The 57,671-nt window shown below is 73.7% G+C and carries 47 protein-coding genes (1 of these 47 running past the window's edge); 26 read left to right on the top strand and 21 right to left on the bottom strand.

Features of this window, described 5'->3' with window-relative positions:
* Positions 1 to 206: 206 nt before the first annotated feature.
* A complete protein-coding gene (locus tag IPL61_25575; protein ID MBK9034598.1) occupies positions 207 to 827 on the bottom strand; it encodes a hypothetical protein in 621 nt (206 codons plus the stop codon).
* 76 nt (positions 828 to 903) lie between these two features.
* On the opposite strand from IPL61_25575, the gene IPL61_25570 reads away from it, so the two are divergent.
* Both IPL61_25570 and IPL61_25565 read left to right on the top strand, forming a co-directional pair.
* Positions 904 to 1,938, top strand: coding sequence for a class I SAM-dependent methyltransferase (locus IPL61_25570; GenBank protein MBK9034597.1), 1,035 nt, complete (start codon positions 904 to 906; stop codon positions 1,936 to 1,938).
* Positions 1,939 to 2,075: 137 nt separating this feature from the next.
* Entirely contained in the window at positions 2,076 to 2,939 is an 864-nt protein-coding gene (locus tag IPL61_25565) for a hypothetical protein (GenBank protein MBK9034596.1), read from the top strand.
* Between the two features lie 171 nt (positions 2,940 to 3,110).
* Here IPL61_25565 and IPL61_25560 read toward each other — a convergent pair whose 3' ends face one another.
* The 7 genes from IPL61_25560 to IPL61_25530 all read right to left on the bottom strand — a co-directional run bounded on the left by IPL61_25560 (position 3,111) and on the right by IPL61_25530 (position 13,673).
* The gene (locus IPL61_25560) at positions 3,111 to 4,133 is read right to left on the bottom strand and encodes a hypothetical protein (protein ID MBK9034595.1); all 1,023 of its coding nucleotides are present in this window, start codon (positions 4,131 to 4,133) and stop codon (positions 3,111 to 3,113) included.
* A complete protein-coding gene (locus IPL61_25555; protein MBK9034594.1) occupies positions 4,133 to 4,783 on the bottom strand; it encodes a hypothetical protein in 651 nt (216 codons plus the stop codon). Before IPL61_25555 ends, IPL61_25560 begins: the two co-directional genes overlap by 1 nt.
* A 132-nt stretch (positions 4,784 to 4,915) precedes the next feature.
* Complete coding sequence (locus IPL61_25550; protein ID MBK9034593.1) at positions 4,916 to 6,340, bottom strand: hypothetical protein; 1,425 nt, start codon at positions 6,338 to 6,340, stop codon at positions 4,916 to 4,918.
* Positions 6,341 to 6,412: 72 nt separating this feature from the next.
* Complete coding sequence (locus IPL61_25545; GenBank protein MBK9034592.1) at positions 6,413 to 7,039, bottom strand: ATP phosphoribosyltransferase; 627 nt, start codon at positions 7,037 to 7,039, stop codon at positions 6,413 to 6,415.
* A complete protein-coding gene (murA, locus tag IPL61_25540; protein ID MBK9034591.1) occupies positions 7,036 to 8,292 on the bottom strand; it encodes a UDP-N-acetylglucosamine 1-carboxyvinyltransferase in 1,257 nt (418 codons plus the stop codon). Before murA ends, IPL61_25545 begins: the two co-directional genes overlap by 4 nt.
* A gap of 69 nt (positions 8,293 to 8,361) precedes the next feature.
* On the bottom strand, positions 8,362 to 10,434 hold the full coding sequence (locus tag IPL61_25535) for an RNB domain-containing ribonuclease (GenBank protein ID MBK9034590.1): 2,073 nt from the start codon (positions 10,432 to 10,434) through the stop codon (positions 8,362 to 8,364).
* Between the two features lie 380 nt (positions 10,435 to 10,814).
* Complete coding sequence (locus tag IPL61_25530) at positions 10,815 to 13,673, bottom strand: insulinase family protein (GenBank protein MBK9034589.1); 2,859 nt, start codon at positions 13,671 to 13,673, stop codon at positions 10,815 to 10,817.
* 101 nt (positions 13,674 to 13,774) lie between these two features.
* Between IPL61_25530 and IPL61_25525 the strand changes: the two genes are divergently transcribed.
* Complete coding sequence (locus IPL61_25525; protein ID MBK9034588.1) at positions 13,775 to 14,824, top strand: thrombospondin type 3 repeat-containing protein; 1,050 nt, start codon at positions 13,775 to 13,777, stop codon at positions 14,822 to 14,824.
* Here IPL61_25525 and IPL61_25520 read toward each other — a convergent pair.
* Positions 14,812 to 15,258 carry an HIT domain-containing protein gene (locus IPL61_25520; protein ID MBK9034587.1) on the bottom strand — a complete coding sequence of 149 codons (447 nt, stop codon included), beginning with the start codon at positions 15,256 to 15,258 and terminating at the stop codon, positions 14,812 to 14,814. The genes IPL61_25525 and IPL61_25520 overlap by 13 nt on opposite strands.
* A gap of 29 nt (positions 15,259 to 15,287) precedes the next feature.
* Positions 15,288 to 16,115, bottom strand: a complete 828-nt coding sequence (locus IPL61_25515; protein MBK9034586.1) for a hypothetical protein — start codon at positions 16,113 to 16,115, stop codon at positions 15,288 to 15,290.
* Between the two features lie 647 nt (positions 16,116 to 16,762).
* Between IPL61_25515 and IPL61_25510 the strand changes: the two genes are divergently transcribed.
* Entirely contained in the window at positions 16,763 to 18,244 is a 1,482-nt protein-coding gene (locus IPL61_25510) for a PPC domain-containing protein (GenBank protein MBK9034585.1), read from the top strand.
* Between the two features lie 121 nt (positions 18,245 to 18,365).
* Here the strand turns inward: IPL61_25510 and IPL61_25505 are convergent, their stop codons facing one another.
* From IPL61_25505 to IPL61_25495, 3 genes are all read right to left on the bottom strand, one after another.
* Positions 18,366 to 18,959, bottom strand: a complete 594-nt coding sequence (locus IPL61_25505) for a hypothetical protein (protein MBK9034584.1) — start codon at positions 18,957 to 18,959, stop codon at positions 18,366 to 18,368.
* Between the two features lie 192 nt (positions 18,960 to 19,151).
* The gene (locus tag IPL61_25500; GenBank protein MBK9034583.1) at positions 19,152 to 19,829 is read right to left on the bottom strand and encodes a hypothetical protein; all 678 of its coding nucleotides are present in this window, start codon (positions 19,827 to 19,829) and stop codon (positions 19,152 to 19,154) included.
* A gap of 351 nt (positions 19,830 to 20,180) precedes the next feature.
* Complete coding sequence (locus IPL61_25495; protein MBK9034582.1) at positions 20,181 to 21,707, bottom strand: DUF2330 domain-containing protein; 1,527 nt, start codon at positions 21,705 to 21,707, stop codon at positions 20,181 to 20,183.
* Between the two features lie 259 nt (positions 21,708 to 21,966).
* On the opposite strand from IPL61_25495, the gene IPL61_25490 reads away from it, so the two are divergent.
* Both IPL61_25490 and IPL61_25485 read left to right on the top strand, forming a co-directional pair.
* Positions 21,967 to 22,323 carry a hypothetical protein gene (locus IPL61_25490; protein MBK9034581.1) on the top strand — a complete coding sequence of 119 codons (357 nt, stop codon included), beginning with the start codon at positions 21,967 to 21,969 and terminating at the stop codon, positions 22,321 to 22,323.
* Position 22,324: 1 nt separating this feature from the next.
* Positions 22,325 to 23,647, top strand: a complete 1,323-nt coding sequence (locus tag IPL61_25485; GenBank protein MBK9034580.1) for a hypothetical protein — start codon at positions 22,325 to 22,327, stop codon at positions 23,645 to 23,647.
* A gap of 3 nt (positions 23,648 to 23,650) precedes the next feature.
* On the opposite strand, the gene IPL61_25480 is transcribed toward IPL61_25485, so the two are convergent.
* Positions 23,651 to 24,970 carry a sigma 54-interacting transcriptional regulator gene (locus IPL61_25480; protein ID MBK9034579.1) on the bottom strand — a complete coding sequence of 440 codons (1,320 nt, stop codon included), beginning with the start codon at positions 24,968 to 24,970 and terminating at the stop codon, positions 23,651 to 23,653.
* Between the two features lie 192 nt (positions 24,971 to 25,162).
* On the opposite strand from IPL61_25480, the gene IPL61_25475 reads away from it, so the two are divergent.
* Positions 25,163 to 25,606: a hypothetical protein gene (locus tag IPL61_25475; protein MBK9034578.1), complete on the top strand. Its 444-nt coding sequence runs from the start codon at positions 25,163 to 25,165 to the stop codon at positions 25,604 to 25,606.
* Between the two features lie 9 nt (positions 25,607 to 25,615).
* On the opposite strand, the gene IPL61_25470 is transcribed toward IPL61_25475, so the two are convergent.
* Entirely contained in the window at positions 25,616 to 28,501 is a 2,886-nt protein-coding gene (locus tag IPL61_25470) for a serine/threonine protein kinase (GenBank protein MBK9034577.1), read from the bottom strand.
* A 141-nt stretch (positions 28,502 to 28,642) separates the two neighbouring features.
* Between IPL61_25470 and IPL61_25465 the strand changes: the two genes are divergently transcribed.
* Complete coding sequence (locus IPL61_25465; GenBank protein ID MBK9034576.1) at positions 28,643 to 29,176, top strand: hypothetical protein; 534 nt, start codon at positions 28,643 to 28,645, stop codon at positions 29,174 to 29,176.
* Between the two features lie 13 nt (positions 29,177 to 29,189).
* Here IPL61_25465 and IPL61_25460 read toward each other — a convergent pair whose 3' ends face one another.
* Positions 29,190 to 30,005, bottom strand: coding sequence for a hypothetical protein (locus IPL61_25460; GenBank protein MBK9034575.1), 816 nt, complete (start codon positions 30,003 to 30,005; stop codon positions 29,190 to 29,192).
* Positions 30,006 to 30,151: 146 nt separating this feature from the next.
* Here IPL61_25460 and IPL61_25455 point away from each other — a divergent pair, with 146 nt between their 5' ends.
* The 4 genes from IPL61_25455 (at position 30,152) to IPL61_25440 (ending at position 33,390) form a co-directional block, all read left to right on the top strand.
* Complete coding sequence (locus IPL61_25455; GenBank protein MBK9034574.1) at positions 30,152 to 31,294, top strand: Rieske 2Fe-2S domain-containing protein; 1,143 nt, start codon at positions 30,152 to 30,154, stop codon at positions 31,292 to 31,294.
* A gap of 190 nt (positions 31,295 to 31,484) precedes the next feature.
* The gene (locus tag IPL61_25450) at positions 31,485 to 31,784 is read left to right on the top strand and encodes a zf-TFIIB domain-containing protein (GenBank protein ID MBK9034573.1); all 300 of its coding nucleotides are present in this window, start codon (positions 31,485 to 31,487) and stop codon (positions 31,782 to 31,784) included.
* Between the two features lie 185 nt (positions 31,785 to 31,969).
* Entirely contained in the window at positions 31,970 to 33,070 is a 1,101-nt protein-coding gene (locus tag IPL61_25445) for a TerC family protein (GenBank protein MBK9034572.1), read from the top strand.
* Between the two features lie 116 nt (positions 33,071 to 33,186).
* Complete coding sequence (locus IPL61_25440) at positions 33,187 to 33,390, top strand: hypothetical protein (GenBank protein ID MBK9034571.1); 204 nt, start codon at positions 33,187 to 33,189, stop codon at positions 33,388 to 33,390.
* 62 nt (positions 33,391 to 33,452) lie between these two features.
* Here IPL61_25440 and IPL61_25435 read toward each other — a convergent pair whose 3' ends face one another.
* Together IPL61_25435 and IPL61_25430 are read right to left on the bottom strand one after the other, a co-directional pair.
* Positions 33,453 to 34,070, bottom strand: a complete 618-nt coding sequence (locus tag IPL61_25435) for an ATP-binding cassette domain-containing protein (GenBank protein MBK9034570.1) — start codon at positions 34,068 to 34,070, stop codon at positions 33,453 to 33,455.
* Positions 34,067 to 35,158, bottom strand: coding sequence for a hypothetical protein (locus IPL61_25430; GenBank protein ID MBK9034569.1), 1,092 nt, complete (start codon positions 35,156 to 35,158; stop codon positions 34,067 to 34,069). Before IPL61_25430 ends, IPL61_25435 begins: the two co-directional genes overlap by 4 nt.
* 55 nt (positions 35,159 to 35,213) lie before the next feature.
* On the opposite strand from IPL61_25430, the gene obgE reads away from it, so the two are divergent.
* From obgE to IPL61_25390, 8 genes are all read left to right on the top strand, one after another.
* On the top strand, positions 35,214 to 36,227 hold the full coding sequence (obgE, locus tag IPL61_25425; protein MBK9034568.1) for a GTPase ObgE: 1,014 nt from the start codon (positions 35,214 to 35,216) through the stop codon (positions 36,225 to 36,227).
* Between the two features lie 467 nt (positions 36,228 to 36,694).
* Positions 36,695 to 37,555: a hypothetical protein gene (locus tag IPL61_25420; GenBank protein MBK9034567.1), complete on the top strand. Its 861-nt coding sequence runs from the start codon at positions 36,695 to 36,697 to the stop codon at positions 37,553 to 37,555.
* Between the two features lie 2 nt (positions 37,556 to 37,557).
* Entirely contained in the window at positions 37,558 to 40,035 is a 2,478-nt protein-coding gene (locus IPL61_25415; GenBank protein ID MBK9034566.1) for a tetratricopeptide repeat protein, read from the top strand.
* Positions 40,032 to 43,538 (top strand): tetratricopeptide repeat protein, encoded by a 3,507-nt coding sequence (locus tag IPL61_25410; GenBank protein ID MBK9034565.1) that lies wholly within the window; start codon positions 40,032 to 40,034, stop codon positions 43,536 to 43,538. Before IPL61_25415 ends, IPL61_25410 begins: the two co-directional genes overlap by 4 nt.
* 62 nt (positions 43,539 to 43,600) lie before the next feature.
* Positions 43,601 to 44,740 carry a hypothetical protein gene (locus IPL61_25405; protein ID MBK9034564.1) on the top strand — a complete coding sequence of 380 codons (1,140 nt, stop codon included), beginning with the start codon at positions 43,601 to 43,603 and terminating at the stop codon, positions 44,738 to 44,740.
* Positions 44,740 to 45,009 (top strand): hypothetical protein, encoded by a 270-nt coding sequence (locus tag IPL61_25400; GenBank protein MBK9034563.1) that lies wholly within the window; start codon positions 44,740 to 44,742, stop codon positions 45,007 to 45,009. The genes IPL61_25405 and IPL61_25400 overlap by 1 nt, the downstream gene beginning before the upstream one ends.
* The gene (locus IPL61_25395; GenBank protein ID MBK9034562.1) at positions 45,006 to 45,305 is read left to right on the top strand and encodes a hypothetical protein; all 300 of its coding nucleotides are present in this window, start codon (positions 45,006 to 45,008) and stop codon (positions 45,303 to 45,305) included. The genes IPL61_25400 and IPL61_25395 overlap by 4 nt, the downstream gene beginning before the upstream one ends.
* An 80-nt stretch (positions 45,306 to 45,385) precedes the next feature.
* Entirely contained in the window at positions 45,386 to 46,738 is a 1,353-nt protein-coding gene (locus IPL61_25390) for an AgmX/PglI C-terminal domain-containing protein (GenBank protein ID MBK9034561.1), read from the top strand.
* Positions 46,739 to 47,040: 302 nt separating this feature from the next.
* Here the strand turns inward: IPL61_25390 and IPL61_25385 are convergent, their stop codons facing one another.
* Complete coding sequence (locus IPL61_25385; GenBank protein ID MBK9034560.1) at positions 47,041 to 47,502, bottom strand: TerB family tellurite resistance protein; 462 nt, start codon at positions 47,500 to 47,502, stop codon at positions 47,041 to 47,043.
* A gap of 53 nt (positions 47,503 to 47,555) precedes the next feature.
* Positions 47,556 to 47,705, bottom strand: coding sequence for a hypothetical protein (locus tag IPL61_25380; protein MBK9034559.1), 150 nt, complete (start codon positions 47,703 to 47,705; stop codon positions 47,556 to 47,558).
* Positions 47,706 to 48,071: 366 nt separating this feature from the next.
* Here IPL61_25380 and IPL61_25375 point away from each other — a divergent pair, with 366 nt between their 5' ends.
* The 5 genes from IPL61_25375 (at position 48,072) to IPL61_25355 (ending at position 56,095) form a co-directional block, all read left to right on the top strand.
* On the top strand, positions 48,072 to 48,683 hold the full coding sequence (locus tag IPL61_25375; GenBank protein ID MBK9034558.1) for a polysaccharide export protein: 612 nt from the start codon (positions 48,072 to 48,074) through the stop codon (positions 48,681 to 48,683).
* Between the two features lie 65 nt (positions 48,684 to 48,748).
* Positions 48,749 to 51,103: an O-antigen ligase family protein gene (locus IPL61_25370; protein MBK9034557.1), complete on the top strand. Its 2,355-nt coding sequence runs from the start codon at positions 48,749 to 48,751 to the stop codon at positions 51,101 to 51,103.
* Between the two features lie 166 nt (positions 51,104 to 51,269).
* Positions 51,270 to 53,459, top strand: a complete 2,190-nt coding sequence (locus IPL61_25365) for a polysaccharide biosynthesis tyrosine autokinase (protein MBK9034556.1) — start codon at positions 51,270 to 51,272, stop codon at positions 53,457 to 53,459.
* Positions 53,456 to 55,393: a polysaccharide biosynthesis protein gene (locus tag IPL61_25360; GenBank protein ID MBK9034555.1), complete on the top strand. Its 1,938-nt coding sequence runs from the start codon at positions 53,456 to 53,458 to the stop codon at positions 55,391 to 55,393. The genes IPL61_25365 and IPL61_25360 overlap by 4 nt, the downstream gene beginning before the upstream one ends.
* Before the next feature lie 234 nt (positions 55,394 to 55,627).
* Positions 55,628 to 56,095: a hypothetical protein gene (locus IPL61_25355; GenBank protein MBK9034554.1), complete on the top strand. Its 468-nt coding sequence runs from the start codon at positions 55,628 to 55,630 to the stop codon at positions 56,093 to 56,095.
* On the opposite strand, the gene IPL61_25350 is transcribed toward IPL61_25355, so the two are convergent.
* The gene (locus IPL61_25350; GenBank protein MBK9034553.1) at positions 56,085 to 56,600 is read right to left on the bottom strand and encodes a hypothetical protein; all 516 of its coding nucleotides are present in this window, start codon (positions 56,598 to 56,600) and stop codon (positions 56,085 to 56,087) included. The genes IPL61_25355 and IPL61_25350 overlap by 11 nt on opposite strands.
* A 342-nt stretch (positions 56,601 to 56,942) precedes the next feature.
* Here IPL61_25350 and IPL61_25345 point away from each other — a divergent pair, with 342 nt between their 5' ends.
* Positions 56,943 to 57,671, top strand: partial view of a transposase gene (locus IPL61_25345; GenBank protein MBK9034552.1) — the 5' portion only. The gene runs 3 nt beyond the window's last position; only the first 729 of its 732 coding nucleotides appear in the window; the start codon lies at positions 56,943 to 56,945; its stop codon lies beyond the right edge, outside the window.

Here is a 57,671-nt window from a genome sequence, read left to right as displayed (position 1 = left end):
TGTTGTCAAAGTTGACACCGTCCCCTCTTCATCTTCACCTGGCGTGACGAGGCCGCGGCGTCGGGACGGCCCGCGGCGGTCCTCGACGAGGGACCGCGGGTGGTGCGGCCGCGGCCGCCAGCCGTTCGGAACCGTCGGCGCTCGTGACCGCCGAAATGTTGTCAAAGTTGACACCGTCCCCTCTTCGCCGCGCTGGCGTCAGGGCTCTACGGCCCGCACTCGCAGAGGTACTCGCGAGTGATGAAGCCGGCCGAGCTCAGGAGCTCCCAGGCGTTGCCGCCGCGCGCCGCGTACGCGAACTCGAACCCGCCGAGCGGCTCGCCGCTCTTCCACAGCGCCGGGTCGACCGCGGCGACGCCGCCGCGCCAGACCCAGCTGGCGCGGACGTCGCACGCGCTGCCGGTCGTGTTGCACTCGGCGGCGAGGTAGATCTCGCGCGACGGGTTGGCGCCGGCGGCGGTGAGCACGGCCTCGAGGTCGCCGTCCTCGAGGGTGGCCAGGTGGGTGCGGCCGGGGAGGTCGTCGTCGCAGTCGGCCCGGGCCAGGGTGATCGACGTGGGCAGGGTGCGCACGACGTAGCGCGACGCGCCGACGGCGGCGGTGTAGTCGACGGGGCAGCTCGTGGCGGCGTCGATGCCGAGGGCGTCGATCGCGGCCGCGTCGATCGCGAGGGCGTCGATGGTCGGGCCGTCGGGGCCGCCGCCGTCGGCGACTGGCGCGTCGTTGGCGGGGCCGTCGTCGTCGCCGCCGTCGGTGGTGGCGCCCGACGGCTGGAACCCGCACGCCGTCGCAGCGACGAGCGCCCACGGGATCAGCCTGGACCGCATGGCCTCAGCCTAGACCAAGCGCGGGCCGAGCGGGGCGCGACGTGTCCGCCGGCGGACGCCTGCTAGGGTGGGCGCCATGAAGCTGCGAACCGTGATCGTCGTCGGGACCCTGGCGTTGTCGCTCGGTGCCTGCAAGAAGTCCGAGAAGCCCGCGCCGGCGCCGAGCGCGCCCGCCGACGCGGCCGAGAGCCCCGAGGCCGCCGCCAAGCGCGCGCAGGTCGAGAAGGTGGCCGCGGCCCGGACGCGGCTCGACGAGCGCGTCGCCAAGGAGGCCGCGCGCTGGACGCCCGAGCTCGAGGCCAAGGCCGCCGCGCTGCGCGCCACCGACCACGCCAGCACCGACGCGGCGCTCACCGCGATCCTCGCGAGCGACCATCGCCAGCCGGGCAACGCCGACCGCGACCAGTACCGGCACCCGCGCGAGACCCTGGCGTTCTTCGGGATCGAGCCGACCTCGCGCGTGGTCGAGCTCGGCGCCGGCGCCGGCTGGTACACCGAGATCCTGGCGCCGCTGGTGGGCAAGCGCGGCGCGCTGACCGTGGTCGGGCCCGACCCCGAGGGTCCAGCCGACGCGATGTCGTCGGTGTACGGCCAGCGCCTGGTCAAGACCCTGGCGAAGTCGCCGGGGCTGTTCGCGGGCGTGACCCGCGTCGCGATCGCGGCGCCGACGCGGATGGCGCTGGGCGACGCCGGCTCGGCCGACGTCGTGATCGCGTTCCGCGAGATGCACAACTGGGTCGACGACGGCAACCTGCCCGCATACCTGGCGGCGATCCACGCGGTGCTCAAGGACGGCGGCACGTTCGCGCTCATCGATCACCGGGCCGCGCCGGGCGCCAAGCTCGAGGACGTGGTCAAGCAGGGCTACCTGCCCGAGGCCTGGGTGATCGAGCAGGTCACCGCCGCGGGCTTCGACCTGGCCGCGCAGTCCGAGGTCAACGCCAACGCCAAGGACACCAAGGACTACAAGGAGGGCGTCTGGACCCTGCCGCCGGCCCTGACCCTGGGCGACGTCGACAAGGCGAAGTACCAGGCCATCGGCGAGAGCGACCGCATGACGCTCAAGTTCGTCAAGCGCGCCGCCGGTGCCGCGCCGGCCGCGACCAAGTAGCGCAGGCGCGGCGCCGGCGCCGAACCGGCCGCGACCCAGTCGCGCGAGCGCGCCGCCGGCGCCGCGCCGGCCGCGACCATGTAGCGCAGGCGCGCGCGCATGCGCGGCCGCGCCGGGTCTGGTAGCGTGCGCCGGCCATGGCCACTCGCTCCGGTCGTCTCGTCGTCGCGGTCGTGCTGGTGATCGGGGTCGGGCTCGGCGCGCTGGGATCCTGGTGGCTGGTGCGGTCGCGGCCGGTGCCGGGGCCGTTCATCGACGCGATCGCGCTGCCCGACGGCGGCGCGGTGGTCATCCGCCACGAGCAGGGCACGAGCCGCGACTTCGTCGAGGTCCACGGCCGCGACCACCTGCGCTGGCGCGCGCTGATCCCGCCGTACGCCGGCTCGATCGGGACGGTCGCCGTGGCCGCGACCAACAAGGTCGTGACCGTGCGGGTGCTGCGCGACGGTCACGCGCACGTCTTCGCCTTCGACATCGTCCACGGCTCGAAGATCGCGTCGTTCGACCTGACCGAGCTGGCGCCGGCTGACCCCCGCGGCTACACCGTGCCGGGCCTGGCGACGGTCAGCGCCGGGGCCTGGGCGGTCGAGATCGTGGCGCAGCCCGAGGGCGGCGTGCGCCTGTTCACGATGGAGCTCGACGAGCACCGGCTGGCGTGGAAGGTCGAGCTGCCGACGGTGCCGAGCGCGGTGTGGTTCGGCGACGGCGGCCAGGTGCGGGCCCGGCTCGGGGACGAGGTCGTCGCGTGGAACCTCACCGACGGCAAGCCCGAGGCGCCGGCCAGCCTCGACGCGCCAGCGACCGGCAGCCCGGCCGGCGGCTACGTCACCGCCGACGGCTTCGGCTGGAGCGGCGGCGGCAAGACCGACTTCGCGGTGCCGGCGGGCGCGGTGCCGCCCCAGGCCTACCACCTGGGCAGCGGCCGGGCCTGGGTGATCGAGCCCGAGCGGCTGTCGCTCGTCGACGGGCCGCTGGGCGTGACCCGCGTGATCCGCCGCTGACCGGCGCTGGGCGTGACCCGCGTGGTCCGCCGCTGATCGGCGCTGGCGGCGGCGTGATCCGCCGCTGACCGGCGCTGGCGCCCGCGTGATCCGCCGCTGACCGGCGCTGGCGGCGTGATCATCCGCTGACCAGCGCTGGCGGCGGCGCGGTGCCCCGCTGACCGGCGCTGGCTACTCGGGCCGCGCCAGGCTGCGCGCGAAGAAGCCCAGGCTGTCGTCGATGCGCTGGCCCCAGAACGAGAAGTCGTGACGGCCGGGGCCGAGGTACCAGTCGTGGGCGACGCCGCGCGCGGTCAGCACGTCGTGGAGCTGCTGGGCGCCGTCGTGGAGCGCGAACAGGTCCTCGGTGCCGCAGTCGAGGTACAGCGCCAGCGCGCCCGGGGCGAGCGCGCCTGCGAGCGCGACCGGATCGTGGGCCTGCCAGTTGGCCAGGTCGGGGCCGAAGATGCGGCGCATGAACCCGCCGAACGGCTCCATGTCCTTGCCCCAGGCGGCGACGTCGGTGAGCGTGACCACCTGGCCGGCCTGGTACGGGTGCGGGCCGACGTACAGCAGCGCGTCGACGCCCGAGTGCGAGGCCGCGGCCGCGAACAGGTCCTGGTGGCGCAGCGCCAGCTGGAGCGCGCCGAAGCCGCCCATCGACAGCCCGCCGATGCCGCGGCCGGCGCGGCGCGCGATCGTGCGGTAGGTCGCGTCGACGTGGGCGATCAGGTCGGCGACGACGTAGTCCTCGTAGGCCGCGCGCGCGACGCAGTAGCGCTCGGCGTCCTCGCGCGGCTGGAACGGGTTGCCGCGCGCCAGGCAGGCGGCGCGGTCGACCGGCGTCGCCCAGTTGGCGTAGAAGCTCGAGTCGCCGTCGGGCATGATCACGATCGCCGCGAGCCCGAGCGCGGCGGCGACGTCGTCGAGGTGGCCGCCGGCGATCCAGTCCTGCTCGCTGCCGCCGAGGCCGTGGAGCATGTAGATGACCGGGTACCGTCGGGCGTCGGCGTCGTAGCCGGCCGGCAGCCACGCGCGGTAACGCTTGTCGACGCCGAGCGCGGCGCTGGCGAAGCTGCCGTCGACGACCCGGCCGGGCGTGGCCGCGACCGGCGCGACCTCGTCGACGTGGACCCGCTCGCCGGTGCCGGTGCGCGCCCGGCCGCACGCGGCCAGCGCCACGACCACGGCCAGCCACCGCGCCCGCGCCGCCATCACCCGGTGCGGACCGAGAAGTCGCGGGACGTGACGACGACGCCGTCGACCAGGTCGATCAGGAACGAGCGGCCGGTGCCGACGCGGCCGTCGAACGCCAGCAGGTACCAGACGTCGAGGGTCCAGCGGGTGTGCTGGGTCTCGCACGGCGGCGTCCACGACACCGCCTCGAGCTCGCCCAGGTACGCGGGGCGGCTGACCGTCGAGGCCACCAGCCGCGCGTAGTCCGCGCTCTTGGCCGCCAGCGCCACCGCGGTCGAGGCGTCGGCGGCCGCGATCGTGCGGCGCCAGGCGGAGGTCAGGCGACAGCGGCCGATCGTGCCGCTGGGCGACAGCTCGATCTCGTAGGCCTCGTCGGCGGCGAGCGCGTCGAAGTCGGGCACGTCGAACTCGGGGTAGCGATCGCGCTCGGCGATGACCTCGATGCGGTCGTCGTAGGCCTCGAGGCCGGCCTCGAGGGTCTCCTCGGTGTAGTAGCCGAAGACCCGCAGCGCCAGCGTCTGCGACGGCAGCTTGTGATCCCAGTCGACGATCGTGATCGCGCCCGCGTACTCCTTGCGGAAGCACGGCAGCGGCGGCAGCGTCGCGGCCAGCTTGGCCGCCGACGACTCGTCCGCGAACAGGCTCTGGTACGCCACGCGCGGATGCACGCGGATCTCTTCCGCGACGAGGGCCCTGAGATCGGACGACACGATCGGTCACTCATACTACACGCCGGGCGCGCGTGCGGCGAACCGGGGCGGTTCGACCGTTACCTGGTGGGTAGGTGGCGGGGCGATCGCCTACGGCGCCTCAGGGCGGACCCACCGGAGCGGGCCGGTGGTCATCGACCAGCGGTCGCCGCCGGCGCCGATCAGCAGCCGGCCGTCGCGGGCGATCGCGCGGACCGTGGCGCGCTGCGGGTTGGTGAAGCCCCCGCGCGTGACCGGCACCATCGGCGCGGCGCCGACCAGCGCGCCGGTCGCGAGATCGACCACCAGCGGCTCGACGTAGAGCTGGTCGCCGGCGGTGAACACCGCCGGGTAGCGGACGATCTCGCCGAGCGTGCGCTCGCCGCCGGGCTCGAGCACGACCAGGTGCAGGCCGCGCTGGATGATCGTCCGGTCGCCGCGGTGCCCGAGGATGAACTGGAACTCGGTGACGGTGCGCGCGGCGCCGGTCGCCAGGTCGACGAGCTCGGTGCCGGCGTCGGCGCCGGACTCGAGCAGGAACCGGCCGTCGTCGCTGAACCAGTCGTGGGCGCGCGGGGCGATCGTGGCCCCGACCGCCCGCGGCGCGGCGCCGCCGTAGGCCATGAGCGGCGCCCGGCCCGACAGGTCGAGCTGCGCGTCGCAGGTGACGACCACCTGCCGCCGCGCGTGGTCGACGTTCACGACGTGGCCGCCGCACGCCGCCGGCACCAGCTCGGCGGGCGTCGCGCCGGTCCCGGGATCGAGGACGAGCGCGCCGCCGGCCACGCGCCGCAGCAGCTGACCGTCGAGCACGCCGATCAGGTCGGGGACCTCGCGCGGGCGCCCGCCGGGCACCGCCGGGAGCCAGCGCTCGACCGGCGGCGTGCCCCAGGCCGACGACGCGTCGCTGGCCGCGCCGGTCCAGCACACGCTCGGCGCGCCCGGGCCGTCGCTGGTGGTGTACGGCGCCTGGCCCGGCGGCGGCGCGTTCATCCACACGTGGACCCAGCGGCCGCCGGCGTCGAGCTCGACCTGCCACAGCGCGCCCGGGCCCGGGGCCAGCGCCACCTGGGTGCCGGCGGCGAGGTCGCGGACGACGAGCCGCAGCGTGCGCCCGCGGCCGGTCACGAACAGCAGCCGCGCGCCGGCGGCGTCGAACTGGATCGGGCCGTCGGTGGCGCCCAGGCGGGTCAGGTCGAGGTCGCGGCCGAGGCCGGGCTGCACCAGGATCGCGCGCCCGCGGCGCTCGACCACCAGGCGGCGGCCCGACGGATCGATCGCGCGCACGTCGTCGAGCCGGGTCCCGGCGCCGGCGCCGCGCACGAGGTACGCGGCCTGGCGGTCGCCGCCGGTCCCGCCCGGGAACGACCGCACCGCCACGACGCCGTCGCCGTCGGTGTCGACCCGGGCCTGGCACAGCGCCGCCCAGCTGCCGTCGGCGGCGGCGGCGATCACCGAGGTCGGCGCCGCGGTGCCGACGTCGTCGGCCCACGCCACCTGCGCGCACGCGATCAGCCCCAGCGCGGCCCACTTCATGCGGGCTCCGACACCGCGCGCGCGCGCTCGGTTCCCACGGTCCGCGCGGCCGTCCGCCGCGGGCTCGCTCGGTCAGGTCGCGACCGCGGCGCCGAGGCGCGCGATCAGGTCGGCCACGGCCGGCCCCGACAGCTTGAGCGCGGCCGGGTTGATCACCAGGCGGCTCGACACCTCGCAGACGGTGTCGATGATCGCCAGGCCGTTCTGGCGCAGGGTCTCGCCGGTCTGGGTGATGTCGACGATGCGATCGCACAGGCCGGTCAGCGGCCCTAGCTCGATCGCGCCCGACAGCTTGATGACCTCGGCGGTGAGGCCCTTGCGCTGCAGGTAGTCCTTGGTGATGCGCGGGTACTTGGTGGCGTAGCGGATGTGCATCGCGCCGCGCTCGCGCCGCGCGGCCTCGGGCTCGGCCACGATCATCGTGCAGCGCCCGACGCCGAGGTCGAGCGGCTCGTACAGATCGCGGCCCTCCTCGTCGAGCACGTCCGAGCCGGCCACGCCGAGATCGGCGGCGCCGTGGGTGACGTAGGTCGGCACGTCGGAGCTGCGCAGCACCAGCACCCGCAGCGGCCCGCAGTCGTGCATGAGCTTGCGGCTGTCGCTCAGCGCCGGGCTGAGGTCGTAGCCGGCGCGCGCGAAGATCGCGGCGACCTCCTCGAGGATGCGGCCCTTGGGCAGGGCCAGGCGCAGCGGCGTCACCCCTTCACCCGCTTGACCTTGGCGCCGACGCCGCGCAGCTTCTTCTCGATCGTCTCGTAGCCGCGATCGAGGTGGTAGACGCGGCGGACCTCGGTCTTGCCGCCGGCGACCAGGCCGGCCAGCACCAGCGACGCCGACGCGCGCAGGTCGGTGGCCATGACCGCCGCGCCCGACAGCTTGCTGCCGCCGCGGATGATCGCGGTGCGGCCGTCGACGTGGATGTCGGCGCCCATGCGGCTCAGCTCGGGCACGTGCATGTAGCGGTTCTCGAAGATCATCTCCCGGATGATGCTCTGGCCCTTGGCCTGGGTCGCCAGCACCATGAACTGCGCCTGCATGTCGGTCGGGAAGCCGGGGTGGGGCTGGGTCGTGATGTCGATCGGCAGGATGTCGCCGCCGCCGCGCACGCGCACGCCCCCGGCCTCGACGGTGACGGTCGAGCCGGCCGCCCGCAGCTTGGCGATGATCGCGTCCATGTGCTCGGCCCGCGCGCCCTGCAGGAGCACGTCGCCGCGGGTCAGCGCCGCGGCGATCGCGAACGTGCCGGCCTCGATCCGATCGGGGATGATCGTGTGCTCGATCGGCTGGAGCTCGTCGACGCCCTCGATCGTGATGATCGCGGTGCCGGCGCCGGTGACGTGGGCGCCCATCTTGTTGAGCACGAGGCCCAGGTCCTCGACCTCGGGCTCGCGCGCGGCGTTCTCGATGACCGTGCGGCCCTTGGCCAGGGCCGCGGCCATCATCAGGTTCTCGCACCCGGTGACCGTCGGCATGTCGAGCACGATCGTCGCGCCCTTGAGCCGCTTGGCCTCGACCTCGACGTAGCCGTGGTCGAGGTGGATCTTGGCGCCCATCGCCGCCAGGCCCTTGAGGTGCTGGTCGATCGGGCGCGTGCCGATCGCGCAGCCGCCCGGCTGCGACACGCGGGCCCGGCCGTACCGGGCCACGAGCGGGCCGAGCACGACGATCGACGCGCGCATGGTCTTGACCAGCTCGTACGGCGCCTCGAGCTTGGCCTTCTTGGCCGAGGGCGGCTCGATGACCATCGTGCGCTTGCCGTCGACGGTGCAGCCGAGCTGGCGCAAGAGCTTGGCCATCGTCGCCACGTCCTGGAGCTGCGGCACGTTCTTGAACGTGCTGGGCCCGTTCGGCAGGAGCGCCGACGCCAGGAGCGGCAGCGCGGCGTTCTTGGCGCCGCCGATCGCGATATCACCAACCAGGCGGCTGCCGCCTTCGACGACGATCTTGTCCATGGGTCACGACCTGGGTAGCACGATTTCCCAGCGACAACGCGCCGCGCGGCGCCGGCATTCGCGCGCCGATCAGGCGCGGTGATCGAGGTAGGTCAGGAGCGCGTCGGCCTCGCCCTGGTGGTTGAGGCGCTCGGCCGACTCGCGCTCGAGCGCGGCCGCGTCGGCCGCGCCGGTGATCGTCACGAACCGGGCCGCGGCCTCGCGATCGAACAGGCCGTGGGTGTCGGCGTCCTCGAGCGCGGTCATCAGCGCCTCGTGGACCGTGGCCCGGAACGCGGCCGGGGTGTCGGCGTGGGCGTGGGCCTGGGTCCGCATCAGCGTCGACACGCCGTCGAACTCGGCCACGGCGACGTCGTCGGCCCAGGCCCCGACCGACCAGCGCGCGGCGTCGGCCTCGGCGCGCTGGCGCGGCCCGAACCGGGCCACGCGCTCGGCCCGATCGGCGGCGGTCGACGCGGCCGGCTCGGCGGTCCAGCACGCGGCGTCGGTGACCAGCGCGACCGCGTCGAGCGGGCCCGGGTGGGCGGCGCGGAACCGCGGCAGCCACGCCCGCAGCGCCGCGCTGGCGGCGTCGACCAGCTCGTCGTGCAGCTCGGGCAGCGGCTTGACGACCACGTCGATCACGACCGCCTCGCGCCCGACCGCGACCGCGCGGACCTCGTCGCCGAGCCGGCACACCGTCGAGCCGTCCTTGCGCGTCAGCCGGGCGCCGTCCTGGACCACGGTCAGCCAGCCGCCGCCCTCGAGCTTGCCCTGCTCGATCAGCGGCACGCGCACGTCGAGCGGCGGCGCGTCGAGGACGACGTGGATGCGGCCCGGGGCCAGGCCGACGATCGTGCCGGTGTAGCGGCGGCGCTCGCCGTAGGGCGCGGCCAGGTCGGGGCCGAGCACCGCCGCGATGACCCGACCGTCGAGCTCGCGGTTGAGCTGGCGCTGGACGTCCTTCGAGCGGTTGCCGGCCTCGATCACCTGCGCGCGGATGGCCTCGTCCTCGGCCCGCGACCGCGGCGACGCGCCGACCATGCGATCGACGGCCTGGGCGTGGCACTGGATGCCGACCATCTCGCGCATCGGCGCGGTGAAGCGCGAGTAGATCTGCTCGCCGACGCCGAAGTGGGCGCGCGGCTCGTCGGCGAACACCGAGCGACCGTTGAGCAACATGGCCTGGCGGTGCAGCGCCCGCGCCAGGCGCCCGCCGGGGCCGGCGGTCGGGAGGTGCTGCAGGTAGCCGGCCAGGCCCTGATCGGCGGCGCGGCGGTACAGCCATGGATCGTCGGGCAGCCCGCGCCCGCGCGCGACCTGCGCCACCAGCCGCTCGAAGCCCGCGACCTTGTCGGGGTCGGGCGGCTCGTGGACGCGGAAGATCGGCTGCACCAGCTCGGGCGGGCCGCCCTGCAGGTAGCGGCCGCCGAGCGCGTTGCACAGGATGCTGATCTGCTCGTTGGCCAGCTCGATCGCGGTGCGGGGCGTGGCGTCGACGACGATCGTGCCGTCGGGCTCGAGCCGGACCGTGGTCTCGGGCCGGCGGTAGCGCACCATCGCGGCCCGGTCCTCGTGCTTGCACCGCAGCTCGCCGAGCGCGGCGATCGCCATCAGGCTCGGGCCGATCGCGCGCGGCCCCGGCAGCTTGGCCCGGCCGGTGACGTAGTCCTCGACGCCCTCGAACGTCAGCTTGGCGCGGCTGCGCACGCGCGCGCGCTCGAGCTCGAACTTGGTCACGGTGCCGCGGCCGTCGAGCCGCACGTCGAAGATCAGCGCGCGGCGCTCGCCGTCGGGCCCGAGCGAGACCAGGCCCTCGGACAGCGCCCGCGGCAGCATCGGCACCGACAGGCCCGGCAGGTAGAAGCTGGCGCCGCGGCGCAGGGCCTCGGCGTGGAGCGCGGTGCCGGGCCGCACGTAGTACGAGGCGTCGGCGATGGCGTAGCGCAGGTGGAAGCCGCCGCCGGTGGCGGCGACGTGGATCGCCTGATCGAGATCGCGCGTGCCGGGGCCGTCGATCGTGACGAACGGCAGGTCGGTGCGATCGACCAGCGCGGGATCGTCGAGCCCGGGGTCGCGCAGGTACGCGGCGACCTCGGCCTCGACGGCGGGCGGAAACTCGACGGTCAGGCCAGCCGCGTCGACCAGCTCCTGGAAGGACATCGCGCGCAGCCTACCGCGGATCGGGGGCGAGGCCCGCCTCCGGTCCGCCGACGTCGGCCGTCAGGGCGTGGGGCCCCCCGCGCCGCAGGCGAGCGAGCTGACGGCGCCGAGGGCGAGCGCGGACGGTCATGGCGAGCACGACCCTACAACGCCCGCGCGCCCCCGCGCATTCGTCGCTCGCGGCTGGTCGTCGTGCGCCGGCGCTGGTCGTCGCGCGTCGTCCCTGGCCGTCGTGCGCGGGGGCGTCGGCGCGGGTCGTCGCGGGTCGTCGTGCGCGGGGGCGTCGGCGCGGGTCGTCGCGGGTCGTCGTGCGCGGGGGCGTCGTCGCGGGTCGTCGCTGGTCGTCGTGCGCGGCGCCCGTCGGCGCGCGCGCCGGCGCGCTACCTGGCCGGCAAGAGCGTGCCCGACACGTAGCGCTTGCTCGACAGGAACCGCTGGGCGCTGGCCTTGACGTTGTCGTTGGTGACGCGGGCGCTGGCCTCGGCGCCGGTCAGCTCCTCGTGCGGGTCGTCGCCGAACTGCGCGGCCTGGGACAGCAGGCCCAGCCAGTAGTCGTTCTCCTTGACCGCGAGCTCGTGGGCGCGGCGGCGGGTCTCCTTGACCTTGTCGAGGTAGCTGACGTCGACGCCGTCCTGCTGGATGCGCGCGATCTCGGCGAGCGCCGCGGCGCGCAGCGCCTCGACGTTCTCGGGCGCGCACCCGAACCGGATGAAGAACTGGCGCCGCTGCGTGGGCGCGCGCGTGACCCAGCCCCAGACGCCGACGCCGTAGACCCCGCCCATGTCCTCGCGCAGGATCTCGCGCAGGCGCATCTCGAGCACCGCGCCCAGGATCTCGACGTCGCGCTCGGCGTCGTGCGACCACGCGAGGTCGTCGTGGAAGACCAGCTGGACGTACGCCTTGGGCTCGGTGCCGCGCTTGACCACCTTCTTGACCACGGCCCGCGGCGGCTTGACGCCGATGTCCTTGCGCGGCTCGACCCGGCCGGTGCCCGGCAGGCTGGCCAGGTAGGTCTCGACCAGCGGCCGCAGCGTCTTCAGGTCGACGTTGCCGACGAACGTGAACGTGAAGTCGCCGGCGTCGCCGAAGCGCTCGCGGTAGACCGCGAGCGCGGTGTCGAGATCGACCGCCCGGACCGCGGCGGCGGTGACCGGCGCGCGGCGCTTGTGGCCGCCCGACATCGCCAGCGTCATGGCGTCGTTCATGACGATCTCGGGCGTGGCGTCGCGGCGCTCGAGCAGCTCGATCCGGCCGCGCTGCCAGGCCGCGAACGCGTCGGGGTCCTTGCGCGGCGCGGTCATGCGCAGGTGCACGAGCTGCAGCAGCGTCGGCAGATCGGCGGTGGCGGCGTCGCCGCGCAGGCCCTCGGCGACCTCGCCCAGCCACGGCCACAGCGACACGCTCTTGTCGCTGAGCACGCGGTCGAGTTGATCGCCGGTGAGCGCGCCGACGCCGCCGGCGGTGACCGCCTCGACCGCGAACCGCGCGCTCGCGAACCGCTTGTCGGCGACCAGCGCGGTGCCGCCGGGGCTGTCGGCGGTGAGGTGGACGCGCTGGTTCTCGAACGTCGTCGGCAAGACGATCACCTTCGCGCCGTTGCTGAGCGTCCACCGGGTCACGCCCAGGTCGTCGGCCGGCTGCTCGCTGACGATCGTGCCCGGCGTCGGGGCCTGGGCCAGGAGCGACGTCGGCACCGCGTCCTCGACCCACGGCTCGATCGTCCGGCCGTCGACCGCCGCGACGATCGCCTCGACCTCGGCCCGGGTCGGGACGCCCTTGGCCTTGGCGGGCGCGGTGATCGTGATCGCGCGGGTGGCGCTGGCCAGCCACGCGTCGGCCAGGTGGTTGATCTCGTCGAGCGTGACCTCGGGCGTGTAGCGCCGGGCCAGCGCGTCCTCGGCGACCCGGCCGATCACCAGCTCGCCCTGGAAGAAGTGGCGGGTCAGCTCGTCGGTGTAGCTCCGCGCGTCCTGCTGGTCCCACTCGGCGGCGCTGTCGGCGGTCCCCTTCAGATAGCCGCGCTTGGCCCGCTCGAGCTCGGCGGCGGTGAAGCCGTGGCGCTGGACCCGCGCGACCTCGGTCAGCAGCGCCTCGAGCGTGTCGGCGATGCGCCCGTCCTTGGCGATCGCGCGCCGGCCGAACTCCTCGAACTCGCGGGTGGCGTCGCCGGTCGACGAGAACGCCACGACGAACGGCGCGTCGGGCTTGCGCGCCAAGGTCGCCAGGCGCTGGCCGAGCATGCGGTTGTAGAGCGCGTCCTGCACGAACATGCGGTAGTCGATCGCGTGGCTCTCGCGCCGGTGCGGGAACATGTCCTGGATCCCGACCCAGGTCTGGCGCAGCTCGGGATCGGTGTCGATCGCGATCTTGGCGCCGGACCGATCGAGCGCGCCGCCGCCGACGCGCGGTCGGGGCGTGGCCGGGTTGACCAGATCGCCGAAGCGCGCGCGGATCGCGGCCTCGGCCGCGGCCGGGTCGACGTCGCCGACGACGATCACCGCCATCAGGTCGGGGCGGTACCAGTCGCGGTAGAACCGGACGAGCGCCTCGCGCGGCCCGCTCTTGATGATCTCGGGCTTGCCGATCGGCAGGCGGATCGCGTAGCGGGTGCCGCCGAACAGGATCGGCGCCTGCTTGGTGAAGACCCGCTCGTCGGCGCCGCGGCCCAGGCGCCACTCCTCCAGCACGACGCCGCGCTCCTTGTCGACCTCGACCGGATCGAAGCTGATGTCGCCGGCCCACTCGCGCAGGATGTCGAGGCCGGTGCCGACGAACGCGGGATCGTCGGTCGGGACCTGGAGCTGGTAGACGGTCTCGTCGAACGACGTGTACGCGTTGACGTCGGGCCCGAACTCCATGCCGATCTGCTCGAGGTAGTCGACGATCGCCTGCTTCGGGAACTTGCCGGTGCCGTTGAAGGCCATGTGCTCGACGAAGTGGGCCAGGCCCTGCTGGTCGTCGTCCTCCTGCAGCGCGCCGGCGTTGACCGCCAGCCACAGCGCCGCGCGGCCCTCGGGCTGCTTGTGCGGCAGCACGTAGTAGGTCAGGCCGTTGGGCAGCGTGCCGCGCTTGACCGCGGACCACAGCGGCAGCGGGCCGTCGACCGCGGGCGGCGCGTCGACGTCCGGCGGCGGCTGCGCGGCGGTGATCGGCGGCGGGGTCGGGGGCGTCGGACGCGCGGCGTGCGAGCTACACGCCGCCAGGACCAGGGCAAACCACCAGGGAGCACGACGGATCATCGGAGGCCTTTCCGCAGAGGGCGAACCTCCGGACCCTAATCCAAGACCGCGGTTGCGGGGTGGTGAGCGTGATCGGCGCGATCTGTCGTACCATCGGGGTGATGGAGCTCGCGCGCGTCCTGGGCGTGGTGGTGACGCTGGCGAGCGCCGCGTGCCTGGGGCCCGATCAGCACCACTGCGCCAGCGGCGCCGACTGCGCCGGCGGCACCTGCGAGGCCAACGGCTTCTGCAGCTTCCCGGGCGCGCGCTGCCAGGAGTGGGGCGCCGGCGCCGGCAGCCTGGCTGGCACCTGCGTCGTCGACGCGGGCGAGGTCGACGGCGCGACGCCGCTCGACGGGGCGGTCCTCGACGGCGCGCAGCTCGACGCGCGCGCGATCGACGCGGCGCCCCTCGACAGCGACGGCGACGGCGTGGTCGACGACGTCGACAACTGCCCGATCGTCGCCAACCCCGACCAGCACGACGAGGACGACGATCGCGTCGGCGATCTGTGCGATCGGTGCCCGCACGTGGCCGACACCCTGCAGGCCAACAGCGACGGCGACGGTCTCGGCGACGCCTGCGATCCGCGGCCGCTCGATCCGCGCAACCAGCTCCTGCTGTTCGAGCCGTGGACCGGCGCGCCGATGGGCGTGCCCGGGTGGACGTCGGCGGCCGGGACGTGGACCGTCAGCGGCGACGCGCTGCGGGTGCCGGCCACGGCCTCCGTCGCGCAACTCGGCCGGCCCCTGACGGCGCCGATGGGCACCGACGCGATCGTCGTCGAGGCCGGCTACACCTTCACCCAGGTCGTGCCGTTGTCGTACCTCGCGGTGATGACGCCGGTCGACTTCGCCGCCGGCACCGGCAGCGGCTGCGCGATCCGCCAGAGCGCGTTGATGGTCAGCCCCGCGTCCCTGGCGAGCCTGGCCTTGTCCGGCCCGACCCAGGTCGGCACGACGGTGCTGGCGTCGTTCGCCGCGATGCTCACCGCGCCGGCGTCAGGCCTCGTGCGGATCGAGCGGCGCAACGCGACCTCGACCTGCGTCGGCCGGCTCGGCGCCGACGAGGTCACCGCGTCGTTCACGACCATGGGCACGGTCGATCAGATCGGGCTCATGGCCCGCGGGGTCGAGGCGCAGATCCCGTACCTGATCGTCTACACCGACTGACGGACCAGCGCGGCGGCGACCCGCGCGGCGTCGGCGTCGAGGGCGGCGCGCGCGACCGGCGGCAGCAGCCGGCGCGGGCCCAGGGTCAGCGCGCGCCACAGATCGCCGCGCACCCGCGGCACGACGTGGACGTGCAGGTGGCCCACGGTCTGTCCGGCGACCGGACCGTCGTTGACCAGCAGGTTGACGTCGTCGCACGGCAGGCCCGAGGCCCGCACCGCCGCGGTCACCCGCGCGGCCAGGGCGAACACCGCGGCGACCGCGTCGGCCGGCACGTCGCCGAGGCGCTGGCCGTGGACCGTCGGCGCGCACAGGACGTGGCCGCGGCGCCACGGCCGGTTGTCCATGAACGCCAGCGCGGCGTCGGTGCGCGCGACCACGCTGGCCGGCTCGGCGCCGCGGACGATCGCGCAGAACACGCACGGCGGCGGCACCGCGCGATGGTAGCGCAGCCGCGCCGTGGTCAGCGCGCGCCGACCAGCATCGGATCGCCGCGCCGGCCGCGGCCGTGATCGCGCGCGCCGTCGAAGCGGCGGACCACGCCGACGACGAGCTGGCGCTGATCGAAGCCGCCGTCGAGGATCGGCAGCATCGTCGCGGCCATGCCGGCGTCGCCGCGGTCGACGATCGAGCCCTCGAGGTAGATGTCCCAGGTCGGCGCGACCGCGTAGACCGAGCCGACGCTGACGTCGAGGCGGGTGTTGGGATCGAGGTCGGCCGAGGCCGCGACCGGCACCGCGATGCTGGCGCCGAGCCACGTGCCCCACCAGCCGTTGGGCGTGTGGAACATGATCTGGCCGCCGGCGGTCAGCTCGGTCAGCCACTGATCGGGCGTGGCGTCCATCCGCAGCGCGGTGGCGCTGGCGCCGCCCGCGACCTGGAACGACAGCGTCTGGTCGGGGTGCGACCGGTACACGACCGCGGTGCCGCCCGTGCCCCACTGGCCGTCGTCGCCCAGCGTCGGGCCGCCGCTCGCGGTCGCCGACAGCGCCCACGCCCGCGACACCGCGACCTTGAGGCCGGCGGTGATGCCCTGCAGCGGCGCGCTGTCGGCGTAGGCCGGCTGCTTGGCGAGCGCGTCGATCGAGCCGAACAGCTCGACCCGGCGCGCCGCGGTGTAGCGCACGCGCGCGCGCACCAGCCCGACGTCGGTCAGCTTGAGCGCGCGGCCGTCGGCCAGGCCCAGATCGCTGGTGATGAAGCGCAGCTCGCCGCCGACGTCCCAGCCGGGCGGGCCGACCAGCCAATCGCGGGTCGAGGCGCGCATGTCGCCGCCATCGCCGATCGTCATCCCCGAAGCTTCGAAGGTGCGATCCGGCGGCTGCGCGGCGGCGGTCATCGGGACGGCGAGGGCGAGCGAGGCGAGGGCGGCGGCGACGCGGGACATGCGCCTTGCACGCGCGATCGCGCCAAAGGATCTGCCCGGGCGAGGTGTCCCGCGGCTGGCGCGGCGCGGCGGGCGCGGTGCTGCGCGTGTTCAGCCGCCGGGCGGCGGGCGGAGTGGGGGCGCGCGGTGCTGGGCGTGCTCAGCCGCCCAGGCGGTCGGCGCGGCTGGGCGGGGTGGCGCGCGGTGCTGGGCGTGTTCAGCCGCCCAGGCGCTCGGCGCGGCGGGAGAGGTGCTCGGCCGTCCACCCCTCGGCGTATCCCGGCCAGGCGGCTACTCGATCCGCCGGCTGCCCGAGGCGCGGACCCCAGCACCGGCGACTCGATCAGCCGCCTCCATGCCAAGTGATCTCTTATGGTTAGGCAGGTTCAGTGGTGGCACCACCCTTGCTCCATCTACCTGACATGAAGCGCATCTCGCCCCTGGCTCTGCTGTGTGCCGCCCCGCTCGTCGCCGGCCCCCTGGCCGCGTGCGCCACCGAGGACGACCCCTTCGCCGGTGAGATCGTGAAGGACGCGGACGGCAAGGCCGACACCAGCGCCGCCGCCGTGTTCATGGACATGGAGTTCGACGGTCAGCTCGTGACCGACTCGTCGTGGAACTCGGAGCAGACGATCAAGGACCAGCTCCTCTATACGATCGGCCAGCTCAACGGGAAGAACTCGGTCGGGCGCCTCGACAAGGTCCAGCTGACCGACATCGTCAAGTCCAGCGAGAACGGCCTGACCAAGATCACCTACCACGCCAAGATGCCGGTCTCGTGGGGCAGCAAGACCAACCTGCCGTCGTCGGTGAAGCTGACCTTCCCGGCCGACATGAGCTACTCGAAGATCGAGGCGTTCGCGACCAGCTACGGCCACGCCTGCGTCGACTTCGGCGCCCACGAGGTCGACTCGGGATCGATGTGGTACTACTTCCGGCCCGAGCGCTCGGGCTGCACGTTCACCGCGGCCGACGTCTACAAGGTCACCGCGTCGCTGACCGTCTCGCCGATCAACACGACCGGCAAGTTCCCCGAGTACGACAAGGTCTGGGAGGACGGCGCGCTCAAGATGGTCGCCATCTTCGGCAAGTACGAGGACGGCGCGACCACCTCGAGCGACGCCGGCGTCGCCGGCTGGAACCAGTTCATCGCCGCCGTGAAGCGCGACCTCGGCGCCTACGCCGTCACGACCGTGCCGGCGACCCTGCCGAGCAACCCCGGCACCTCGGTGACCGACGTCGAGTTCCGCGCGACCCTGCCCGACGGCAAGACCATCCAGATCAACGCGCTCTTGACCGACAACGTGCGCACCGCGCTCAACCAGTCGGCGTTCCGCACCAAGTACGAGGGCCTGTCGACCCGCGCCGACTTCATCGTCTACAACGGCCACGCTGGCCTCGGCGCCAACGTCCGCGCGCTGGCCCGCGCCGGCCGCTGGGTCGCCGGTCAGTACGTGATCATGTTCGAGAACGGCTGCGACACCTACGCCTACGTCGACGGCTCGATCATCGACGCGCACCGCCTGGTCAACAGCGACGACCCCGTCGGCACCAAGTACGTCGACGTCATCAACAACGGCATGCCGGCGTTCTTCTCGTCGATGCCGGGCGCGACGATGGCGATGTTCAAGGGCCTGCTGTCGTACAGCGACCCCAAGACCTACGAGCAGATCTTCGCCAACGTCGACCGCTCGCAGGTCGTGCTGGTGACCGGCGAGGCCGACAACACCTTCACCCCGGGCGGCGGCGGTCAGCCCGAGGGCTGGGCCGGCCTGAGCGGCAGCGGCGTGGTCAAGAAGTCCGAGATCAAGCGCTTCCCGACCCCGACCCTCGCCGCCGGCACCTACACCTTCTCGATCACCGGCACCAACGACGCCGACCTCTACGTCCGCATCGGCAGCGAGCCGACCCCGACCAAGTACGACTGCCGCCCCTACAAGAACGGCTCGAACGAGTCGTGCGAGGTCACGCTGGCGCAGCCCGCCAAGATCTTCGTCCAGGTCCGCGGCTACGCCACCTCCTCGAACTACGAGCTGGTCGGCAGCAAGAACTGATCGCCTCCGCTTCGCCTCGACTGAGCGCCGGCCCCTCCGCGGGGCCGGTGGCATTTTCGGTAGCTACCGTCGCGCCCCCGCGCTCCGTGCCGGTGCCGCTTGGGGCAGCGCCGCCGCGGCGCTACTTGCCGGTGCCGCCGCCGATCGCCGCCAGCGCGCCGCCGACGATGGCGACGTAGAGCCCGCTGCCGACGCTGGCGGCGCCAGCCAGCGGCGAATCGGCGAGGCCGTCGACCCGCTCCTTGATCTCCTGGAAGTCGATGCCGGCGATGACGAGGATCGCGAGGCCGACCAGGAACGCGAAGAAGCGGCGGCCGCCGCCGAGCGGCGCGCGCAGCGACAGGACGACGGCGACGCCGGCGAGGACGAGGATGATGGCCGGGTCGCCGCCGTCGCCGAGCTCCATGCCGCTGCGGCTCAGCGCGCCGAGGGAGATCCACGGCAGGAACACGCTGACCGCGGCGAGGATGCCGCCGACCAGCAGCATCGGCGCGACGGCGGTCGTCGGGCTGCGCGCGGGCGCCACCGGCGGCATCGCCGACGACGGGTGCGGCCACGCCGGGGCCTCGGCGCGCACGCGGCACGGCACGCACACCAGCAGGCCGTCGGGCCGGCGCTGGTGCACCGTCACGCGCTGGCACGCGCCGCACGGCAGGTCGAGGACGTTCGGCGGCGGCGGTGCGGCCGCGGCCTGATCGATCGCTGGAGCGCTCATGGCCGTCACGCTAGGGACCTCGCCCGCCGCTGTCCACGCGATCGCCTCCCCCCGGATCGGCGACCGCCTCCCAGGCTGCGGCGGTGTCGGCGCAGGTCGCGGGAGTCATTGGGCGAGCGAGATCGTCTCGGGGCGACCCATCCGCACGTCGGAGACGGCGACGACCAGCGGAGGGCGCGACCGCCGCCGCGGTCAGGGTCGGATCAGGTAGACGACCGAGTGCGAGCGCGAGTCGGCGGTGTTCCGGACCCACTGCACGTCGACCTCGCAGCCGAGCGCCTCGACCTTGCGGGCGTAGCGCGGGCTGTGGCCGTTGGCCCAGACCGCGAGGATCCCGTCGGGCGCCAGGGCGGTCAGGCACACCCGGGTGCCGGCGTCGCTGTAGAGGCGCTGGTTCTTGGCCTGGGACAGGGCCTTGGGGCCGTTGTCGACGTCGAGCAGGATCGCGTCGAACGCGCCCGGCGATCGCTTGAGCGTGTCGTAGACGTCGCCGATCACGACCTCGACCCGCGGATCCTCGAGCGGGAAGTCGTTGAGGACCCCGACGTGCGTGCGGTTCCACTCGACCAGCTCGGGCACCAGCTCGGCGACCGTGACCGCGGCGTCGTCGCCGACGAGGTCGAGCACGGCGCGCAGCGTGTAGCCCAGGCCGAGGCCGCCGATCAGCACCGAGCGGGGCTCCTCGATCTGCGCCAGCGACAGCTCGGCCAGGGCGACCTCGGACGCGTACATCCGGTTGGTCATCAGGATCCGCTGCTCGACCCGGACCACCCAGTCGTCGCCGTCGCGCGCGAGCACGAACTCGTCACCGCCGACCCACGCGCGCTCCACCGGGGTCCAGCTCAGCATCGCGTTGGGTTCTTGTGACAACGCCGACGCCATACCACGGACCGCGGGCGGCGCGGTCTACGAACGGACGGTCACCGGCGGCTGGCCGACACCGGCGGCAGCCGCGGCCTCCGAACGGACAGTCACCGGCGACGGCGGCCGACACCGGCGGCGGCGGCGGCCTCCGAACGGCACCGGCGGCGGCCGACACCGGCGGCAGCCGCGGCCTCCGAACGGACAGTCACCGGCGACGGCGGCCGACACCGGCGGCGGCGGCGGCCTCCGAACGGCCGGTCACCGGCGGCGGCCGACACCGGCGGCAGCCGCGGCCTCCGACCCGTCGGTCACCGGCGGCGGCGGCCGACACCGGCGGCGGGGCCTCCGAACGGCCGGTCACCGGCGGCGGCGGCGGCGCAGCACCAGCGCCAGGACCGCCCCGGCGCCCGCGGCGCCCGCGGCGCCACCCGCGACCCCGCCCGACGCGGCGCAGGTGCAGCCCGGGTACGAGGCCTTGCTCACCGGCTTCGGGCCCGCCAGCGCGACCCCGGCCACGACGCCGAGCTCGGGGATGTCCTGGGTGACGAGGTCGGGCAGCGACACCGTGCCGCGCGGCGCGAACGCGATGTTGGTCGCGGCCTGGGGTGTGGCGTCGGCGAGCTGATCGCCGGGCGGGCCGCCCCAGCGGCCGCGGACCGGGTTGGCGCAGGTGATCGGCCCGGTCCAGGCGTGGCGGATCGCGTAGCGGCCCTGGAAGTTGTTGGTGTCGGACGGGCGCGAGCGCTCCTCGAGCTTGCCGGTGGCGTCGTCGACCACGAACTCGCGGCCGCCGACGATGGGCTCGGCGCCCTTGAACACCAGGTCGTCGGTCAGCGCGCCCTTGGCGTAGCGCGCGTGCAGCCGGGTCAGCACCAGGCCCCAGTAGTTGTCGGTGCCGAGCACGTCGGCGCCCAGGGTCATGAAGTCGTTGCCGTCGAGGTTCGGCCCCGGGCACGGATCGCAGGTCGACGCGTCCCAGGCGTACTCGGTGACGACCGCGCCGGGGTTCTGCTCGACCGTGCGATCGAACAGCGCCGCGTAGAAGGCGCCGAACTGGGTCTTGGTCTCGGGCTTGACGTCGAGGTTGGTCGGGATCGTGACGTTGCCGTAGTTGGCGACCTGGTAGCGCTGGCTCGGCGCGAGGATGTTGACGATCAGATCTTGCGTGCCCGACGAGTTGGCCATGCCGAGCCGGACCGGCAGCGAGAACTCGTCGGAGTCGTAGTGGAAGCGCAGCGGCGACAGCTGCGCCATGCCGTGGTCGAACGTGACCTTCTTGGGGTCGACCTTGGCGACGAAGAACTTCGAGCCGGCCTCGACGTACGGCCGCAGCAGCGGCTCGGCGCCCTTGGGGATCTGGTACTTCTGCTCGCGCAGCCACGCGTCGAGGCCGGTCGAGTCCTTGGCCGACAGGATCACGATCTGGTACTCGCCGACGGTGAACTGGGCCTCGATCGTGACGCCGTGGCTGCCGCCGGTCGCCGACGACGGCGCGTCGTCGGCCATCTCCATCATCGGCACCATCGACCTGTCGTACATGATCTCGTCGGGCGCGCACGGGTCGGCCTCCCAGTACTCGACCAGGCGCGGCGAGCCCATCTGATCGACCTTGGCGAACACCTCGCGCGGCAGGGTCTTGACGTTGGCCTCCTGCAGCACCACTGGCACCGGCACCACCATCGCGAAGTCCGACGGCGGCCCCTGGTAGTTGTTCTGCATCGACAGCACCGTGCGGGTGCCGTCGCGCATCAGCACGACCTGGGTGGCGTTGTTGAACAGCTCGGCGCCGCCGCCGCCGACGTAGAACCCGCAGAAGGCGTGGGCGAGGGTGGGCGTGGTCGCGAGCGCGGCCGCGGCGGCGGCGAGGGCAAGGCGGAGCTTCATGGTGACAGCTTCACACGCGCGGCCGCCCCGAACGATCCGTCAACGCCGCAGAACTTCATGTGTAAGGTGCGCGCGGCGGGGGCGTTGTGCGCGGACGTGCAGGGGTGGGGCCGCGGCCCGTCGGCTTCGGGCGGCCCGGGCTGACCTGACACGTGACGACACGGCCGCGCCCGTGACAGCCGCCGCGCCGGCGCGGACCTCGTGACCGCGCGCGGTTGCGTCGGCGCGCCAGTTGCTCAGTGGACCTGCAGGAGGTCCGATGCGTCTGCTCACCTGGTCCCTGTCTGCCGTCGCGGTGTGCGCCCTGGGGTGCGGCACCGTGAGCGCCACGTTCACGCCCCCGCCCGACGCTGCGGCGTCGCCCGACGCGACCGCCGTCGACGCGGCCGCCGTCGACGCGCCGATCGACGCGCCGATCGACGCGCCGCCGCCGCCGCCGCCGCCGCCGCCGCCGGGCACCGCGCGCGAGCTCACGGTGGTCGGCGGGGCGGTCACCGACGCGCGGTACCGCCTCGAGGTCGAGATCACCGGCGGAGCTGCGCCGGGGGCCAGTCGCAACGGCGCGCACCAGCTCGAGAGCGCCCTCACCGTCACCGTGTCCGCAGGAGGAAACTGACATGACCAAGCTCGCTCTGCTCATCACCGCGTGCGCCCTCTCGACGACGGCGCTCGCGCTCGCCACCGGCCCGGCCGCCGCCGACGTGCCCCACACCCTCAACCTGGCCGGGCGTCTGACCGATCCCGCCGGCGCCCCCGTCGACGGCGCCCACGACCTCGAGCTGCGGCTCTACCCGGTCGTCTCGGGCGGCGCGCCGCTGTGGACCGAGGCCCACGACTCGGTGCTGGCGGTGCGCGGCGCGGTGTTCGTCGACCTCGACGCGATCACGCCGTTCGCGCCGGCCGTCTTCGACGGCAGCGCGCGCTGGCTAGAGATCCGCATCGACGGCGCGCCGCTGGCGCCGCGCCTCCCGGTCGCGAGCGTGCCGTACGCGCTCCGCGCCGAGGAGGCCGACCACGCCGCGCTCGCCGATGACGCCGTCCACGCCGACAGCGCCGACAGCGCCCTGACCGCGCAGACGGCGCAGACCGCGACGACGGCCGACACGGCTACGCGCGTCGGCGCGTACACCGCGGCGATGTTGCAGGCGCGCGTGACCGGCACCTGCGCCGCCGGGACGGCGATGGCCTCGGTCGGCAGCGATGGCAGCGTCGCCTGCGCCAGCACCGGCGACATCACCGCCGTCACCGCCGGCGCGGGGCTCAGCGGTGGCGGCGCCAGCGGCGCCGTGGCGCTGGCCGTCAACACCAGCGTGATCCAGGCGCGCGTCGCCGGGGCCTGCGTCGCCGGGGCGTCGATCCGCCAGATCAACGTGGACGGCACGGTCACGTGCGAGCCCGATGACGACACGCAATACGGCGCGACGACCAACGGTGGCGTCGCGCTGATCGGGACCAGCTTCGCGCTCAGTCCGTGCGCGGCCGGGCAGGTGCTCAAGGCCGGCGCGACGGCCGGGACCTGGTCGTGCGCGGCGGACGCCAGCGCTAGCTACAGCGGCGGGACCGGACTGACGTTGACCGGCACCAGCTTCGCCGTCAACTCGGCGATCGTCGCGCGCAAGGACGCCGCCGCCGGCAACCAGGCCTTCGACGGCCAGACGCTGGTGCTCGACTACGCGAACCACCGCGTCGGCATGGACCAGCCGGCGCCGCGCGAGCGCCTCGACGTCGGTGGCCCGGTGCGCCTCGACACGATGCGGGTGTTCCGCAAGTACGGCAACAACGGGACGACCTCGTGCGAGGTCTACTGCCGCGGCGTTGGTTGGCCGGGCGGCGTCGGCACGTGCCTGGCCGCGAAGATCTCGACCGGCTACATCAGCTGCGATACGGCCCCGGGGCTGGGCTCGAACCCGGCGTGCATGTGCGCCGGGATCGATGAGTGATCGCTACGGGCGGGCGAGGCCGTGGCGATCGAGCAGGCGGTAGAGCTGCGTGCGATGAAGGCCCAGCGCGCGGGCGGCGGCGGAGACGTTGCCGCCCGCGGCGGCGACGGCGGCGACCAGCTCGTCCTTGTCGAGCTCGCGGGTCGCGATGCGGGCGGGCTGATCGGGCGCGTCGACGGCCGGCGCCGCGAAGCTCTGGCCGGCGTCCTCGGCGAGGTGCTCGAGCCGGACCTCGCGGGCGTTGGCCGCGACCGCGGCGTCGGCGGCGGCCCGGACCTCGTGCAGCAGCTCGCGCACGTTGCCGGGCCACGGCCGCAGGCACAGCGCGTCGAGCAGGCGCGGGTGCAGGGTCAGCGTCGGACTGACCGCCGCCAGGGCGCGCAGGGCCAGCACCGGGAGCTCGTCCTTGCGCTCGCGTAGCGCCGGCACGTGCACCACCGGCTTGGTGAGCCGGTAGTACAGGTCCTCGCGGAAGCGGCCGGCCGCGACCGCGGCGCGCAGATCGCGGTGCGTGGCCGCGACCAGCCCGAGCTCGATCGGGACGCCGCGGGTGGCCCCGACCGGCCACACCTCACGGCTCTCGAGCACGCGCAAGAGCTTGGCCTGCAGCGCCAGGTCGAGCTCGCCGAGCTCGTCGAGGAACAGCGTGCCGCCGTGGGCCGCCGACACGTAGCCGGGCGCGTCGTCGGCGCCCGAGTAGGCGCCCTTGCGTGAGCCGAACAGGACGCGCTCGGCGATGGCCTCGGGGATCGCCGCGCAGTTGACCGGCACGAACGGCCCGCCGGCCCGCGGGCCGTGCTGGTGGTAGCTGCGCGCGAGCCGCTCCTTGCCGGTGCCGCTGGCGCCGAGGATCAACAGCGTCGGCGCGCTGACCGCGCGGCGGACCGCGTCGTCGACGGCGTGGGACCGGAGGCCGCGCACGACCCCGCCCTCGGTGGTCACGCCGTCGTCGCGGGCCGCGGCCCCGTCGGCGCACAGCCAGAACAGCGACGCGCCGGTCCGCACCAGCGCGCCGTCGTCGACCGTGACCTCGTCGGTCACGCGGCGCCCGTCGACGAACGTGCCGTTGTGGCTGTCGAGATCGCGGACGCGCCAGCGCCCGCCGACCGCGCGCACCTCGGCGTGGGTGCGCGACGCGCGGCCGTCGTCCAGCTCGAGGGTGGCACCGCGCAGCTGCAGCGCGCGGCCCAGCGTCGCGCGGCCGTCGCGTGCGACCGTCACCGCGCGCACCAGGGACCGCCCGCCCGTGGCGATCAGCAGCACCGCCGGACGGGCGCCGAGCCCGTCGACGGAGGACGGCTCGTCGGTCAAGGTCTCGCTCACCCGCGCATTCTACCCGCAGCGCCGGCGTGTCGTCACCGTGTCAGCCGCGCGCGGTCACGGACCTGCGCCACGCGCGCCGCGGCGCGATCGCGGTGGCACGGCGCTTGATGAAGCGGACGTCGTCGCAAGCGCGACCGACCCCGACGCGCGGCGCCGATCGCGGGGACTCGTCACCTGGCGCGGAGGTCGATCATGGACACGGACAAGCGTCTCTCTGCACATCTCGTCTGGCTCTTCGCCCTGGTCGCCGTCGTCGGCGGACTGGGCCTGTCGTTCGTCACCGCCAAGGCCGGCTGGAAGGTCAGCGCCGCGGTGTTCTTCGGCTTCGTCGGCTTGATGGCGTTCCTCGGGGGGTACCTGACGCGCGCGACCACGCTCCAGGCGGTCGGCCCGTTCGTGCTCGCGTCGGGCGCGCTCGGCGCGGTCTACTACGCCATCGTCAAGTCGGTGATGAGCACGGCCGCCAACGCGGTCGGGGCCGGCGGCCGCGCCGACCACGCCGCCGCCACGATGGGCGCGGTGGCCGCGTTCCTGATCATCCTCGACGCGCTCGCGGCCAGCGTCGGCGGCGCGACGCTCGGGATCAAGCTGCGCGCCGTCAAGTCGCCAAGCGAGCTGCTGCGCCGACCGGCGTGATCCGTCGGGTCACCGGCGTCGCGGCGGCGCGATCTGATCGGCCTGGGCGCGCAACGCCTGGGCCATCGGGCTGTCGCCGACCAGGCGGGCCCGCGCGCGCTGCACCAGCGCCAGGCCGCGGGCGCGTTGCCCGCGGCGCAGCTCGACGTCGCCCGCGACCAGCTCGCACTGGGCCGCGAACATCGGCACGCCGCTGTCGACGAGCTGCGCGGCGCCGGCCAGGAGGGTCTCGATCCCGCGGTCGGCGTCGGCGATGGTCTGGCACGAGCCCAGGCCGCAGCGGGCCAGGCCCAGGAACCGCGGCGACAGCTCGGCCGCGGTGCCGCGCGTGATGATCTCCTCGAACCGCACGATCGCGCGATCGCAGTGGTCGTCGGCCTGGTCGAACATCGCCGCGCCGTTGGCGACCACGGCCCACTCCTTGACGTTGTCCTGGGCCGCGTAGATGGCGACCGCGCGATCGAACAGCGCCCGCGCCTCGTCGCCGCGGTCATCGGCGGCGGCGATGCGCGCCTGGTTGAAGACGATGCGGCCCACCTGCTGGTCGTCGGGCGGCAGCACCGCGGCGGCCGCGGTCGCCGAGCGCGCCACCAGCTCGCGCGCCGCGGGAGACCACTCGTTGCCCTCGCTGCTGACGGTGCGGATGCGGTCGTACAACGCGTTGACCAGCGCCACGCTGGGGCCGTCGTAGGCGCGCGTCAGCTCGGCCTCGCCCTGATCCCACAGCCGCGCTGCCTCAGCGTCGTTGCCGAGGAAGTACTCGGCGATCGCGATCCTGCCCAGCTGCGCGGCGGCGCGCGGGCTGGCGGCGCCGTACTCGGCCTGCGCGCGCGCGTGCTGCGCCCGCGCCAGCTCGGCCAGCTGGGGCCAGCGGCGCGAGCGCAGGTAGACGTCGCCGAGGACGTCGAACGCGCGGCTGCGCGACCCGGCGCCGGGCCGGTCCGCGGTGGCGTCGAGCACCTGTCGCGCCAGCTCCTCGGCGCGCGGGTAGTCGGCCTTCTCGACCGCCACCGACGCCTCGGCGGCGTCGACCAGGAGCTGGCTCTCGACGGTGCCGGCCGCGGTCGCCGCGCCGCGCGCCATCGCCAGCAGGTCGTCGATCGCCCGCCAGTCGCCGGCGACGCCCGCGCGGTCGATCGCGCTGGCCCAGGCCTCGGCCGCGCGCTCGTGGTGCCCGATGGCGGTGGCGGCCTGCGCGGCGCGGCGCGTGGCGTCGCGGGCCAGCGCCGTCGAGGTCCAGCCCGACGCCTGCGCCACGGTCCACCACGCGTTGGCCGCGGATTCGGTGTCGCCCGCGCGCTCGGCCTCGGCCGCGAGCGCCGGACCGTCGGCCAGCGCCTCGCGGGTGCGGCCGGCGGCGGTCATCACCTGCAGCGCGGCGACGCGATCGATCAGGTCGCGCGACGGCGGCGCGGCCGGCGGCGTCACCGCGGTAGCGCACGCCGACGCGTCGAGCCCGGCCCGCGCCACCGCGGCGCTGGCGTACAGATCGGCGACGGTCGCGGCGCGACCGAGCTCCGCGACCGCGGCCGAGAAGCTCGCCAGGCTGCGGTCGAGGCACGCGGCGCGCGCGCGCATGGTCGCGACCGGGACGGCGTGGCGGACGCGGGTGGCCTCGCAGGTCTCGATCGCGGTGGCGCGCCAGCGGTCGGCCCGCTGATCGAGCAGCTGCAGCGCGCGGTCGCCGGCGGCGGGGCCCGGGCCGTCGGCGATCGCCGCGAGCGAGCTCGCGAGCTGCTGGCGGGTGGTGGTCGACCAGCGCGCGTCGAGGCCGGCGCCGCTGTGCGCGCACGGGTTGGTCGCCGCCGACGACGTGAGCGTGAGCGTCAGCGCGACCGCGCCGCCGATGCCCAGGGCGCCGGCGCCGGCCGCGATCCGCGCGCCGTGACCGCGGGGGCCGATCGCGGCGGCCAGGTCGGCCATCGACGCGAAGCGGGCGGCGGGATCGAACGCCAACCCGCGCCGCAGCGCGCGCGTGACGCGCGGGGGGACGCCGCGTCGGTGCGCCGGTTCGACGGGGCGATCGGCGCGCATCGCCGCCAGCGCGGCGTCGTGGTCCCAGCGCCCGGTCGCGAACGGGTGCTGGCCGAACAGCGCCTCCCACATCGACACGCACAGGCTGTACTGATCGGCGCGGGCGGTCGCGGCTTCGCCCGCGTGTTGCTCGGGCGCCATGTACAGCGGCGTGCCCATGACCGCGCCAGCCCGGGTCATCTCGGCGCTGAGCAGGCTGTGATCGCCGGGGCTGGCGTCGTCGACGGTGCCGGCGCCGCGGGCCAGGCCGAAATCGCCGACGTAGAGCCGGCCAGCCTTGTCGACCAGCAGGTTCGACGGCTTGACGTCGCGGTGGATGATGCCGGCGTCGTGGGCGGCGGCGAGCCCGCGGCAGGCGTCGAGGTACAGCGCGATCACGCGCGCCGGTGGCGGCCGCGCGCTGGCGAGGTGGCCATCGAGCGTGGCGCCGTCGACCAGCTGCATCGCGATGAAGACGCTCTCGGCGGCGACGCCGACGTCGTAGACCGCGATCACGTTGGGGTGATCGAGCCGCGCCAGCGCCTGGGCCTCGCGCCGCAGCCGGACCTCGAGGTGGGCGCGGCGATCGGGCTCGAGCGGCGGCAGCACCTTCAGCGCCACCCGCCGATCGAGCGCGGGGTCGAGCGCGGCCCACACCACGCCCATGCCGCCGGCGCCGAGCCGGGCCTCGAGGCGATAGCGACCGATCGTACGCCCGACCCAGTCGTCGACGGGCGGCGACCCGCGGGGGCCGCGTCCGTCGACGGTCGCCGCCAGCGCCTCGCCGGTGTCGGTGATCGTCCGCGGCGGCGCGGGCGCGGTCGGCGCGACCTCCGTGTCGCCCTCGGCCACCCCCCGGGGATCGTCAGCGCCCGGCTCCATCGCCCGCGAGCGTACCGCAGCCGCCAGCGACACGGTGACGTCACGGTGTCGGCAGGGCCCGTCGAGGATGCGCCCGGCGGGCGCGCGCGACGCGGGTCGAGCTGGCCACCGCCTTGCAATTGTGGACCTCAGGAGGTTCCGATGATTCGCACCACGACGACGATGATCCTGACCGCGGCGCTCGCCGCCACCGCCGGCTGCAAGGGCGGCAAGGCCGACAGCAAGGGTGGCGGCTCGAAGGCCGGGGGCAAGGCGCCTAGCTACGCGGCGCTGACGGCCGATCCCGATCCCGGCACGATCACGCCGGCCGCCACCGCGCCGTTCGAGTCGGTGAAGTTCCGGCAGCTCGCCAAGCGCGACAAGAGCGGCTGGCCGACCTACGACGCCTACAACCTGGGCACGCAGACGATCAAGTACATCGCGATCACCGGCTACGCGTACGACCAGGCCGGCAAGCAGGTCATGCGCAGCTCGCCGCCGCTGTCCTGGAACGGTGAGATCGCCCCGGGCGGCAAGGCCGACTGGGGGATCAAGCTGGACGACTGGGGCGAGAAGCCGGTGCCGGCGTCGGCCGTGACGTTCCAGGTGTGCTTCGACAGCATCAAGCGCGACGGCGACGCCGACCCGATCAGCGAGCTGACGCGCTGCCCGGACGACCGGCCGCTGGTGAAGTGATGGCGCGGCCGCGTCACCACGCGCGGCGCGCGGCGGCCAGGCCGTCGCCGACCGGCGCCCGCAGGGCGTAGAACGTGCCGGGGCCGCGGTGGGCGAACTGGCCGGACGCCGCGATCTGCGCGTCGATCTCGGCCTGGGTGACGACGGTCCGCTCGAGCCAGCCGCTGGCCTCGGTCGGGGCGTCGCCGTCGGCGTCGCCCTCGTCGATGTCGACGCCGAGCAAGGTCGGCAAGCGCGTGCGCGCGAGCGGCCCGCGCAGGGTCACCAGCTCGCCGACCGCGCCGGGCACGTCGGCCGGGTCGGTGATCACCCGCGGGCCGACGATCGTCACGGGCCCGTCGACGCGCGGCACCTCGACCGCGGCGTAGCCGCCGACGCCGAGCGGCCGGGCCTCGGGCGGCGGGCTCGGGGCGACGACGCGGACGACGACGCGGTCGGGGCCGGCCTCGACCCGCGCGATCGTCGGCGCGCCGACCGTGTCGCCGCGGGTCACGACCACGAGCATGCGCGTCGCGAACTCGATCGGCGGGCGCGCGCGCAGCGGATCGTCGCTGGGCGGCGCCGGCTGCTTCATCTGGATCCGGTGCGCGGGCAGGCGCGCGAGCAGCGCGTCGTAGGCCGCGGCGTCGCGGATCGCCAGGGCGACCAGGCCGGGGTCGTCGGCGCCGACCTGGATCGGGCCGGCCCAGCGGGCGGTGACGGGCAGCTCGGTGGTCGTGGCCATCGTGGGATCCGAGGGTTGGTTGTGGATCGTAGGCGCCGCCGGGCGATCGCCGCCGCACGCGCCGAGCACGACCGCGACGAACACCAGGCCAGCGCTGTGCGACATGGGGTGAGCGTAACGCGGTCGGCGCGCGATCATCCGGGCCGCGGCACCACGTCGCGGGCGCACGGCGGCGTCGGGCTCGCTCCGGACCCGGGCCCCGCGCGCCGCACCCGCTCAAGTTCGGCGCGCCGGGCGTGTATCGTCGGCCCATGGTCACCGCGGACGACGCCCACGTAGCCGAGGACATCGCCGTCGCCGAGTCGCTGCCGGCGCGGGCGTTCACCGAGCGGGCGTGGCTCGAGCGCGAGCTGGCGACGGTGTTCACCCGCGGCTGGCAGCTCGTGCCCGAGCGCGACAGCGACGACGAGCCGCGGCCGCTGGTCGAGCAGGTGGCGGCGCGCGGCGCGCGCGTGCCGGTGACCGTGGCCGGGCGGCCGCTGTTCCTGCAGCGCGGCTGGGACGACGACGCGCTGCGCCTGTTCCCCAACACCTGCACGCACGCGTGGTTCCCGCTGGTGCCGGGCCCGGCGCGCGGCCCGACCTTGGTGTGCGGCCAGCACGGGCGCCGGTTCGACTGCGCCGGGCGGTTCGTGTCGCAGCCGGGGTTCCAGGGCGCCCGCGACTTCCCGCGGGCGTGCGACCACCTGCGCGCGCTGCCGGTGGCGAGCTGGCGCCGGCTGGTGCTGGCCGCGCTCGACGACGCGGCGCCGCCGCTGGCCGACGTGCTGGCGCCGATCGACGCCAGCCTCGTCCGGTTTCCGGACCAGCTCGAGCGGGGCCGGTGCGAGGTCCGCGAGGTCACCGGCAACTGGAAGCACCACGCCGGCAACTACCTCGATCGCTTCCACATCGGCTACATCCACCGCGCCCCCGGCGGGCTCGCCGACGCGATCGATCTGGCCAGCTACACCACCGAGCTCCACGACCACGCGGTGCTGCAGTGGGCGTACGCGCGCGACCCCGCCGACGGCTTCGACCCGGCGCTGGTGCCCGAGCGCTTCGCCGATCCCGGCGGCCGGCGCGTGTTCGCGCTGTGGTGGTTCGTCTACCCCAACCTGACGCTCAACTATTATCCGTGGGGCCTGTCGATCAACCTGTACCAGCCGCTGGCCGATCGCCCCGACGCGATCCGCTTCGGCTGGTACCACTGGGTGCTCGACCCGGCCCGCTACGCCGAGCGCGACCGACGGTGGCTGTCGGCGCAGGTCGACGCCGAGGACGTCGACGCCCTGGCCCAGGTGGCGCGCGGGCTGCGCTCGGGCTTCGCGCCGCGCACGCGGTTCGCGCCCGAGGCCGAGCAGGCGGTGCACTGGCTGCACCGCAAGATCGCGCGCGACGTCGCCGGCGCGTAGCGCGACGTCGCCAGGCGGCCGTCGACCAGGGGCAGCGTCCGCGCTGACCTTATGTCGCTTTTGTCTAACATTACGACGGAAACTTTCGATTCGACGCGAGCCCGCCGCGGCCCCACGTTGAGGCCATGAACACCACGGCCCACGCCCCGCGCGCCACCCGGCGGTCGCGCCCGCCCACCCGGAGAAGCCCATGAACTGTCCCCGCTGCAACGATTCGTCCCTGCTCGAGCTGGACCGCGACGGCGTCACCATCGACCGCTGCGAACGCTGTCGCGGCATCTGGCTCGATCGCGGCGAGCTGGAGAAGCTGATCGGCCGCGCCCGCGACGCCGAGGCGACGCCCCGCGAGGCTCGAGGCGCCCCGCCCCGGCCCGCGGCCGGCCCGGGCCCGCGCGACGATGACGATCGCCGCCGCCGCGACGACGACGACGACGACGACCGCAGCCGCCACGGCGGCCGCAGGCGGTCGTGGTGGGACATCTTCGACTGAGCGACCGAGGCGCCTGACGCCGGGCCCTCCCCCGTCGGGGGCAAGCCCCGACAGAGCCCCCACCCAAGACGCGAGACTCCCGGCGCGCGGCTCGGTGATCGACCGAAAAAGTTACAGCTCTGATTCTGAATCTGAGCGACCGAGGCGCCTGACGAACGGGCGCTTCCCCTCTTCTGGAGATCGCCATGGAATGGCTCTACGGTGGCTTCGTCGCGTTCATCCTCGCCCTGCTGGTGCTCGACCTCGGGGTGTTCCACCGCCAGGCCCACGTCGTGAAGATGCGGGAAGCCCTGACCTGGTCAGGGAGCTGGATCAGCCTGGGCCTGGCGTTCACCGGGTTCATCTACGTCGGCTATGAGCACGGCTGGCTGGGGCTGGGCACCACCGTCGACACCATGGCCACCCCGGCGGTGGCCGCGGACGGCACCCCGATCTACAACGACGGTGGCAGCGCGGCGATCAAGTACCTGACCGGGTTCCTGGTCGAGAAGTCGCTGGCGGTCGACAACATCTTCGTGATCGCGATGATCTTCGGATTCTTCGCCGTGCCCCCGATCTACCAGCACCGGGTGCTGTTCTGGGGCATCGTCGGCGCGCTGCTCATGCGCGGCGTGATGATCGCGGTCGGGGCTGCGCTGATCACGCGCTTCACCTGGATCATCTACGTCTTCGGCGCGTTCCTGATCATCACCGGGCTGAAGATGTTGCTGATGCGCGGCGGCGCGACCGACCTCAACGACAACCTGGTGGTGCGGCTGGTCCGGCGCCTGATCCCGGTGACCGACCGCTACCACGGCGAGCGGTTCTTCGTCCGGGCCGGCACGCCGGCCGCCCACGCCCCGGCGGTCGCTGGCGGCGCGCCCGAGGTCGACCGCGTGGTCGACCTCGCCAGGCGCGGCGCGCTGCTGGCGACGCCGCTGTTCCTGGCCCTGCTCCTGGTCGAGCTGACCGACCTCATCTTCGCGGTCGACTCGATCCCGGCGATCTTCGCGATCACCACCGACCCGTTCCTGGTCTTCACCAGCAACATCTTCGCCATCCTCGGCCTGCGCAGCCTGTACTTCGCGCTGGCCGGGATGATCGACACGTTCCGCTACCTCAAGGTCGCGCTGTCGGTCGTGCTGATGGTGATCGGCGTCAAGATGATGACCCACAGCTGGCTCAAGTCCTGGATGGGTGACCACTTCAACTTCTACGTCCTCGGCGTGGTCGCCGGCATCATCGCCACCGGCGTGCTCGCGTCGGTCGCGGCCGGGCGGCGCGAGCCCGCCACGCCGGTGAGCTGACCCGACCGACGTCGTCGGTCGCGCGGCCGGGCGTCCGCCGCCATCGCAGCCGCCGGGTGGCGGATGGCGGGCCGCCAGGGCACCAACCGCGATCCGATCCCGGCAGCGCGCCGCCCATGTCGTCGGCGCCGGCGCCGCACACCTCGCCGGCGCTGGTGCAGCCGGTCGCGCCGCCGGCCGGGACCACGGCGCACACGCCGAGGGTCGCGCCGGCGGCCACGTTGCACAGGCCGCTGCAGCACTCGCTGCCGAACTGGCAGGTGTCACCGATCTGGGTGCAGTGCGACGGCGCGTCGTTGCAGACCCCGCCGTCGCAGTAGTGCGAGCAGCAGCCGGCGTTGGCGCCGCAGGCGTTGCCCGAGGTGCTGCCTGCGCGCGCCGGCTACGTCGCCAGGCGGCCGTCGACCAGCGTCAGCGTCCGCGCCGCGAGGCCGGTGTGCACCGCGGGATCGTGGGTCGCGATCACGACGCCGGCCCCGGCGGCGGCGGCGGCGGTGAGCAGCGCCGCCATCGCGGTCAGCGCGGTCGCGTCGAGGCCGTTGTCGGGCTCGTCGAGGATCAGCGCCGGCGGCGCGCCGATCAGCGCCGCGGCCAGGCACGCGCGGCGGCGCTGGCCCAGGGACATCTTCGCGAACGGTCGGTCGGCGACCGCGTCGAGCGCCAGCGCGGCGTGGACCTCGGGCGCCAGCGTGGCGCCGCCGCGCAGCCCGCCGACCAGCGCCCACAGCTCGGCCGCGGTCAGGTGGCCGGGCGGGTCGGCGCCCTCGGGGACATAGCCGACCCGGCGGCGCGCGCCCGAGGTGGCGCCGGCGATCGCGACCCAGCCGCGATCGACCGCGAGCGCGCCGGCGATCATCGCCAGGGTCGTGCTCTTGCCGGCGCCGTTGCCGCCGATCAGCGCGACGATCTCGCCCGGCGCGATCGCGAACGACACCTCGTCGACGACCCAGCGCGCGCCGCGGCGCTTGCCGAGCCCGCGCACCTCGATCGCCGGGGTCATCGGCGCGGCGCTCCCGCGGCCAGGCCGGCGCCGACGCCGACGATCGCCGCGACGCCGGTCAGCGCCAGCACCCCGATCGCGATCACCGACGCCAGCGCGAGCCCGGCGGCGCCGGCCGCGATCGCCTGGCCGGGGTTGGGCGTCGTCGCCGCGCGCCCGGCGACCGCGGTCATCGCCAGGCCCAGGCCCAGGCCGACCGCCGCGGCGATCGCGACGATCGCGCCGACGTGCGCGGCCGACGGGGCGCCCAGCGCGATCGCGGTGGCGCCGGTCAGCGCGCCCAGGCTGGTGCCGACGCTGGCGAGCACCACGACCGCGGCGATCGGGACCGCCGCGCCGGCGGAGGCCGCCGCCAGCCACGGGGTCAGGGCGCGGCGATCCTCGACGACGACGGTCGCGATCGCCGCCAGGCCGCACGCGATCGCGACCGCGCCGCAGGCCCCGACCAGGGCCGCCGACGCGCCGGCTCCGACCTGCGCGCTGTGCACCATCGCCGCGCCCAGCGCGCCCGCCAGCAAGGCCAGGCCGGCGGCGAAGCCGAGGCTGCCGCCGCGGCGCCGGACGATCGCCCGGAGGTGGACGCCGATCAACGCCGGCACCGGGGCCCGCCAGCGCGGCCGCCCGGGCGCCCGGACCCAGCGCTGGGCCGCCGCGGTCACCGCCAGCGACGTGGTCGCCATCGCCAGCCACGACAGGGCCCCGACCGCGCCGCCCGCCGGGATCGCGATCGCGGCCCAGGGCGCGTGCACCCCCAGGGCCACCAGCACCCGCGTCATCGCCTCGAGGCCCGGCGCCCCGGGCAAGCTGCGCAGGAGGTCGAGGCCTGGCGCCGCGACCGCGGCCCGCACCGCCGGCGTCAGGAGCACCAGCCACGCCAGCGCCACCACCAGCACCAGCCGCGGCGCGCCCACCGCCAGCGCCGCGACGTCGCGCGGGCCCAGGCCGTTGCCGCCGAACACCGCGCCCCCGACGATCGCCACGCCCAGCCACGCCGGCAGCGCCCGCCGGAACCCGGCGCGACCGAGCGCGCCCGCCCACACCCGGGCGGCGTGGACCCAGGCCCCGGCGGTCGGCGACGGCGCGCGCATCGGCGTGACCATACAGCTTGACCCGGCCCGACGCTGGCCCTATGTCTCGACCGCCATGCAGTTCATCGACGAGGCCACGATCCAGGTCAAGGCCGGCGATGGCGGCAACGGCTCCGCGGCGTTCCGGCGCGAGGACAACGTGCCGCTGGGCGGGCCGTCGGGCGGCGACGGCGGCGACGGCGGCAGCGTCGTGTTCCGGGCCGACGTCCAGCTCAACACCCTGCTCGACTTCCGCTACCGCCGCCACTACAAGGGCGGCAACGGCGAGCACGGTCGCTCCAAGGATCAGTACGGCGCCGCGTCGCCCGACCTGGTGCTCCGGGTCCCGGTCGGCACGATGATCTACGACGCCGCCACAAGCGATCTGCTGGCCGACCTCGCGGTCGACGGCGCCACCGCCGTCATCGCCCAGGGCGGCAAGGGCGGGCGCGGCAACATCCACTTCAAGACCCCGTGGAACCAGGCGCCGCGCACGTGCGAGCCCGGCGGCGTCGGCGAGGAGCGCGCGCTCCGGCTCGAGCTCAAGCTCCTGGCCGACGTCGGGCTGCTCGGCTACCCCAACGTCGGCAAGTCGACGTTCATCTCGCGGGTGTCGCGGGCGCGGCCCAAGGTCGCCGACTATCCGTTCACGACGCTGGTGCCGAACCTCGGGGTCGTGCGGCTGTCCGACGAGCGGACGATGGTCATCGCCGACATCCCGGGCCTGATCGAGGGCGCGGCCGAGGGCGCCGGGCTCGGCCACCAGTTCCTGCGCCACGTCGAGCGCTGCCGCGCGCTCCTGCACATCATCGACGACACCTTCACGACCGGCCCCGACCGCGATCCGGTCAAGGACTTCGACGTCATCAACGGCGAGCTGGCCCGGTACGCGCCCGACCTGGTGCGCACGCCCCAGCTGGTCGTGCTCAACAAGCTCGACGCCGGCACCACCCACGGCTCGGTCGACGAGCTGGTCGCGCAGTTCGCGGCCCGCGGCGTCACGCTGCACACGATGTCGGCCGCGACCGGCGACGGCGTCGACGCGGTGCTCGAGGCGCTGTGGCGCCTGAGCCACCCGCGCCCGGCGTGAGGGCTGACGGCGGCGCCGGCCAGCGCCCGCGCGCGGTCATCCTGCGCGCATGCCGCCCGTGACCCGCGCCGAGTTCTTCCGGCCCATCGGGCGCGCGGTCGCGGTCGCGGGGCTGGCACCGCCGCGCACCTCACGACGCTGGCGGGCGACGATCCAGTCACCGTGACCTCCAGCGTGCTCAGCCACGCACATCAGGTCACGGTCTATTGCGTGTGACCGGCGCCTCGTTCCTGGCCGCTGGCTGGGCAACGCGATCGGAGAGGCGCGGGGTAGGCGCGACCCCATCCGCCGCCGGTGGCAAAATTCACCCCTGATTTCAGGTTTCTGCAAGATCGTGACGGCGGTCAAGACCAGGGGCGAGCGGGTTTGATCCATCCCCGGGCGGGTGTTACAACTACTCCATTCCACTAGAGATTGGCCGAGCCGTCCCTCGGCCATCGTGGACCGGTTCGCCGGTGCGGAGCCCCATGCGTCAACACCCGTCTATCCGCCGCGGTCTCGACCGCACCACCGTCACTGTCCTCGCGCTGGCGCTCGCCAGCGGTGTCGTGGCGGCCCAGCCGGGCACCACGCCGACGACGGGCACGCCGACGCCGACGACGGGCACGCCGACGCCGACGACGGGCACGCCGACCACGGGCACGCCGACGCCGACGACCGGCACGCCGACGCCGACGACCGGCACGCCGACGCCGACGACCGGCACGCCGACCACGGGCGCGCCGCTGCCGGGCACGCCGACGACCGGGCCCACCGACCCGACCGATCCCAACCAGACCGCGACCGCCGACACCGTCGACCCGGAGTCGATGCCGGTCAACCTGCGCCTCCGCCGCCTCGAGCAGCGGGTGCAGGCGCTCAAGGAGCGGGCGTGGCGCGCCAAGGCGCGCACGACCCAGCTCAAGGAGGCGGTCATCGGCGGCGGCGTCGGCGCGCAGGCGACGCTGGTCCACGACAACAAGATGGGCAGCTCGTTCCGCCTGATCCGCCTGGTCTACGCGCTCGACGGCACCCAGGTGTTCGCGCGCGCCGAGGAGACCAGCCCGAACCTGTACAAGACCAAGTCGTTCGACATCCTGACCGGGCCGATCTCGCCCGGCAGCCACTCGATCAGCGCGCTCGCGGTCTACCGCGGCCACGGCTACGGCGTGTTCAAGTACCTCACCAAGTACACGTTCACCGTCCGCGCCAGCCACACGTTCACCGCCGCCGAGGGCAAGGCCACGCGCATCGAGGCCTCGGGCTTCGAGAAGGGTGGCCGCACGACGCCGCTCGAGAAGCGCCCGGCGATCGACTTCAAGGTGACGGCCGGGACCGGGGAGAAGTAACCATGCGCGGTCGCTCGCGCACCGCGCTCGCCGCGGTGCTCTGGACATGCGGGGCCGGTGCGTTCGCCGGCCCGGTCGGCGCGGACGTGCTCGACGACATCGGCAAGCAGCTGGTGACCGTCGAGGGCGAGGCGCGCGATCTCGGGTCGGGCATCCAGAAGCCCACCAGCCAGCCGCGCAAGGCCGACGTCATGGCGCGCCGCTTGATCGACGCCCAGGTCGCGTTCGGCGTCGGCAACTTCGACAACGCCGCGCTCCTGCTCTACGACTACGTCGCCCAGGGCACGACCGCCGGCACCACCCGCGGCCGCGACCACGACACCGCGCTCTACTACCTGGCCGAGTCGCTGTTCCAGAAGAAGGACCGCGTCGCCGCGCGCACGTACTTCAGCCAGCTCGTCAAGGAGCAGGCGACGAGCAAGTACTACCAGCAGTCGCTCGAGCGGCTGATCGAGCTGTCGCTGATCCTCGGTGACCCTGACGGTGTCGACGGCTGGCTGGCCGATCTCGACCGCGTGCCCGGCGACAAGCGCCGGCCGTCGGTGCCGTACGTGCGCGGCAAGTACGCCTTCGCCAAGGGCGACTTCGCCGACGCCGAGACCTGGTTCGCGCAGGTGCCGGCCGCCTCCGAGTACGGCTTCCAGAGCCAGTACTACCTCGGCAGCACCTACGTCGCGCTCAAGGAGCTCTGCAAGGCCACCCAGGCCATGGCCGCGCTGCTCGATCGCGAGCCGCGGACCGACGACGACGCTCGGGTCAAGGAGCTGGCGCAGCTCGCGCTCGGCCGCCTGTACTACGAGCGCGATCAGCCGACCAAGGCCATCGACAGCTACCTGCTGCTCGACCGCAAGAGCGACCTGTTCCCCGACGCGCTCTACGAGGTCGCGTGGGTCTACGTGAAGTCGCAGCAGTACGACAAGGCGCTGCGCGCGCTCGAGCTCCTGGCGCTGGCCGACCCGACGTCGCAGCGCCTGCCGACGGTGCGGATCCTCGAGGGCAACCTGCGCGTGCGCAAGGCCCAGGCCATCCACGAGAAGGTCATGGCCGGCCTCGACACCGGCAGCTCCAGCGGCACCGAGGAGTACGCCAAGGCCACGACCTTGTTCAACGACATCCACGGCGTCTACGCCGAGCCCCACGACCAGCTCGCGAAGATCATCGCCGAGAACGAGGAGCCCCAGGCGTTCCTCGCGCAGATCACCGGGCGCGCGTCCGAGACGTTCCAGACCAACTCGACGATGCCGGAGATCGCCGCCGCCTGGATCCGCGACGAGCCCAACGTCAACCGGGTCATGGTGGTCGAGACCGATCTCGGCGACATCGCCAGCGAGATCCGCGAGGCCGAGCGCACGATCGAGCGCCTCGACGCGGTCATGGCGTCGTCCAACCGGGTCAACATCTTCCCGTCGCTGGCGACCAAGCGGTCGCGCTCGACCGAGCTGCTCGAGGACCTGCTGGCCATGCGCGAGCGCCTCGCCGACGACGAGCACGCGCTGGCCGAGAAGGGCAACTCGGGCGCCCAGCTCGCCGCGCTCGCGCCGTTGACGCAGCGCCGGCGCGCGCTGTCGGCCCAGCTCAAGGCCATGCCCGACGCCGCGGTCAGCTATAGCGCCCGCGTCGAGAAGGCCCAGGGGGCGTTCGACGAGGTCGACCGCCAGGCGGCCGAGGCGATGGTCACGATCGACACCACCCAGGCCACGGTCGTGGCGCTCGACAAGTTCGTCAAGGAGTCGCCGGAGCCGGCCGAGCCCGCGGCCAAGCAGGCCTGGATCACCCAGCGCCTCGACGCCCAGAAGATCATCGTCGAGCTCAACCTCGAGCTGCAGCAGATGCACCAGGAGCTCGACGCGATCCGCCGCGAGGTCGTGCTCGGCCGCGACGAGGCCGGCAGCGGCGACGCGGTCTCGCTCCAGGCCCGGGCGCTGCGCGATCAGCTGCGCACGGCGCTGGCCGACGAGCACCGCGCGGCCGCGCGCCTGACCCTGGCCGACCCGGCCCGGGGCGGCAAGCTCGGGCAGCTGATCGACCGCGCCGACCGGGCGATGACCCAGCTCGACACGGTCAACGCCACGATCGATCAGATCGTCGAGGCGGCGCTGACCGAGGTCCGGGACACGATCACCTACGAGAAGGCCGAGCTGGCGTCGTACCGGCGCGAGTTCCTGCTGTACGAGGCCGAGTCGCGGGCCCTGGGCGGCACCGTCCTGGGCCAGGCGTTCCTCGACGTCAAGACCAAGTTCTACGACGTGCTGGTCCGCTCCGACGTCGGCGTCGTCGACGTCGGCTGGTCGAAGAAGGAAGAGTCCGACGAGGACCTGTCGCGCCTCAACGTCGAGAAGCAGCGCGAGATCAAGCAGCTGCGCGACGAGTTCGCCGACCTCATCCGCGAGGCCAAGGACGCCGAGCCGCCGCCGGCGCCGACGCCCCCGCCCGAGCCTGACGCCCCCGCACCCGACGCCACGCCGGGAGGCACCCCGTGACCGCGATCCGCCCTCGTCCGCTGCGCGCGCGCGGCTCCTCCTGGATCGCCGCGCTGGTGGCGGTCACCGTCGCGGCCGGCTCGGCCGCGGCCCAGCCCGGCGCCGAGCCGTGGACCCAGCCCGCGACCGGCCCCGGCCTGGGCGTGCCGTCGATGGCGGCGCCGCTCACCGACGCCGAGCGCGCGGCGCTCAAGGAGGTCGAGTCCGAGTGGGCCCGCTACGTCGGCCAGGCCGAGGAGCACCACAAGCGGCTGCGCGATCAGCTGCTGCGGTCGTTCAACGACAAGACCGCCGACCTCGAGGCCCGCTACGCCGAGCGGATCGCCGACGCCACCGCCACCAAGGCCGAGCGCCAGCGCGCGATCATCGAGCAGCTCGAGAAGTTCATCGCCGATCACCCCGATCATCAGCAGTTCACGCCCGACGCGATGTTCCGGCTGGCCGACCTGTACCTCGACGTCGCCGACGACGCCCTCGACCTCGCCGCCGCCGACGCCGAGCCGCTCGCCGACTACAGCAAGTCGCTCGAGCTGTGGGAGAAGGTCGTCACGCAGTTCCCGGCCTACCGGCAGATGCCGTCGGTGCTGTACCTGCTCGCCTACTACGGCAAGCTCAAGGACGAGCGCCGGTCGATGGTCCTGTTCCTGTCGCTGACCTGCGCCAACCGGTACCACTGGGACGACGTCGCGCCGCCGGTCCCGACCAAGGAGGAGGCGCTCGCGCGGATCGATCGGCCCGAGCTGACCGATCCCTACGCCGACTGCACGCCGTGGCCCGACGCCGATCCCGAGCTGGTCCGCCACGCCTGGGTCCGCGGCCTGGCCGACTACCACTTCACCGTCCCCGGCGAGCTCGACGAGGCCATCTCGGCCTACAACAAGGTCGTCACCGCCGCCAAGGACTCGCCGCTCTACGCCGAGGCCCTCTACAAGCTGGCGTGGTCCTACTACAAGCGCGACAAGCTGATCGAGTCGATCCAGCGGTTCGACGAGTCGGTCCGGCTCTACGACGACATCGTCGCCAAGGGCGGCATCCCGACCCTCGAGCTGCGCGAGGAGTCGCTGCAGTACATCGCGATCGGCTTCACCGACCCGTGGAAGGGCGAGACGGATCCCGATCCGATCAAGGCGTTCGACCGCGCGCGCGAGTTCTACAACGGCCGCGAGAACGAGCCGCACGTGCGCGACGTCTGGGAGGCGCTCGGCGGCGCGTTCATCGAGCTGCAGGCCTACGACCAGGCGGTCGACTCGTACCGCATCGCCCTGGGCCCGCCGTGGGAGCTCAACCCCCGCAACCCGGTCGTCCACCAGGCGATCGTCGAGGCCTACGAGGCCAAGGGCGACAAGTTCGCCGCCGACGAGGCCGCGGCCCAGCTCGCGACCCGGTACGCGCCGGGCACGGCCTGGTACACCGCGAACGAAAAAGACCGCGAGGCGATGGAGAACCAGCGGCGGATCGCGGAGCGCGCGCTGTACGCCTCGGCCCGCAACACCCACCTGGCCGCGACCAACCTGCGCAAGGAGTACGAGGCCGGCGGCAAGACCGAGCCGGCGCTCAAGGAGGAGTACCTGGCGCTCTACGCCTCGGCGGTGAAGCTCTACCAGACCTTCGTCAAGCAGTACCCCGAGAGCGACTACGCCTACGAGTTCACCTACTACCAGGGCGAGGCGCTGTTCTACAGCGAGCGCTACATGGACGCGGTCGAGCAGTACAAGTGGGTGCGCGATCACCGGGACCTGTCGGAGGCGTTCTTCCTCGACGCCGCCAAGAGCATCCTGGCGAGCTACGAGGCCGAGGTCGCCAAGCAGGTGGCCGCCGGCCAGCTGGCCGAGCTGCGGGTGCCGAGCGCCGACGAGCTCAAGGCCATGCCGCAGCCGCTGCAGCCGATGCCGATCCCGGCGCTGTACATCGAGATGCAGGCGCAGTGGGACGACTACCAGAACGTCGTCAACGATCCCCAGACCGCGCCGCAGCAGGGCATCAACGCCGCGCTGGTGAGCCTGGCGTACCTGCACATCGACGACGCGATCACGCGCATGGACAAGGTCATGACCAAGTTCTGCGGCGTGCCCGAGGCGATCGCCGCCAAGGACGGCCTGCTGGCCCTGTACGAGGCCACCGGGCAGCTCGAGAAGTTCACCGAGGTCAACAACAAGTTCATCAGCCAGAAGTGCGGCGACGCCAAGGCGATCGCCGCGGCCCAGAGCCAGAACCGCTCGGTCGAGTTCTTGAAGGCCGGGCAGCAGTACGGCGAGGGCAACTTCCTCGCCGCCGCCGAGAGCTTCTACCGCTACTACAAGATCGCCCCGGCCGCCGACGCCGACGGCCCGACCGCGCTCTACAACGCCGCCGCGGCCTACATGCAGGCCAACCGGCCCAAGACCGCGATCGCGCTGTTCAAGGAGTTCACGCAGAGCAAGGAGAAGAACTACCGGGAGAGCCCGTACTTCCTCGAGGCGATGCGGCTCACCGCCGCGAGCCAGCAGAGCGTGTTCGACTACGACGCGGCGATCTCGACCAACCTCGAGCTGTACGCGGTGGCCAAGGACGCCAAGAAGCGCGGCATCAAGCCGCCGCCGCCGCTGCCGGGCGAGGCCCAGCGCACGACCGATCAGATCGCCCTCGAGGCGCTCTACAACGCCGCGTTCCTGGCCGAGCTCAACCGCGACTTCAAGAAGGCGGTCGACCTGTTCGGCAAGTACGACAAGGAGGAGACCGACCGCGGCAAGCGCAGCGACGCCGCCTGGGAGGTCGTCATGATCTACAAGACCTCGGGCGACATCACCAGCCTGGTGGCGGCGGCCGAGCGCTGGCGCAAGGCCTTCGGCGCCGACGCCGGCAACGAGGACAAGTTCGTCCAGTCGTACTACGACACCGCGGCGCTGTGGCGGCGCAAGGGCAAGACCCGGGACGCCGAGGCCGCGGGCACGCAGACCACGACCGCGTGGGTGACGCGCGGCAAGATCAAGAGCGGCAAGGGCGCCAAGCTGGCCGGCGAGTGGACCCTGTACTTCGCCGAGAAGTACTTCACCGCCACCTTCCAGACCTACAAGATCACCGAGGTCGCCAAGACCATCGACCGGTCCAAGGCCATCAAGGCGGCGCTCGAGAAGGTGACGCTCGCGGCCCAGGACAAGTACGTGGCGCTCGACGAGTACGGCGTCGCCGAGTACTCGATGGCGGCCAAGGTGCGCTTCGGTGAGACGCTGTCGCAGTTCGCCGAGAAGCTGGCGCAGGCGCCGACGCCCAAGTACGTGCTCGACATGGACAAGAAGAACCCCGACGCCGGCGCGGTGTCGGCCTACGAGGAGGGCCTGGCCCGCAACCTGGCCAAGTACGTCGACCAGGCCAAGCTGCAGTGGACCGAGGTGGTCAACCTCGCGAAGAAGAACGGGATCTCGAACAAGTGGAGCCAGCTCGCCCTCGAGAACCTCAACCGGGAGTTCCCCGACGAGTTCCCGGTGCTGCACCAGGAGCTGTTCACCGGCACGGAGGCCCCATGAGCGACGCGGCCCACCCTCGCGAGGCGGTAGATCGTTCGGCCGGCCCGCGCGTCCGTAGCGTCGTGCGTCGTCTCGGAGCCCTCGGCCTGGTGCTCGCGCTCGCCCTCGCGGCGTGCGGCGGCAGCAGCAAGAAGAAGGCGACGACGCCCGGCGCCGGCTCGGGCGCTGGCTCGGGCGACGCGGTCGGGATGAACGACACCGGCGACCCCGACGGCACCGGCGCGCCCGGCGGCGGCGGCAGTGGCGCCGGTGGGGACGTGACCCTGCCCGGCGGCGGCGGGGGCGATGACCCGGCCGGCGGCGGTGGTGACGGCGGCGGCGGGGACGACCCGCTCGCGTCCGAGCCGGCGCCCCCGCCGATCGTCGCGCCGAACCTCGACATCCCGCCCGAGCAGGCCCGGGCCGAGGTCGAGCGCCACCTCAACACCGCCAAGACGATGCTGGCCGCGGCCACGCCCGATCCCGACGGCGCCATCCTCGAGGCCAAGGCCGCGCTGGCGGTCGATGGCACCAACGTCGACGCGCAGATCGCGATCGCCCACGCCTACTACCTCAAGCGGCTGACCGACACCGCCGAGGTCATCCTCGACACGCTCTACAACAAGCGCCGGGCCGCGGTCGAGAGCAACGCCTACCTCAACTACGTCTACGGCCTGATCTACGATCGCAACAACGAGCCGGCGCGCGCGTTCGCGGCCTACCGCAAGGCGGTGTCGCTGGCGCCCAACTTCGCGAGCGCCCTGATCAACCTCGGGGTCCACCAGCTCGACAACAAGCAGTACGGCGACGCGGTCGGCACCTTCGAGCGCCTGACCTCCTCGCTCAACCGCACCGACGCCGCGACCTGGTCGTCCCTGGGCTCGGCCTACCGGGGCCAGTCAGCCGACTACGACCCCGGCAGCGGCAACGCCAGCTCGCTCCTGGGCAAGGCCGAGACGGCGTACAAGCGGTCGCTGGCCGCCAACAAGAGCTACGGCCCCGCCTACTACAACCTCGGCCTGCTCTACCTCGACGCCGATCCGTTCCCGGACGGGGGCGGCGCGATGGACACGCTCGTGCGGCTCAACCGCGCCAAGACCTACTTCGACGAGTACAAGAACATGCCGGGTGTCGACCTGGCGCTCTACGACGAGCGCATCAAGGACGTCACCAAGCTGATCAAGCGCGAAGAGAAGAAGCGCAAGAAGAGCGGAGGTGGCTGATGCGCGTGCGCGCCGTCCTGGTGTCCATCACCGCGCTCGCCGGCCTGGCCGGGGGCGCCGCCGCTGACGCGCCGGTCGCGTTCCACGTCGTCGACGCCGGCGGCCACCGCCGGATCGTCATCGACACGCCGGTCGAGATCACCGGCCGCGCGCCGGCGCCCGCGGTCGCGGTGCTGACCGCGCCGCCGCGGATCGACTACCAGTGGCCGGCCGACCTCGACTCGTTCCTGCCGCGCATCCTCGCCGGCCTCGCGCAGGTGCGGCCGTGAGGGCCGCGGCGCTGGTGGTCGCGGCGCTGGCCGTCGCCGCCCCCGCGGTCGCCCGGGCCGAGGGCTGCGACGACGAGAACGGCGAGAAGAAGAACGACGGCAAGAACTTCCACATCGAGTACCGCAACGGCCAGAAGGTCCACGTGATCGACACCGTGATCGCGGTGTGCGGCAAGGTCCCGCGGCCGAGCGTCGTCTACGTGCTCCAGGCCAAGAACATCAACTACGAGTGGGAGACCCTGAAGCAGGACTTCCTCCCGCTGATCCTCGCCACCGTCACCAAGGCCCCCTTCTGATGGCGACCGCCCGACACCCCCAGGGTTCCTCCGCGCGTGGCAACGGCGCCGCGCCGCGGCCACGCATCCTCCGCGTCGGCGTGCTGCTCGGCGGCAAGATCGTCGAGGAGCGGCTGATCCGCGGCCGCGCCGACGTCACCGTCGGCCAGTCGAGCAAGAACACGTTCTCGGTGCCGCTCGAGGGCCTGCCCCGCGAGTGGACGCTGTTCAAGTCCCACGAGGGCACCTACTCGCTCGACTTCACCGGCCAGATGGACGGCCGCCTGTCCGACGGCGACAAGGTCCAGACCCTGGCCGTGGCCCGCGAGGGCGGCGCCCGGCGGATCGGCGATCACTTCAGCCTGCCGCTCGGCGACCACGCCCGCGGCAAGGTGTCGATCGGCGACCTGACGCTCCTGTTCCAGTTCGTCACCGAGCCGCCGCTGCAGCCGCGGCCGCTGCTGCCGCACTCGGTGCGCGGCACGCTCGCCGATCGCATCGACCCGCGCCTGGCGGTGATCGTGGCCGCGTCGGTCGCGCTGCACTTCGGCTTCATGATCGCCGCGATGCAGTGGGATCCGCCCGGCTCGGGCGGCATCGCCTACCGCGCGGCCAAGCAGACCTTCGCCGAGGACAGCGTGCCGGTCTCCTTCGATCAGCCGCTCGCGATCCCCGAGCAGGGCGACGAGGGCAAGGCCGAGGACAAGCCCGCGGAGAAGGAGCCCGACAAGGGGCCCGACAAGAAGCCGGCCGGCGACAAGAAGCCCACCTCCGACAAGCCCGCCGACAGCGGCGGCGGTCGCGACAAGAACGACGCGGTGGCGCTGCAGGAGCAGGCCGGGGCCGCGGCCGACGCGCTGTTCTCCGACGACGAGACCGGCAGCGGCGTCGCGGGCGCGATGGCGTCGCGCGCGCCGGGCTCGGACCTCGGCAAGCAGCTCGACGAGGTCGCCAAGAGCGGCGCGACCACGTCGATCGGTGGCACCGGCGGCCGCAGCACCCGCGGCACCGGGGATCCTCGGGTCGGCACCGGCACCGGGCCCGGCGTCACCGGCCCCGGCGGCCCGGTCAGCGCGACCGGCCCCGACGGCAAGACCGGCGAGAAGGTCCCGACCGGTCGCATCACCGCGACCGACAAGAAGACGTTCGACGACTCGACGCTCACGCCCGACGCGGTGCTGCGCAAGATCTTGAGCGCGTACATGGCCGGCCTCAAGCGGTGCCACAAGGAGCTGCTCAAGACCGACCCGACCGCGCGCGGCAAGATCAAGCTGTCGTTCACGGTCAACGAGAGCGGCCGCACCGTCAGCCCCAAGGCCAACGGCTTCGCCGACAGCCTCGACAGCTGCATCCAGGGTCAGATGGGCAACTGGCGCTTCGACATCCCCAAGGACGGCGACGGCGAGCCCACCGACGCGTCGTTCGAGATCGCGCTGCAGCTCGTCCCCGAGTGACGCCAGATCTCGCGGCGCGGCCGCCGCGGTCGCGCCGACGGACGGCTGCTGCGGCGAAGCCTGCGGCGCTGGCGTTCGGCGGCCCCGGCGGCAGCCGTCGCGACGCCCCCCCGCCCCCCCGCCCCCCCCCCCGGGCCCCCGGCCCCGCCCCCCCCCCCCCCCCCCCCCCCCCCGCCGGCCCCCGCGGCCCCCCCCCCCCCCCCCCCCCGCCCCCCCCCCCGGCCCCCCCGCCCGGGTCACGACAGGAGGTCGACGTCGACCGACGCGCCCGGGATCGGCGGCAGCCGTCGGCGACGCCGGGGTCACGACAGGTCGACGTCGACCGACGCGCCCGGGATCGGCGGCGGGCCCTTGCGGACCTTCGCCAGCGCGCCCTTGAGGTCGACCTCGACCTCGACCTCGACGGTCAGCCCGGCCAGCGCGGTCGCGGGCAGGTCGAGCGCCGACGCGAGCGCGCGCAGGAACGTGTCCTCGGCCAGGTCGAGCTCCTCGTCGGCGTCGTTCACGGCGTCGACCAGGTACAGGACGCGCTTGCGGTCGTCGATCGAGTCGCCGCGGAACGGCGCCGCCGCCGCGCGCAGGTCGAACCGGGCCGGGTCGAACCCCGCGATGCAGGCCTCGATCTCCGGCGGCACCGCGCCGTCGCACAGCTCGGTCAGCAGGTCGCGGACGGCGTCGCGCTCGCGCTGATCGAGCCGGCCGTCCGCGTGGGCCGCGCCGAGCAGCAGATCGCACAGGGGCAGCAAGCGGTCGGTCGACGTCATGGGCCCACGGTACCGCGAACCGGCGGCCGGGGCACCGTGGTGTCCGGGCGCGGCTACTCCGTCGGCTCGGCGTCGCCGGGACCGATGTCGCAGGCGTCGACCGGGTTGCGGTTGTCCTCGGCGCACTGCTCGACCGGGGTGACGGTGTGCGTGGGCGTGCCGTCGTCGCCGACGGCGACGCAGCACGTGATCTCGCGCGGCACGTCATCGGGCCGTGGTCCGTCGGGAGCCTTCTTGGCCGGACCACCACAGCCCAGGCTGAGGGGAGACGACGGTGGCGAGGGCGAGCAAGGTCTTCATGGGCGGCATTGCGCCATGAACGCAGCCCACGCGCAAACATTACGGCCGCTCGCCGGCCCGCGGCGGCGGGCCTGGCCCCGAAATCAACGCCGGCGACACGGCGGCCGCGCGCCACCCCGCGGCGGTCGAGCCCGCGATGAGCGTCGGCCACACGGCCACCGGGCGCCGTCCGGACCGGGCCGGCCGGGCCCGAAATGAACGCCGGCGTGCGACTGACGTCTAAGCTGGAGTTGCGCCCCCCGTCCGTCCTCCCTACCTTCGCCGGGTCCATGCCTCGGGTCGCCCTCGTCCTCATCCTCGCCGTCAGCCTCATCGCCGCTTGCGGCGATCCGACGCCGAGCCGGTATCCGACCCAGAGCTTCTACACCGAGGACACCCGCCTGGGCCCCGACGATCAGCTCGACGTGATGGTCTATCTCGGCGGCGGGGCGCAGAAGCTCGAGGACGTGAGCAAGGTCTACGGCGTCTCCGCCGACGGCTCGATCTCGTTCCCGATGATCGGCACCGTCATGGTCGCCGGCCGCAGCCCCGGCGACGTCGAGGAGGAGCTGCGCGCCCGCCTGGCCGACGGCTACATCGTCAACCCGAACGTGACGGTGCAGGTGAAGGAGTACAAGAGCAAGAAGGTGTCGATCACCGGCGAGGTCCGCAAGCCGGGCACGCTGACGTGGCGCCCGGGCATGACGATCAACGAGGCGGTGTCCGAGGCCAACGGCTTCACGGCGATGGCCAAGCCCAACGCGGTCGTCGTCACGCGCCGCAACGATCAGGACGGCGTCATCAAGTTCACCGTGCCGGTCGAGCGGATCTTCAACAACAAGTATGCGCAGTTCTACATGCGGCCGGGCGACTCGGTCTACGTGCCCAAGCGCCTGTGGTGATGGCGTGGCGGTGGCGCGTCGCGGGTCGCGGGGAGGAGCGGCAGCCGTGAGGCTGACCGCGCACCATGCGCAGCCGTGATCGCTACGCGCTCGTCGCCACGGCGATCGCGCTCGCGCTGGCGGGCGCGCTCGTCGGCGGCGCGACCCGCTGGGCCGCGTGCGTCGCGGCGCTGGCGGCGATCGCGACCGCGGCCGCGCACCTGACCTCGCGCCGCACCGCCAGCCGCCCCAGCCTGCTGGTGGTGCTGGTCGCGCTCGCGTTCGGCGTCACCGCGCTGCAGCTGGTGCCGCTGCCCGAGGCCATCGCCACGATCGTCGCGCCCGAGAAGTGGGCGCTGGTGACCGAGCACGCGAGCGCGCTCGGCGAACGGCCGCCGCGGTGGGTCGTGACGTCGCAGGATCCGCCGGCGACGCTCGTCGAGCTGGCGAAGCTGGCCGGGTACCTGGCGCTGGCGTGGGGCGCGACCCGCATCGCCGCCCAGCGTCGGAGCCGGCCGTGGCTGGCCGCCGCCGCGGTCGGCGCGGCGACGCTGGTGGCCCTGATCGGCCTGGCCCACCGCGTGGTCGGGGCCACGCGGCTCTACGGCGTCTTCGCGATGCCGGTGCCGGGCCTGGTCCCGGCGCCGCTGATCAACGTGAACCACCTCGCCAGCCTGACCGCGCTGGCGGTGCCGCTGGCGATCGGCCTGGGGCTGACCTGGCGCGGCGGGCGCCGCATGACCGCGTTCGGGGCCGCGCTCGTGCTGGCCGCGACGGCGCTGCTCACGTCGTCGCGCGGCGGCGCGGTCGGGCTGGTGGCCGGGCTGGTGGTCGCGGCGGTCGTGCTGGTGGCCCAGCGCCGGGCCGGCGTCGTCGACGACAACCGCCGGGCGCCGGCGTCGGTGACCGTCCCGGCGGTGGTGGTCGCGGCGTGCGCGCTGACGCTGTTCGGCGTGGTCGCGGCCCGGGACGTCGCGATGGAGCTCCACGACACCCGGCTCGAGGAGCTGTCCGAGTCGAACAGCAAGTACCAGGTGTGGTCGGCGGCGGCGCCGATGATCGTCGACAACCACTGGCTCGGCGTCGGCCACGGCGCGTTCGAGGACGCGTTCGCGCGACGGGCCGAGGTCGGCGGGGTCACGTACTCGCACGCCGAGAACACCTACCTGCAGGCGGCGATCGACTGGGGCGTGCCCGGCGCGGTCGCGCTCTTGCTGGCGCTGGCGGCGCTGGCGCGCGCGGCGATCGCGCGCTGGCGCCACGGGCCGCTGGAGGCCGGCGCGCTCGGGGCGCTGGCCGCGGTCGCGATCCACGATCTCGCCGACTTCAGCCTCGAGATGCCGGTGGTGGCGATGACCACGATCGCGGTCGCGGCGCTGCTCGCGCCGGCGCGGCTCGGGGTCGACGACGCGCGCGCGCCGGTGCCAAGGCGCCTGGTCGGTGCGCGCGGCGCGCTGCTCGCGGCGGCGGCGCTGGCGGTGGCGCTGGCGGCGTCGCCCCTGGCCCGGTCGGGTCGAGTCGAGCGCGCGGCGCTGCCGCCGGCCTCGGCGTCGACCGCGCTGGCCGCCTCGACCCGCGTGCTCAGGCGCCACCCCGCCGACGGGCTCGCCGCCGGCCACGTCGCCGCGGCGATGTTCGCGCGCCAGGATCCTCGGGCCGGGCGCCTCATCGGGCGCGCGCTGTACCTGCGGCCCCGCCACGGCGGCCTGCACCTGCTGGCCGCGCGCATCCTCGCGCGCTCGCAGCGCGCGGGCCAGGCCGCGGTCGAATACGCGCGGGCGATCGAGCTGGCGCGCGACGTCGGGCCGCTGATCGACGAGGTCCTGGCGCGCCTGCCCGGGGTCGACGACGACGGCGTCCCCGAGGCCGCGCGGGCCATGCCGGGCGAACGGCGTCAGATCGGGCGCGTCGGCTCGGCGCTCATGATGCGTGGCCGCCACGACGTCGCGTTCGCCTACGCCAAGCGCGTGGTCAGCCTCGATCCCGCGCGCTACGAGGCCCAGTTCATCCTGGCCCTCGCCGCCCGGGCGCTGGGGCGCCACGGCGACGCGCTGGCCGCCGCCGATGCGGCCCACCGGCTCAAGCCCGGGCCGATGACCGCGCTGGCCCGGGCCCAGGCGCTGGCGGCCCTCAGCCGTGGTCCCGAGGCGATCGCGCAGCTCAACGACGCGCCGCCGCCCGAGACGCCGTCGCAGCGGGTGCAGCTCGCGGCCGCGCTGGCCGGGCTCCAGCGCGCGGCCGGCGACCTCGCCGGCGCCCGGGAGACCCTGGCCGTGGCCGCCGCCCGGCTGGGCGACACGCCCACGTTCGAGGCTCAGATCCGCCGGTCGCTCGCCAGCGTCGAGGACGCCCTGGGCCACGCCAACCAGGCCACCTGGGAGCGACGACGGGCCGACGAGCTGGACCCGCCGAAGGATTCCGGAGGGGTACGAGACCCGTAGGGCCGACCCGTGGGCTGGCGGTCGACGGCGCGACGGTCAAATGATTCCGAATGATTACGAGGCAATGGCGGCGGCGCTGAAGTTGTCACGGCGCTGGATCTGAGCGCCGCCGTGGCGCACCATCCGCCTGAACGCCACGGTCGCCCCGGGCGACTAAGGATCCACCGTGTCGAAGTCTGCCGTGTCCGCCCCCGAGCCCGAGGCCCTGTCCGCGAGCATCCGGCGCTACCTCGAGATCCTCCGCAAGCGCCTGTGGGTCGTGATCGCGTGCGTCGCCGTCGGCGTCACCGGCGCCGTGCTCTACACGATGCGCCTGCCCAAGATCTACCAGGCCAGCGCGACGATCGTGGTCAACCCGCAGGCGCCGCGGGTGTTCGGGAACCAGGCCGACGAGGTGTTCGAGCTCGGCACCGGCAGCTACTGGTCGAATCAGGAGTACTACAACACCCAGCTCGACATCATCGCGGGCTTCCCGCTGGCGCGCGAGACCGTCCAGCAGCCGTACCGCGACGGCAGCTACGTCGACCGCCTGGTCCCGAAGACCGCGTATCCGCAGCTCGCCGACACCGAGCGGATCGACCTCGCCGCCGACCTGCTCAAGGGCAAGCTGTCCGCGACCCAGGCCAAGGAGAGCCGGATCGTCGCGATCAACGTGCGCGACGTCGACGGGGCGCTGGCGCAGGCGCTGGCCAACGAGCACGTCAAGTCGTACGTGGGCTACATGCGCGGCAAGCGCTCCAAGGGCTCGGGCCAGGTGTCGAAGTTCCTCGCCGGCGAGGGCGACGCCGCCGAGCTCGACCTGCGCGACGCCGAGCAGAAGCTGTACGAGTTCCGCAAGGCCCACGACATCCTGTCGGTGTCGCTCGAGGACAAGCAGTCGATCCTCGCCGCTGACATCACCCGCTACAGCGCCGCGCTGGGCGACGCCCGGGTCAAGCGCACCGAGCTGGGCAGCCAGCTGCGCAAGGCCCAGTCGCTCAAGGGCGAGGAGGTCATGGAGTCGCCGGTGTTCGCGCTGGTCGGCGCGTCCGACGCCTACGACACGCTCAAGAACCAGTACCAGCTCGAGAAGCAGAAGCTCGACGAGGTCAAGAGCCTGTGGGGGCCCAAGAGCGACAACTTCACCCAGCAGGAGCGCAAGGTCGCGCAGATCTACGCCGGCCTCGAGGCCGAGGTCCGGCGGGCCGTGCGCGAGCTCGACGTGCGCCACGCCGCCGCTCAGGCCACCGAGAGCGCGCTGGTCGCCGAGCTCGAGCGCCTCAAGCAAGAGGCGATCGCCCTGGGCCCGCTGGCGATCGACTACAACCGCCTGGCGCGGCAGCAGAAGAGCGCCGAGGACAACCTCAACATGCTGCGCGGGCGCCTGCGCACCAGCGAGCAGGAGGGCCGCAACGAGCAGACCAACGTCGAGGAGCACGAGCCCGCGCGCGGCGCGTACCTGGTGTACCCGCGCATGTCGGTCAACGTCACGCTGGCGCTCATGGGCACGCTCCTGCTCGGCGTCGGCCTGGCGTTCCTGCTCGACTACCTCGACCGGACGATCAAGACCGCCGCCGACGTCGAGCGCCTGGTCGGGGCGCCGCTGCTCGGCATCATCCCGATCGTGACCGAGGTCCACGGCGACGATCCCAAGTCGCAGATCGATCGCGACCTGTACGTGTTCCGCAACCCGACCTCGCAGGCGGCCGAGTGCTGCCGCTCGATCCGCACCAACATCCTGTTCTCGGCCGCCGACCGGCCGATGAAGACGATCACCGTGTCGAGCCCGCGGCCGCGCGAGGGCAAGACCACGTCGACGCTCTACATGGGCACGATCATGGCCCAGAGCGGCCAGCGCGTGCTGATGGTCGACACCGACCTGCGCCGCCCGCGCCTGCACAAGTCGCTGGGCGTGTCGAAGAACCGCGGCCTCACCAACCTGATCCTCGGCGACGCCAGCATCGACGACGTGATCAAGTCGACCGACATCCCCAACCTGTACATCCTGCCGTGCGGGCCGCAGCCGCCCAACCCGGCCGAGCTGCTCCTGACCAACCGCTTCAAGCAGGTGCTGGCCGAGCTCGAGACCCGGTTCGATCGCATCCTGCTCGACTCGCCGCCGGTGCTGGCGGTGACCGACGCGGTCGTGCTGGCGCGGCTGTCGTCGGGCGTGATGCTCGTGGCCCAGGCCGGCAAGACGCTGCTCGACGACGTCGCCCACTCGGCGCGGCAGTTCCGCGACATCGACGCGCCGATCCTGGGCGTGATCCTCAACGACATGGACATCACCGACCGCCGCTACGGCGGCTACTACTACGCCTACGGCGGCTACGGCGAGAACTCGCCGACCCCGCCGGCCGAGGCCGAGGCGTCGTGAGCCCCAGCCCGGATCGCTCGGCGCGGTGGACCGGCGCGTCGCCGGCGCTGTCGGGGAGCCACCCGGCCCTGGGCGGCCGTCGGCCGAGCCACGCGGCGGTGATCATGCTCGACCTCGTGCTGGTGATGGCGGCGGGCATGGCCGCGTACATCGCCCGCTTCGAGGGCGGGATCCCACCGACGTTCTTCCGTCAGCTCGCGATCGTCATCCCGGTGCTGGCGGTCCTCCGGGTCGCCGCCAACCAGCTGTTCGGCGTCTACCGGATGGTCTGGCGCTACGTCGGCCTGCGCGAGGCGCTGCGGTTCGCCCAGGCGACCGCGGTCGTCAGCGCGCTGCTGCTCCTGGGGCGCCTCCTGCTGGGCCAGATCAATGGTCACTTCATCTTCCCGTTCTCGATCATCGTGATGGAGGGGGCGCTGTCGTTCCTCGGGATGGTCGGCGCGCGGTTCCTGCCGCGGATCCGCAGCGAGCGGACCCGCACCGACTCGGGCATCCCGACCTTGATCATCGGCGCCGGCCAGGGCGGCCTCGAGGTGGTCAAGGAGGCGGCGCGCCACCCCGAGCTCGGCATCCGGCCGATCGGCTACCTCGACGACGATCCCCACAAGGCCGGCATGGAGATCGGCGCGCTGCGCGTGCTGGGCACCGTCCGCGACGCCGATCGCGTCGTGCGCCACACCGGCGCCGAGCGCGTGATCATCGCCAGCACCTCGATCCCGGCCAAGGTGGTCGGCAAGGTCATCGACGCGTGCAACCCGCTCGGCGTCGAGGTCCGGATCGTCAAGGGCACCTACGACTACCTCGACGGCTCGACCCCGAGCGCCGGCGACTCGACCGGCCTGGTGCGCGAGGTCCGCATCGAGGACCTGCTGGCGCGCGATCCGGTGCCGCCGTCGCTGTCGCGCGACGATCTGCGCGGCCACTACGGCGGCAAGCGGGTGCTGGTCACCGGCGCCGGCGGCTCGATCGGCTCGGAGCTGTGCCGCCAGCTGGCCGCGATGGGCGTGTCGCCGCTGTTCCTGGCCGAGCGCGACGAGACCAACCTGTTCGAGATCGAGCGCGAGCTCGCCGGCATCAAGAACCAGGGCGCGAAGATCACGCCGGTCCTGCTCGACGTGATGGACGCCAAGGCGGTCGAGCGGGTGTTCAAGGAGCTGCAGCCGCAGATCGTGTTCCACGCCGCCGCGTACAAGCACGTGCCGATGATGGAGCGCTTCCCGTGGGAGGCGGTCCGCAACAACGTCTTCGCGACCCGGCAGCTGGCCGAGCTGGCCGACGAGCACGGCGTCGAGTCGTTCGTGATGATCTCGACCGACAAGGTCATCAACCCGACCAGCGTGATGGGCGCGACCAAGCGCTTCGCCGAGCAGCTGGTCCAGGAGATCGCGCCGCGGTCCAAGACCCGGTTCTCGTGCGTGCGCTTCGGCAACGTGCTCGGCAGCCGCGGCTCGGTCGTCGGCATCTTCCGCGATCAGATCGCGCGCGGCGGGCCGGTCACGGTCACCCACCCCGAGGCCACGCGCTACTTCATGACCATCCCCGAGGCCGCCAACCTGGTGCTCCAGGCCGGGACGATCGGCGCCGACGGCGAGGTGTTCCTGCTCGACATGGGCGAGCCGGTCAAGATCATCGAGCTGGCCCGGCAGATGATCCGGCTCTCGGGCTTCACCGAGGACCAGATCCCGATCAAGGTCGTCGGCACCCGCCCCGGCGAGAAGCTGTTCGAGGAGCTGTCGACGACGGCCGAGAACCTGTCGCCCACCGACGTCCGCAAGATCTTCCGGTGCCGGCCGGTGCCCATCGACCCCGCGCGCCTGAACGCGCTCACCGAGCGCCTGGCCTTCCTGGTCAAGGCCCGCGACGGCGACGGCGTGCGCGAGGTGCTGCGCGACCTCGACATCGGGTACCAGATCACGCCCGCGCGCCAGGCGTGAGCGGCGGGGGTGGCTGGCGAGACGTCGCGGCGAGTGCGGTGGTGGCGACCCGCCGCGGTGCGTGCGCGACTGTCGGCGCGCGAACATGGCTGGCGTGCGCGGCCGCACACGCGCGCGGCTGGGCGTGCGCGGCTATCGGCGCGTGCGGCTGGCTGGCGTGCGCGGCCGCACGCGCGCGCAGTTCGTGCGCCCCGCGCGCTGGGCCTGCGCGACGGCGCGCCCTACAATCGCGCGATGCGCCGTACCTTCGCCTTCGCTCTGATCCTGTCCTCCATCGTTGCCTGTGGCAGCGACGACACCACGACGCCGATCGACGCCCCGAGCGGCGGGCCTGACGCGGCCGATGGAGACGCCATGGCCCGCGACGCCTCGGAGGGGTTCGACGGGCCAGGTCCCGACGCCGCCGCCTCATCGGTGGTCGAGGTCCCGTGCGCCGGCGCGACGATCGCCAGCGAGGTGACCGCGCCCGGGCCCGGGTTCAACTTCGTGATCACCCAGGCCACGATCGCGAGCGGCGCGGTCGTGCGGTTCATGATGCCGGGCGTGCACAGCGCCGTCAGCGGCAACACGCCCGGCGTGGCCGACGGGCTGTTCTCGGTGGGATTCAGCGAGACGAAGTGCTTCCAGTTCACCGCCGCCGGCACGTTCGGGTTCTGGTGCAACCCGCACCAGTTCACCGGCTCGATCACCGTCACGCCGTGACCTGACCGCCGGCGCCGCGACTGGCGCGGTCGACGCCGCGCGCTGGTGGCGCGGGGCCCCGGTGAGTCGCCACCGTGCCTCGACCACGTGAGCGTGCTCCGTTGCGATCGGTCAAGGCCAGCCGCGACCGCGCGACCCTCGCGCGTCGGAGGAGCGGGTCACACAGCCGGTGCGCGCAGCGGTCCGCGAGCCAGATGACTGCGTCGGGGCCGATGCCTGCGCTGGTGGTGTAGCCCGGCGATCGCGGGCCAAGGCGTGCAGCGCGATGCGGCGCGGGGGGCAGGGTGAACGCACCGCCGAATGCCGCGAGGCCGCTGACGGTCGGGTTGATTTCGATGCCGCGGTGACACCTGGCGTCGGCGGCGCCAGCCTCGGCGATGGCGGTGCGGTGTTCGGTGCGCCGCTGGGCGTCGTCGGTGCCCATGTGCACGGGCCGGCGCGCCGAGCGGGCCGCGGCGTGGTGTACCGCCCCGAGCACGGGCACCTGCAGGACGGGCGGCCGCATCGACCGGGTCGTGCTGGCGTCGCCACCGTCGACGGGCGGCGACGACGGGAGCGCGCGGACACCCGCCGGTACGGGGGACGACCTGCGCGCGGCGCGCGGTGACGCGTGCCCGGCGCTGCTGGGCGTCGCCGGTGTCCGTGGGCGCCCGCCTGACCGTCACCCAGGTCTCTGTACAGCAGGTCCCTGCGCCCCTCCCCCCCCCGACCTCCGCCCCCTCCGCCCCAGAACTGTCACCACGTCACCGGCCTCTCGAGGTTGGACTGTTACCAACCTCAATAGACCGGACCCTCGACGCGGGCCTTGACGGATTCCGGGCCCGTTGCTATATATGCCATAATCAAAATGAGCGCTCCACGTCGCAACCGAACGCCGAGCCAGCTCACGCTGGATCAGGCGCGTCGCCCGACCGGGCACGGCGGCTGGCGTCCGGGCGCCGGCCGCAAGAAGCGCCCGGGCGCCTGCGCGCACCTGCCGCGCGTGCGGTTCCCGGCGTCGGTGCCGGTGCACGTCACGCTCAAGGTCGTCGACGGCGTGCCGTCGTTCCGGCGCGCCGCGGTCATGCGCGTCGTCCATGCGGCGATCCGCGCCGGCGGTCACCTCGGCGACTTCCGCGTCGTGCACTACAGCGTCCTCGGCGACCACGTGCATCTCATCGTCGAGGCCGCCGGCGCCACGGCGCTCGCGCGCGGCATGCAGGGCCTGACCATCCGCCTGGCCCGGCGCCTCAACGCGCTGCTCGGCCGCCGCGGCCGGCTGTTCGCCCAGCGCTATCATGCCCGCCCGCTGCGCACGCCGCGCGAGGTGCGCAACGCCGTCCGCTACGTCCTGCTCAACGGCCGGCACCACGCCGCCGAGCGTGGACAGGTCCTGTCGCCCGGCTGGATCGACCCGTACTCCAGCGCGCTGTGGTTCGACGGCTGGAAGACCGCGGTCCGCGCCGACGCCCCGTGGCTGCGCTCGCTCGCCCGCGACGGCTGCCCGACCGCCGCGCCGCGGACCTGGCTGCTCTCGGTCGGCTGGCGCCGAGGCGGCGGCCTGATCGACGTCGACGATGTGCCCGGGCCCGCGCCG

This window comes from Myxococcales bacterium (assembly GCA_016717005.1).
Taxonomy (GTDB): Bacteria; Myxococcota_A; Polyangia; order Haliangiales; family Haliangiaceae; genus UBA2376.
The sequence above is the reverse complement of the archived record's forward strand: the minus strand, read 5'-3'. Positions and strand labels throughout refer to the sequence as shown.

Excerpts from the sequence above, each read along its gene's own strand:
- IPL61_25575 (MBK9034598.1), bottom strand. The coding sequence starts at position 827 with ATGCGGTCCAGGCTGATCCCGTGGGCGCTCGTCGCTGCGACGGCGTGC.
- IPL61_25570 (MBK9034597.1), top strand. The coding sequence starts at position 904 with ATGAAGCTGCGAACCGTGATCGTCGTCGGGACCCTGGCGTTGTCGCTC.
- IPL61_25565 (MBK9034596.1), top strand. The coding sequence starts at position 2,076 with ATGGCCACTCGCTCCGGTCGTCTCGTCGTCGCGGTCGTGCTGGTGATC.
- IPL61_25560 (MBK9034595.1), bottom strand. The coding sequence starts at position 4,133 with ATGGCGGCGCGGGCGCGGTGGCTGGCCGTGGTCGTGGCGCTGGCCGCG.
- IPL61_25550 (MBK9034593.1), bottom strand. The coding sequence starts at position 6,340 with ATGAAGTGGGCCGCGCTGGGGCTGATCGCGTGCGCGCAGGTGGCGTGG.
- murA (MBK9034591.1), bottom strand. The coding sequence starts at position 8,292 with ATGGACAAGATCGTCGTCGAAGGCGGCAGCCGCCTGGTTGGTGATATC.
- IPL61_25535 (MBK9034590.1), bottom strand. The coding sequence starts at position 10,434 with ATGTCCTTCCAGGAGCTGGTCGACGCGGCTGGCCTGACCGTCGAGTTT.
- IPL61_25530 (MBK9034589.1), bottom strand. The coding sequence starts at position 13,673 with ATGATCCGTCGTGCTCCCTGGTGGTTTGCCCTGGTCCTGGCGGCGTGT.
- IPL61_25525 (MBK9034588.1), top strand. The coding sequence starts at position 13,775 with ATGGAGCTCGCGCGCGTCCTGGGCGTGGTGGTGACGCTGGCGAGCGCC.
- IPL61_25515 (MBK9034586.1), bottom strand. The coding sequence starts at position 16,115 with ATGACGATCGGCGATGGCGGCGACATGCGCGCCTCGACCCGCGATTGG.
- IPL61_25510 (MBK9034585.1), top strand. The coding sequence starts at position 16,763 with ATGGACATGGAGTTCGACGGTCAGCTCGTGACCGACTCGTCGTGGAAC.
- IPL61_25505 (MBK9034584.1), bottom strand. The coding sequence starts at position 18,959 with ATGAGCGCTCCAGCGATCGATCAGGCCGCGGCCGCACCGCCGCCGCCG.
- IPL61_25495 (MBK9034582.1), bottom strand. The coding sequence starts at position 21,707 with ATGAAGCTCCGCCTTGCCCTCGCCGCCGCCGCGGCCGCGCTCGCGACC.
- IPL61_25490 (MBK9034581.1), top strand. The coding sequence starts at position 21,967 with ATGCGTCTGCTCACCTGGTCCCTGTCTGCCGTCGCGGTGTGCGCCCTG.
- IPL61_25485 (MBK9034580.1), top strand. The coding sequence starts at position 22,325 with ATGACCAAGCTCGCTCTGCTCATCACCGCGTGCGCCCTCTCGACGACG.
- IPL61_25475 (MBK9034578.1), top strand. The coding sequence starts at position 25,163 with ATGGACACGGACAAGCGTCTCTCTGCACATCTCGTCTGGCTCTTCGCC.
- IPL61_25470 (MBK9034577.1), bottom strand. The coding sequence starts at position 28,501 with ATGGAGCCGGGCGCTGACGATCCCCGGGGGGTGGCCGAGGGCGACACG.
- IPL61_25465 (MBK9034576.1), top strand. The coding sequence starts at position 28,643 with ATGATTCGCACCACGACGACGATGATCCTGACCGCGGCGCTCGCCGCC.
- IPL61_25460 (MBK9034575.1), bottom strand. The coding sequence starts at position 30,005 with ATGTCGCACAGCGCTGGCCTGGTGTTCGTCGCGGTCGTGCTCGGCGCG.
- IPL61_25455 (MBK9034574.1), top strand. The coding sequence starts at position 30,152 with ATGGTCACCGCGGACGACGCCCACGTAGCCGAGGACATCGCCGTCGCC.
- IPL61_25450 (MBK9034573.1), top strand. The coding sequence starts at position 31,485 with ATGAACTGTCCCCGCTGCAACGATTCGTCCCTGCTCGAGCTGGACCGC.
- IPL61_25445 (MBK9034572.1), top strand. The coding sequence starts at position 31,970 with ATGGAATGGCTCTACGGTGGCTTCGTCGCGTTCATCCTCGCCCTGCTG.
- IPL61_25440 (MBK9034571.1), top strand. The coding sequence starts at position 33,187 with ATGTCGTCGGCGCCGGCGCCGCACACCTCGCCGGCGCTGGTGCAGCCG.
- IPL61_25435 (MBK9034570.1), bottom strand. The coding sequence starts at position 34,070 with ATGACCCCGGCGATCGAGGTGCGCGGGCTCGGCAAGCGCCGCGGCGCG.
- IPL61_25430 (MBK9034569.1), bottom strand. The coding sequence starts at position 35,158 with ATGCGCGCGCCGTCGCCGACCGCCGGGGCCTGGGTCCACGCCGCCCGG.
- obgE (MBK9034568.1), top strand. The coding sequence starts at position 35,214 with ATGCAGTTCATCGACGAGGCCACGATCCAGGTCAAGGCCGGCGATGGC.
- IPL61_25420 (MBK9034567.1), top strand. The coding sequence starts at position 36,695 with ATGCGTCAACACCCGTCTATCCGCCGCGGTCTCGACCGCACCACCGTC.
- IPL61_25415 (MBK9034566.1), top strand. The coding sequence starts at position 37,558 with ATGCGCGGTCGCTCGCGCACCGCGCTCGCCGCGGTGCTCTGGACATGC.
- IPL61_25400 (MBK9034563.1), top strand. The coding sequence starts at position 44,740 with ATGCGCGTGCGCGCCGTCCTGGTGTCCATCACCGCGCTCGCCGGCCTG.
- IPL61_25385 (MBK9034560.1), bottom strand. The coding sequence starts at position 47,502 with ATGACGTCGACCGACCGCTTGCTGCCCCTGTGCGATCTGCTGCTCGGC.
- IPL61_25375 (MBK9034558.1), top strand. The coding sequence starts at position 48,072 with ATGCCTCGGGTCGCCCTCGTCCTCATCCTCGCCGTCAGCCTCATCGCC.
- IPL61_25370 (MBK9034557.1), top strand. The coding sequence starts at position 48,749 with ATGCGCAGCCGTGATCGCTACGCGCTCGTCGCCACGGCGATCGCGCTC.
- IPL61_25355 (MBK9034554.1), top strand. The coding sequence starts at position 55,628 with ATGCGCCGTACCTTCGCCTTCGCTCTGATCCTGTCCTCCATCGTTGCC.
- IPL61_25350 (MBK9034553.1), bottom strand. The coding sequence starts at position 56,600 with ATGCGGCCGCCCGTCCTGCAGGTGCCCGTGCTCGGGGCGGTACACCAC.